This window comes from Pseudomonas fragi (genome assembly GCF_900105835.1).
Taxonomy (GTDB): Bacteria; Pseudomonadota; Gammaproteobacteria; order Pseudomonadales; family Pseudomonadaceae; genus Aquipseudomonas; species Aquipseudomonas fragi.
On sequence record NZ_LT629783.1, the window covers coordinates 2,457,844 to 2,515,514 of the forward strand.

50 protein-coding genes and 1 pseudogene (2 of these 51 only partly in view) are annotated in these 57,671 nt (G+C 60.2%); 12 read left to right on the top strand and 39 right to left on the bottom strand.

Annotation, left to right across the window (positions count from 1 at the left end):
• Positions 1–1,035: the 3' portion of an acyl-CoA dehydrogenase family protein gene (locus tag BLU25_RS11315; RefSeq protein ID WP_016783494.1), read on the top strand. It extends 192 nt beyond the left edge of the window; the window shows 1,035 of its 1,227 coding nt (coding positions 193–1,227); the start codon falls outside the window, past its left edge; the stop codon is at positions 1,033–1,035.
• Positions 1,036–1,141: 106 nt separating this feature from the next.
• Here the strand turns inward: BLU25_RS11315 and BLU25_RS11320 are convergent, their stop codons facing one another.
• The 10 genes from BLU25_RS11320 to BLU25_RS11365 all read right to left on the bottom strand — a co-directional run bounded on the left by BLU25_RS11320 (position 1,142) and on the right by BLU25_RS11365 (position 10,826).
• Positions 1,142–1,957, bottom strand: coding sequence for a type 2 periplasmic-binding domain-containing protein (locus tag BLU25_RS11320; protein WP_016783495.1), 816 nt, complete (start codon positions 1,955–1,957; stop codon positions 1,142–1,144).
• Entirely contained in the window at positions 1,950–2,729 is a 780-nt protein-coding gene (locus tag BLU25_RS11325; protein WP_016783496.1) for an ABC transporter permease, read from the bottom strand. The genes BLU25_RS11320 and BLU25_RS11325 overlap by 8 nt, the downstream gene beginning before the upstream one ends.
• A gap of 2 nt (positions 2,730–2,731) precedes the next feature.
• Positions 2,732–3,607 (bottom strand): ABC transporter ATP-binding protein, encoded by an 876-nt coding sequence (locus BLU25_RS11330; protein ID WP_016783497.1) that lies wholly within the window; start codon positions 3,605–3,607, stop codon positions 2,732–2,734.
• Positions 3,607–4,641 carry an ABC transporter substrate-binding protein gene (locus tag BLU25_RS11335; RefSeq protein ID WP_016783498.1) on the bottom strand — a complete coding sequence of 345 codons (1,035 nt, stop codon included), beginning with the start codon at positions 4,639–4,641 and terminating at the stop codon, positions 3,607–3,609. Before BLU25_RS11335 ends, BLU25_RS11330 begins: the two co-directional genes overlap by 1 nt.
• A gap of 136 nt (positions 4,642–4,777) precedes the next feature.
• Positions 4,778–6,109, bottom strand: coding sequence for an LLM class flavin-dependent oxidoreductase (locus BLU25_RS11340; RefSeq protein ID WP_016783499.1), 1,332 nt, complete (start codon positions 6,107–6,109; stop codon positions 4,778–4,780).
• Between the two features lie 31 nt (positions 6,110–6,140).
• Positions 6,141–6,905 carry an ABC transporter ATP-binding protein gene (locus tag BLU25_RS11345; RefSeq protein WP_016783500.1) on the bottom strand — a complete coding sequence of 255 codons (765 nt, stop codon included), beginning with the start codon at positions 6,903–6,905 and terminating at the stop codon, positions 6,141–6,143.
• Positions 6,906–6,931: 26 nt separating this feature from the next.
• Positions 6,932–7,720 carry an ABC transporter permease gene (locus BLU25_RS11350; RefSeq protein WP_016783501.1) on the bottom strand — a complete coding sequence of 263 codons (789 nt, stop codon included), beginning with the start codon at positions 7,718–7,720 and terminating at the stop codon, positions 6,932–6,934.
• Positions 7,717–8,619 carry an ABC transporter permease gene (locus tag BLU25_RS11355; RefSeq protein WP_083369642.1) on the bottom strand — a complete coding sequence of 301 codons (903 nt, stop codon included), beginning with the start codon at positions 8,617–8,619 and terminating at the stop codon, positions 7,717–7,719. The genes BLU25_RS11350 and BLU25_RS11355 overlap by 4 nt, the downstream gene beginning before the upstream one ends.
• A 164-nt stretch (positions 8,620–8,783) precedes the next feature.
• A complete protein-coding gene (locus BLU25_RS11360) occupies positions 8,784–9,878 on the bottom strand; it encodes an ABC transporter substrate-binding protein (protein WP_016783503.1) in 1,095 nt (364 codons plus the stop codon).
• A gap of 36 nt (positions 9,879–9,914) precedes the next feature.
• Positions 9,915–10,826, bottom strand: a complete 912-nt coding sequence (locus BLU25_RS11365) for a TauD/TfdA dioxygenase family protein (protein ID WP_016783504.1) — start codon at positions 10,824–10,826, stop codon at positions 9,915–9,917.
• Positions 10,827–11,177: 351 nt separating this feature from the next.
• Between BLU25_RS11365 and BLU25_RS11370 the strand changes: the two genes are divergently transcribed.
• Positions 11,178–12,578 (top strand): purple acid phosphatase family protein, encoded by a 1,401-nt coding sequence (locus tag BLU25_RS11370; RefSeq protein WP_016783505.1) that lies wholly within the window; start codon positions 11,178–11,180, stop codon positions 12,576–12,578.
• A 161-nt stretch (positions 12,579–12,739) separates the two neighbouring features.
• Here the strand turns inward: BLU25_RS11370 and garD are convergent, their stop codons facing one another.
• The 17 genes from garD to BLU25_RS11455 all read right to left on the bottom strand — a co-directional run bounded on the left by garD (position 12,740) and on the right by BLU25_RS11455 (position 33,482).
• Positions 12,740–14,293 carry a galactarate dehydratase gene (gene garD / locus BLU25_RS11375; RefSeq protein ID WP_016783506.1) on the bottom strand — a complete coding sequence of 518 codons (1,554 nt, stop codon included), beginning with the start codon at positions 14,291–14,293 and terminating at the stop codon, positions 12,740–12,742.
• A gap of 11 nt (positions 14,294–14,304) precedes the next feature.
• On the bottom strand, positions 14,305–15,660 hold the full coding sequence (locus tag BLU25_RS11380; protein ID WP_016783507.1) for an MFS transporter: 1,356 nt from the start codon (positions 15,658–15,660) through the stop codon (positions 14,305–14,307).
• A gap of 150 nt (positions 15,661–15,810) precedes the next feature.
• Positions 15,811–16,722 carry a 5-dehydro-4-deoxyglucarate dehydratase gene (gene kdgD, locus BLU25_RS11385; protein WP_016783508.1) on the bottom strand — a complete coding sequence of 304 codons (912 nt, stop codon included), beginning with the start codon at positions 16,720–16,722 and terminating at the stop codon, positions 15,811–15,813.
• Positions 16,723–17,076: 354 nt separating this feature from the next.
• The gene (locus tag BLU25_RS11390) at positions 17,077–17,826 is read right to left on the bottom strand and encodes a FadR/GntR family transcriptional regulator (protein WP_037001762.1); all 750 of its coding nucleotides are present in this window, start codon (positions 17,824–17,826) and stop codon (positions 17,077–17,079) included.
• A gap of 174 nt (positions 17,827–18,000) precedes the next feature.
• Positions 18,001–22,713 carry an AAA domain-containing protein gene (locus tag BLU25_RS11395; protein WP_016783510.1) on the bottom strand — a complete coding sequence of 1,571 codons (4,713 nt, stop codon included), beginning with the start codon at positions 22,711–22,713 and terminating at the stop codon, positions 18,001–18,003.
• A 386-nt stretch (positions 22,714–23,099) separates the two neighbouring features.
• Positions 23,100–23,678, bottom strand: a complete 579-nt coding sequence (locus BLU25_RS11400; protein WP_016783511.1) for a TerD family protein — start codon at positions 23,676–23,678, stop codon at positions 23,100–23,102.
• 39 nt (positions 23,679–23,717) lie between these two features.
• Positions 23,718–24,293 (bottom strand): TerD family protein, encoded by a 576-nt coding sequence (locus tag BLU25_RS11405; RefSeq protein WP_016783512.1) that lies wholly within the window; start codon positions 24,291–24,293, stop codon positions 23,718–23,720.
• Between the two features lie 26 nt (positions 24,294–24,319).
• The gene (locus BLU25_RS11410; protein ID WP_016783513.1) at positions 24,320–25,366 is read right to left on the bottom strand and encodes a TerC/Alx family metal homeostasis membrane protein; all 1,047 of its coding nucleotides are present in this window, start codon (positions 25,364–25,366) and stop codon (positions 24,320–24,322) included.
• 7 nt (positions 25,367–25,373) lie between these two features.
• On the bottom strand, positions 25,374–25,823 hold the full coding sequence (locus BLU25_RS11415) for a tellurite resistance TerB family protein (RefSeq protein ID WP_016783514.1): 450 nt from the start codon (positions 25,821–25,823) through the stop codon (positions 25,374–25,376).
• 66 nt (positions 25,824–25,889) lie between these two features.
• Complete coding sequence (locus tag BLU25_RS11420) at positions 25,890–27,110, bottom strand: TerD family protein (protein WP_016783515.1); 1,221 nt, start codon at positions 27,108–27,110, stop codon at positions 25,890–25,892.
• Positions 27,107–27,697: a TerD family protein gene (locus tag BLU25_RS11425; protein WP_016783516.1), complete on the bottom strand. Its 591-nt coding sequence runs from the start codon at positions 27,695–27,697 to the stop codon at positions 27,107–27,109. The genes BLU25_RS11420 and BLU25_RS11425 overlap by 4 nt, the downstream gene beginning before the upstream one ends.
• Positions 27,698–27,770: 73 nt before the next feature.
• Positions 27,771–28,448, bottom strand: coding sequence for an HAD-IB family hydrolase (locus tag BLU25_RS11430; RefSeq protein WP_016783517.1), 678 nt, complete (start codon positions 28,446–28,448; stop codon positions 27,771–27,773).
• Positions 28,445–29,404, bottom strand: a complete 960-nt coding sequence (locus BLU25_RS11435; RefSeq protein ID WP_016783518.1) for an HpcH/HpaI aldolase/citrate lyase family protein — start codon at positions 29,402–29,404, stop codon at positions 28,445–28,447. Before BLU25_RS11435 ends, BLU25_RS11430 begins: the two co-directional genes overlap by 4 nt.
• Positions 29,404–30,498, bottom strand: a complete 1,095-nt coding sequence (locus tag BLU25_RS11440) for a cysteine protease StiP family protein (protein WP_083369643.1) — start codon at positions 30,496–30,498, stop codon at positions 29,404–29,406. The genes BLU25_RS11435 and BLU25_RS11440 overlap by 1 nt, the downstream gene beginning before the upstream one ends.
• Positions 30,491–31,249, bottom strand: coding sequence for an HAD family hydrolase (locus BLU25_RS11445; protein WP_083369644.1), 759 nt, complete (start codon positions 31,247–31,249; stop codon positions 30,491–30,493). The genes BLU25_RS11440 and BLU25_RS11445 overlap by 8 nt, the downstream gene beginning before the upstream one ends.
• Positions 31,239–32,375, bottom strand: coding sequence for a phosphoribosyltransferase domain-containing protein (locus BLU25_RS11450; protein ID WP_029611732.1), 1,137 nt, complete (start codon positions 32,373–32,375; stop codon positions 31,239–31,241). The genes BLU25_RS11445 and BLU25_RS11450 overlap by 11 nt, the downstream gene beginning before the upstream one ends.
• A 93-nt stretch (positions 32,376–32,468) precedes the next feature.
• Positions 32,469–33,482 carry an ATP-grasp domain-containing protein gene (locus tag BLU25_RS11455; protein ID WP_016783522.1) on the bottom strand — a complete coding sequence of 338 codons (1,014 nt, stop codon included), beginning with the start codon at positions 33,480–33,482 and terminating at the stop codon, positions 32,469–32,471.
• 176 nt (positions 33,483–33,658) lie between these two features.
• Here BLU25_RS11455 and BLU25_RS11460 point away from each other — a divergent pair, with 176 nt between their 5' ends.
• The 3 genes from BLU25_RS11460 (at position 33,659) to BLU25_RS11470 (ending at position 37,211) form a co-directional block, all read left to right on the top strand.
• Positions 33,659–34,954 carry a carbohydrate porin gene (locus tag BLU25_RS11460; protein WP_016783523.1) on the top strand — a complete coding sequence of 432 codons (1,296 nt, stop codon included), beginning with the start codon at positions 33,659–33,661 and terminating at the stop codon, positions 34,952–34,954.
• A 197-nt stretch (positions 34,955–35,151) separates the two neighbouring features.
• Positions 35,152–36,618, top strand: coding sequence for an ArnT family glycosyltransferase (locus BLU25_RS11465; protein ID WP_016783524.1), 1,467 nt, complete (start codon positions 35,152–35,154; stop codon positions 36,616–36,618).
• A gap of 86 nt (positions 36,619–36,704) precedes the next feature.
• Positions 36,705–37,211: a hypothetical protein gene (locus tag BLU25_RS11470; protein WP_016783525.1), complete on the top strand. Its 507-nt coding sequence runs from the start codon at positions 36,705–36,707 to the stop codon at positions 37,209–37,211.
• A gap of 229 nt (positions 37,212–37,440) precedes the next feature.
• On the opposite strand, the gene pmrG is transcribed toward BLU25_RS11470, so the two are convergent.
• Entirely contained in the window at positions 37,441–38,163 is a 723-nt protein-coding gene (gene pmrG / locus BLU25_RS11475; RefSeq protein WP_169870091.1) for a lipopolysaccharide core heptose(II)-phosphate phosphatase PmrG, read from the bottom strand.
• A 503-nt stretch (positions 38,164–38,666) separates the two neighbouring features.
• On the opposite strand from pmrG, the pseudogene BLU25_RS23950 reads away from it, so the two are divergent.
• The 3 genes and pseudogenes from BLU25_RS23950 to BLU25_RS11485 all read left to right on the top strand — a co-directional run.
• Positions 38,667–39,551, top strand: a pseudogene (locus BLU25_RS23950) (methyl-accepting chemotaxis protein); the annotation flags it as partial.
• A gap of 198 nt (positions 39,552–39,749) precedes the next feature.
• Positions 39,750–40,454 carry a methyl-accepting chemotaxis protein gene (locus BLU25_RS23955; protein ID WP_414860511.1) on the top strand — a complete coding sequence of 235 codons (705 nt, stop codon included), beginning with the start codon at positions 39,750–39,752 and terminating at the stop codon, positions 40,452–40,454.
• A 220-nt stretch (positions 40,455–40,674) separates the two neighbouring features.
• Positions 40,675–41,121 carry a hypothetical protein gene (locus BLU25_RS11485; protein WP_016783528.1) on the top strand — a complete coding sequence of 149 codons (447 nt, stop codon included), beginning with the start codon at positions 40,675–40,677 and terminating at the stop codon, positions 41,119–41,121.
• Between the two features lie 101 nt (positions 41,122–41,222).
• Here the strand turns inward: BLU25_RS11485 and BLU25_RS11490 are convergent, their stop codons facing one another.
• The 5 genes from BLU25_RS11490 to BLU25_RS11510 all read right to left on the bottom strand — a co-directional run bounded on the left by BLU25_RS11490 (position 41,223) and on the right by BLU25_RS11510 (position 47,181).
• Complete coding sequence (locus tag BLU25_RS11490) at positions 41,223–42,668, bottom strand: SulP family inorganic anion transporter (RefSeq protein ID WP_016783529.1); 1,446 nt, start codon at positions 42,666–42,668, stop codon at positions 41,223–41,225.
• Between the two features lie 184 nt (positions 42,669–42,852).
• On the bottom strand, positions 42,853–44,520 hold the full coding sequence (ggt, locus tag BLU25_RS11495) for a gamma-glutamyltransferase (RefSeq protein WP_016783530.1): 1,668 nt from the start codon (positions 44,518–44,520) through the stop codon (positions 42,853–42,855).
• Between the two features lie 148 nt (positions 44,521–44,668).
• Positions 44,669–45,571: a LysR family transcriptional regulator gene (locus tag BLU25_RS11500; RefSeq protein ID WP_016783531.1), complete on the bottom strand. Its 903-nt coding sequence runs from the start codon at positions 45,569–45,571 to the stop codon at positions 44,669–44,671.
• A gap of 111 nt (positions 45,572–45,682) precedes the next feature.
• Entirely contained in the window at positions 45,683–46,273 is a 591-nt protein-coding gene (gene mdaB, locus BLU25_RS11505; protein WP_016783532.1) for an NADPH:quinone oxidoreductase MdaB, read from the bottom strand.
• Positions 46,274–46,416: 143 nt separating this feature from the next.
• The gene (locus BLU25_RS11510; RefSeq protein ID WP_016783533.1) at positions 46,417–47,181 is read right to left on the bottom strand and encodes a sulfite exporter TauE/SafE family protein; all 765 of its coding nucleotides are present in this window, start codon (positions 47,179–47,181) and stop codon (positions 46,417–46,419) included.
• Positions 47,182–47,388: 207 nt separating this feature from the next.
• Here BLU25_RS11510 and BLU25_RS11515 point away from each other — a divergent pair, with 207 nt between their 5' ends.
• The 3 genes from BLU25_RS11515 (at position 47,389) to BLU25_RS11525 (ending at position 50,293) form a co-directional block, all read left to right on the top strand.
• Positions 47,389–48,270 (top strand): LysR substrate-binding domain-containing protein, encoded by an 882-nt coding sequence (locus BLU25_RS11515; protein WP_016783534.1) that lies wholly within the window; start codon positions 47,389–47,391, stop codon positions 48,268–48,270.
• Positions 48,271–48,407: 137 nt separating this feature from the next.
• Positions 48,408–49,811: an amino acid permease gene (locus tag BLU25_RS11520; RefSeq protein WP_016783535.1), complete on the top strand. Its 1,404-nt coding sequence runs from the start codon at positions 48,408–48,410 to the stop codon at positions 49,809–49,811.
• 137 nt (positions 49,812–49,948) lie between these two features.
• On the top strand, positions 49,949–50,293 hold the full coding sequence (locus tag BLU25_RS11525; protein ID WP_016783536.1) for a cupin domain-containing protein: 345 nt from the start codon (positions 49,949–49,951) through the stop codon (positions 50,291–50,293).
• Positions 50,294–50,353: 60 nt separating this feature from the next.
• Here BLU25_RS11525 and mmsB read toward each other — a convergent pair whose 3' ends face one another.
• Together mmsB and BLU25_RS11535 are read right to left on the bottom strand one after the other, a co-directional pair.
• Positions 50,354–51,241, bottom strand: a complete 888-nt coding sequence (gene mmsB, locus BLU25_RS11530; RefSeq protein WP_016783537.1) for a 3-hydroxyisobutyrate dehydrogenase — start codon at positions 51,239–51,241, stop codon at positions 50,354–50,356.
• A gap of 10 nt (positions 51,242–51,251) precedes the next feature.
• Entirely contained in the window at positions 51,252–52,766 is a 1,515-nt protein-coding gene (locus BLU25_RS11535; protein ID WP_016783538.1) for a CoA-acylating methylmalonate-semialdehyde dehydrogenase, read from the bottom strand.
• Positions 52,767–52,880: 114 nt separating this feature from the next.
• Between BLU25_RS11535 and BLU25_RS11540 the strand changes: the two genes are divergently transcribed.
• Positions 52,881–53,828 (top strand): LysR family transcriptional regulator, encoded by a 948-nt coding sequence (locus BLU25_RS11540; protein WP_016783539.1) that lies wholly within the window; start codon positions 52,881–52,883, stop codon positions 53,826–53,828.
• A 124-nt stretch (positions 53,829–53,952) separates the two neighbouring features.
• On the opposite strand, the gene BLU25_RS11545 is transcribed toward BLU25_RS11540, so the two are convergent.
• From BLU25_RS11545 to recD, 4 genes are all read right to left on the bottom strand, one after another.
• Positions 53,953–54,456, bottom strand: coding sequence for an outer membrane lipoprotein YfiB (locus BLU25_RS11545; protein WP_083369645.1), 504 nt, complete (start codon positions 54,454–54,456; stop codon positions 53,953–53,955).
• An 8-nt stretch (positions 54,457–54,464) separates the two neighbouring features.
• Complete coding sequence (locus BLU25_RS11550) at positions 54,465–55,736, bottom strand: diguanylate cyclase DgcN/YfiN (RefSeq protein WP_016783541.1); 1,272 nt, start codon at positions 55,734–55,736, stop codon at positions 54,465–54,467.
• Positions 55,733–56,308: a regulatory sequestration protein YfiR gene (locus BLU25_RS11555; protein WP_016783542.1), complete on the bottom strand. Its 576-nt coding sequence runs from the start codon at positions 56,306–56,308 to the stop codon at positions 55,733–55,735. Before BLU25_RS11555 ends, BLU25_RS11550 begins: the two co-directional genes overlap by 4 nt.
• 216 nt (positions 56,309–56,524) lie before the next feature.
• Positions 56,525–57,671: the 3' portion of an exodeoxyribonuclease V subunit alpha gene (gene recD / locus BLU25_RS11560; RefSeq protein ID WP_016783543.1), read on the bottom strand. 938 nt of this gene lie beyond the right edge of the window; 1,147 of the gene's 2,085 nt are visible here — the last part of the coding sequence; the start codon falls outside the window, past its right edge; it ends in the stop codon at positions 56,525–56,527.

Here is a 57,671-nt window from a genome sequence, read left to right on the forward strand (position 1 = left end):
TACGGCGGTGCCGGTGCCAGCCTGCCGGAACTGTTCAACCTGCTGATCGAACTGGCCGAGGCCGACTCCAACCTGGTGCAATCGTTGCGCGGGCACTTCGGTTTTGGTGAAAACCTGCTCAACAGTCGCGACCCTGAATATCAGGGCGTGTGGCTGGAGCGCCTGGGCCGTGGCGAGACCGTCAGCCCGGCGTCCGGCGAAGTGGGCAATGCCAAACAGCTGGAATTCGGCACCCGCCTGAGCCTGCACGGCGGCCACTGGCAATTGAGCGGCAGCAAGTTCTACACCACCGGTGCGCTGTATGCCGACTGGGTCGATGTCAGCGCCAACAACCCGGATGAACAGCGCGTATCGGTGACGGTACGCACCAATGATCCGGGGGTGGAAATAATCGACGACTGGAATGGCTTCGGCCAGACACTGACCGCCAGCGGTACCGCGCATTTTCGCGAAGTGCCGGTGGACCCGCTCAATGTGATCCTGGCTGAAAACCGCTTTCGCTATTCACCGGCTTTTTTCCAGTCTGTGCACACGGCGACCCTGACCGGGATTGGCCGCGCGCTGGCCGAAGAAACCGCCGGGCATGTGGCCAGGCGCACCCGCAGCTTCAGCAGCGGCAATGCACCGCGCGTGGCCCACGATCCGCAAGTGCTGCAAGTGGTGGGCAACCTGCGCAGTGCGGCCTATGCCGCCGGCGCCATTGCGGCGCAGAACTTCCAGGCGCTAGAGCGGGCCCATCAAGCCCATTTGAAGGATGACGAACAAGCCCTGAGCCACGCCGTGAATATTGCCGAACTGGAAGTGGCGCAGTCGCAAACCATTGTCTCGGACTTGATCATCAAGGCCAGTGGCGACCTGTTCGATGCCCTGAGTGCGTCGGCGACCCTCAAGCCGCTGGGGCTGGACCGTTTTTGGCGTAATGCGCGCACGCTGTCGTCGCACAACCCGCGCATCTACAAGAGCCGCATCGTGGGGGATTTTGCAGTCAACGGCACACCGCCACCGGCGCAATGGCGTATTGGTGTGGCGGAGTAAACCCTGTGGGAGCGGGCTTGCTCGCGATGGCATCGACGCGGTTTGCCTGGCAGACCACACCGTTTGTATCGCGAGCAAGCCCGCTCCCACCGTGGCGTGGTGTCGCTCAATGACACACCAGCCCGTCGCCGATCTTCAGGCTGTCCACCAGCAACGCATTGCTGCGCAGCTCCCACGCACGGGTCTGGCCGCCACGGGCCTGCCAGTCGCGCAGCGCAGCATTGATCAGCGCGCGGCTTTGCTTGTCGACTACGGGCAGGTAAACCCGTACATCGCTGCTTGCCTTCAAGGTCTGCGGCAACAGCGCATAGAAGCGCCAGTCCGGCGCCTGTGCCAGCGCCAGCAAGCTGTTGCGCTCTTCAGCCAGCAGGTTGCACTCGCCCGCCATAAACGCCACCGCCGCACGAATCGACGACACATAAGTACGCAGCTCGGCGCCCTGTTGCCGCAAGGTTTGCGCCCACGGACTCCCTACTGCCACGCATACACTTTGCCCACGCACAGGTCGAGCGGGGGCATTGCGCAAACCAAGCAACGCACCCTCACGGTACTGCACCGGTAAATCCCGCAGGCTCGCCACCCGGTCAGCCTCAACCGGCAGTTTCAGACTGCCGGCGATGACCAGGTCGACCCGGTCGTCACTCAACGGGGCATTTTGAGGCAAAGCCTGCAACTGCACCTTGAGGCCAAGGTAAGCCCCCAGGGCCTCAGCCAATTGACTGTCCAGCTCATCCGGCTCGGCCACCAGCGCCTCTTGCCCCAGGCTCGGGCGTGGATAACTGCGTACACCTACACGCAACACCCCGCGCTGTTCGGCCGCCTGCAACAGCGGCCCCCGGGGCATATCGCCCGGTGCCGCAGGCCATTGCCAGGCGACCAGCGCCACCACGCCAATACCCGCCGCCGCCAGCCACCTAACCACCGTGGCGCAAACCCCGGCGCCAGTAGGTAAAGCGTCGCTCCAGCAAGGCCAGCAAGAAGTTGAGCAATAAACCCACCACCGCCAGCAGCAAAATGCCTGCGTACATGCTGGGGATCTGGAACACCTCCTGTGAATTGAGCGTCAAAAAGCCCAGCCCGGAATGAGCACCAATCATCTCGGCAGCCACCAGCGCCGTGATGCAATACGCACCCGCCAGACGAATCCCGGTAAAGATCGACGGTGACGCCGCCGGCAGTACGATTTTGGTAAACAGGAACCAGCGGTTCGCGCCCATCGACAGCGCCGAGTTGATCAGCAGCCCGTCGACCTGCTTCACGCCGCTGATGGTGCTCAACAGGATCGGCCAGAACGACGCCCAGAAAATGATCGCGATCTTGGACAATTCACCAATGCCCAAAAACAGGATAAACACCGGGAACAATGCCAGCGCCGAGGTCTGGCGAAAAAACTGCAGTAACGGATCGAGCACACTTTCGACCCGTGCAAACCAGCCCATCACCAGCCCCAGGCTAGCCCCGCAAGCGATCGCCAGCAGCAGCCCGGCAAAGGAGCGCAGCAGGCTGGCCTGCAAATGCTTGAGCAAGTCACCGCTGCTGGCCAGGTCCAGCACCGCCCCCAGCACCGCTGAAGGAGGGCTCAAGTAGCCGGGATTGACCACGCCCAATTGCGGCAAAGCCTCCCACAGGGCGAGGAACAGGACGATGCCCACCGAGCTGTCGATCACCCGCCGTGAAGTCAATTTAAAGCCCATGCTTACACTCCAATCCGATAACCGCCCAGGGTCGCGATGCTCTGCCAGTTCTGCTGCCGCACCGGCACTGCCGGCACTGCCGGCTCGCGGGCGATGTCTGCGACCTCATCACGCAACGCTTCCCAGGCGCGCTGGCGGTAGTGCACAAAGGCCTGGGTGTTACGCAGTTCCGGCTGGCGTGGACGCGGCAGGTCGATATCGAAAATCTCCTTGATTCGCCCCGGACGCTGGGTCATTACCGCCACCCGGTCCGACAGGAAGATCGCTTCGTCCAGGCTGTGGGTAATAAACACGATGGTTTTTTTGTGCGTGCCCCAGATGCGCAGCAATTCGCTTTGCAGGGTCTCGCGGGTTTGCGCGTCGAGAGCGGCGAAGGGTTCGTCCATCAACAGCACGTCCGGGTTGTAGGCCAGCGAACGGGCAATCGCCACGCGCTGGCGCATGCCACCCGACAACTCGTGGGGGTAGCGCGAGGCGAAGCCATTAAGGCCCACCAGTTCCAGGTATTCGCGTGCGGTTTCCAGTCGCTGTGCCTTGCCCACGCCGCGGATTTCCAGGCCCACGGCAATGTTGTCGAGCACCGTGCGCCAGGGCAGCAATGCATAGCCCTGGAACACCACGCCCTGATTGCGGTTGATGCCTTGCAGGGGTTTACCATCCACCAGCAGGTCGCCACCGGTTTTGTGGGCAAGCCCGGCGAGGATGTTCATAAAGGTGGATTTGCCACAGCCCGACGGCCCGAGAATGGACAGGAATTCACCTTCGCGGACCTGCAGGTCGAACCCCTCCAGTACCGGCACCCGCTCTGCATGCCCGGTTTCATCGAGTGCCTGGAATTCCATGCTGAGGTCACGGGCGACGATCTTGTGTTCCGCCATCAGGCATGCCCCCGGGCGAACGGGTTGAATTCGTTGGTGTAGACGTCCTTGACGGCTATCGAACCTTTCTTGATCTTGCCTTCGTTTTCGAGGATGTCGATGTAGTACTGAATCGGCGGCTCGGTCACCACCAGATCGTCGATATAGGCAAAGCGCTCCACCAGCTCAAGCTTCATGCCGATACGCTCGGAAGTGATCTTGCGCGCGTCGTCGGGGTTGGCATTGACCCAGTTGGCCGCACGCGCGATGGCGTTGACCACATCGCGGGTAGCCTCCGGATTCTCGCGGCTGAACTTGCCATACACACTGTACGGCGCCATGCCGCCCAACCCGCCATCCAGATCGTAGTCACTCCACAGCTTGCGCAATGCCGGGTTGTGCTCGGCGCCGCCGGACGATGGCGGATGAATGATGGCAACGTCGATATTGCCGGTGGCCAGGGTTTGTTCGCCCTGATTGTCCGGCACCACCACCCAGTTGATCTTGTCGACATTGACGCCCTGCTCGCGCAGGTACTTTTTGGTGACGAACTCAGCGCAGGCGCCAAAGCTGTTGAAGCCCACGGTCTTGCCTTCCAGGTCCTTGGGCTTGACGATGCCCGAGTCGTCGCGCACGAAGTACTTCATGTGCGGGGCGTCCTGCAGGGTCTTGCCGCCAGCAGCCACCACCTTGAGGTCCAGGCCACTGGCGATAGCTGAAATCACCAGCGGCACCATGCGCGCACCGAAGTCGATTTCGCCGGTGCCGGTCAACGGGATCACCTGCGGCGCGGCGATACGGCCGATGTACTTGGGGCGGGCGCGGGTGCCTTCGAAATAGCCAAGGGAATCGGCGACGTAGACCAGGTCGAATGACGGGTTATCGGGGTATTTGAAATCCACGATCTGGTCAGCGCGGCCCTTGATCACGGCAGCGCTTTTACTCGCACCCGAGTCCTTTTTTTCGCAGCCGGGCAGCAGAATACCCGCAGCGCCGACCGCGCCCAGTACCGCGCAGTTACGCAGGAATGCTCTTCTGTTGTTGATCGGGTTCATGCCCGCTCCTTGTGGGTTGAGTGCTGCTGTTGTGGGAGCGGGCTTGCTCGCGATGGCATCACCGTGATTCGACAGGCAGACCGCAGCGCCTGCATCGCGGGCAAGCCCGCTCCCACAAGGGTTGAGTTGCCCGGGTTCAGGCGGTTTTCAGGGTGTAGCGCGATTCAGGGCGAGTCAGGCCGTAGTGTTCGCGCAAGGTGCTGCCCGCGTATTCACTGCGGAACAACCCGCGCTGGCGCAAGATCGGCAGCACTTCATCGAGGAACACTTCAAAGCCATCGGGGAATGCCGGCGGCATCACGTTGAAGCCATCGGCCGCGCCGCTGCGGAACCACTGTTCGATCAGGTCGGCAATCTGCACCGGTGTGCCCACCGGCACCCAGTGCCCGCGCGCGCCCGCCAGACGGTTGATCAACTGACGCAAGGTGACGTTTTCGCGGTCGACAATATCGATGATCAGCTTGAAGCGGCTGGACTGGCTTTCAACACCCTCGAAGTTGATCAAATGGCGGGGAAACGGCGCGTCCAGATCCTGACCCGACAAGTCCACACCCAACATGCGCCGCAATTGGCCCAGGGACACGTGGGGCAATACCAGCTCATTGAGTTCATCGAACTTGCGCTGCGCTTCGGCTTCGGTGCTGGCGATATACGGGCTGATGCCCGGAAGAATTTTCAGCTGGCGCGGGTCGCGGCCCACAGCCCTGGCCCGGGCGCGGATGTCATTGGCAAATTCCGTGGCGCTTTGCAGTGTCTGGTGCGCGGTAAAGATGGCTTCAGCATGCCTGGCGGCAAAATCACGACCATCCTCGGATGAACCGGCCTGCACCTGCACCGGTCGCCCCTGGGGCGAACGCGGCGAGTTCAACGGCCCCTTGACCTTGTAGTAGGCCCCCACATGGTTGATCGAATGCACTTTGTCACTGTCGGCAAATACCCCGGCGGTTTTATCCAGCACCAGCGCGTCGTCTTCCCAGCTGTCCCAGAGGTCACCGACCACTTGCACGAACTCTTCGGCCTGGGCGTAGCGGTCATGGGCCGAAGGGTGTTCATCAAGACCAAAGTTGGCCGCGGCGGCAGCCATCGACGTGGTGACAATGTTCCAACCCGCACGGCCCTTGCTCAGGTGATCCAGCGCACTGAACGAACGCGCCAGGTTGTAGGGTTCGCTGTAGGTGGTACTGGCCGTGGCGATCAGGCCGATACGCTGGGTCACTGCCGCAATGGCCGCCAGCCAGGTCACCGGTTCGAAGCGGATCCGCAAACCCTCCCGGCCGCTTTCAGCAAGGGACGGCGAGTCGGCAAAGAAAATCGCATCGAGCTTTTCCCGCTCGGCACGCAGCGCCAACTGCTGGTAATAGCCGATATCCATGGACGACTCCGGCACTGACTGCGGGTGGCGCCAGGCGGCTTCGTGATGGCCGTTGGGGTAAATAAACAAGTTGAGGCTGAGCTGACGTTCGGACATGTTCTGTTCTCTGAATTCAGGGAGCGGGGGTTCAATGCAGTTCGGCGAAGTCGCTCAGCACGTCGTCGCGCAGGGCGATAAAGCGGCTGTCGCTGCGGTTGCGAGGGCGTGGCAGGTCAATGTCGAGAATGCGCCGGATACGTCCGGGGTTGGGCTGCATGACCACCACGCGATCACCGAGGAACACCGCCTCGTCCACATCGTGGGTCACGAGGATCATGGTGATTTTTTCCTTGGCCCAGATGTTTTGCAGCTCGCCCTGCAAGCGCGCACGGGTCAGGGCATCGAGGGCGCCCAGGGGCTCGTCGAGCAGCAGCACGCTGGGGCGATTGACCAGCCCGCGGGCAATCGCCACTCGCTGGGCCATGCCCCCGGAAATCTGGTGCGGGTAGGCGTCGGTAAAGTCCTGCAGGCCCACCAGCTCGATATGTTCGCGCACGGTGTCGCGCTTTTCCTTGGTGCTCAGGGGCGAGTTTTTCAGTGCCACGGCAACGTTCTGTTCAACGTTGAGCCAGGGGAACAGGCGATGGTCCTGAAACACGATGCCGCGCTCCAGCCCCGTGCCGTCGATGGGCTGGCCATTGAGCAGGATGCGCCCCTCATACTCCTCGTCCAGGCCCAGAATCAGGCGCAGCAGGGTGGACTTGCCGCAGCCGCTGGCGCCGACAATGCTGATAAATTCGCCAGGGGCGATGTCCAGCTGGATATTGTCCAGCACTTGCAACTGGCTGGTGCTGCCCGGGCGGGATGCAAAGCGCTTGCTGATGTTTTCCAGGGTCAGGCTGTTATTGAGCATGCTGCAATCCTTTTAATAAGTGCCGATCAACGCGGATCAATGCCGTACAGGCGCTGCATGCGTCGCTCAAAAATCCGCGCCAGGGCATTGAGGCTCCAGCCCACCAGGCCGATGACCACCATGCCGAACAGCACCAGGTCCATCATGAAATGCTCGCTGCCATCGATCAGCGTGTTGCCGATGCCCTCCCCCGATACCAGCAAATATTCGGCGCCGATGGTCGCCAGCCACGAGTACACCAGCGCCAGATACAGGCCGGTAAAGATCGACGGCAAAGCGGCAGGCAGCATGACCCCGACGATGGTTTGCCAGCGGCTGAAGCGGTACACACGCGCCACTTCCAGCAGGTTGGGCGGCACATTGCGCAGGCCGTCGCAGGTATTCACCACCACCGGCACCAGCGCCGCCAGCGACAGAAACACCACCTTGGCCACATCACCCAGGCCGAACCACACCGAGATCAGCGGGATCCAGGCGAACAGCGAAATTTGCTTGAAGGTGTTGAAGCTCGGGCCTACCAAACGCTCGAAGGTGTGCGACAGGCCCAGCAGGCAACCGAGCACCAGGCCCAGGGTGGTGCCGATAAAAAAGCCGCTCAGGTTGCGCGTCAGGCTGGCGCTGATGGCCCGCCAGAACTTGCCCGAAGCGATCTGGTCCCAGGCCGTGGCCGCCACTTTCTCCGGTGAAACCAGCAGCCCGGACTGGCTCCAGCCCATATGTGAGGCCAGCCACCACAGGGCAACGACGCTGATCGGTAACACCCAGCCGCGATAGCGACGGCTGCTGCCATGACTGATAGCCAGTGCGCTGCTCATGACAGGCGCCCCGCTACCGGTGCGCGGCCACGATTAAGGCGGCGCTCGGCATAATCAAAACCACGGTCGATCACCAGCCCGATCGCCCCGACCACCACCACGGCGGCCATCACCAGATCCAGTTGGAACAGTTGGCGACCATAAACAATCAGGTAACCCAGCCCTTCGCTCGACGCCACCAGTTCAACCACCACCAGTGACAGCCAGGCCTTGGTAAAACCCAGGCGCAACCCGGTGAACAGAGTCGGAATGGCCGCAGGCAAGACGATAAACACCACGCTCTGCCAACGGCTGAAACCATAGGCCCGCCCGGCTTCCAGCAAGCCCTGGGGCGCCTGTTTGAAAGCCTGCAGGGTGCACAGCGTGATCGGCACCAATGCAGCCTTGGCAATCAGCACGTACTTGAGCGGTTCGCCGATACCGAACAGCAGCAAGGCAAACGGCAGCCAGCCCAGCACCGGGATCTGCACAATGGCGTTGAAGGTGGGCAGCAAATAATCCTCGACGGTTTTCGACAGCCCCATCGCCAGCCCCAACGCCACACCCATCGCGCCCCCCAGGGCAAAGCCGACCACTACCCGCTGCAGGCTGGCGGCTGCATTTATCCACAAGTCGCCAGAAGCAAAGAGATCCGACAGGGTGTCGTAGACATAGGCAGGCGGCGGCAAGACCTGCTCTGACAGCCAGCCCTGCTCAACCCCCAGGTACCACAGGCCCAGCAGGGCCAGCGGCAACAGCCAGGGCAAGGCCCGGTCACCCAGAGTGGCGGCCCAGGCCGAGGTGCGCGGCACTTCGACCCTGCGTACCGGGCGCGTCGGTGCCGGCGGCAAACGCTTGACGTTGTCCTTGGGTAGCGCCGGTGCGTACTGCTGCGGTGTGACGGTCTGTGCCCTGGCCATGTGCCTGGCTCCCTTGCTTGCTACAAAAAACGGAGTCCCTGTGGGCACCCTTGTGGGAGCGGGCTTGCTCGCGATGCAGACGACACGGTTGGTCTGGATCACCGCGTCGATTCAATCGCGAGCAAGCCCGCTCCCACAGGGGTAACTCCCATGGGGGTATGCAGTTACTTGCCCGCTACCGTGTTGCCAGTTGGCTGCTTGCCGTCTGCGCCATAGGCTGTCCAGAAGTTCTCCAGGCCTTTGGCCTTGAGGGCGGTTTGCAGGTAGCCGGGCTCAAACCAGCCCTCGATACTCACCGGGCGGCGGATCAGTTTTTCGTCCTTGGCCTGCTCCGCCACCGCCTGGTAGCGGCTCAGCAGAAAGGTGTCGATCAGCGGCGAATTCCTGTCCCGCAAACTCACCCCGGTAAAGTCGGCGCGCAGTGAGTCCACCGGGTCGTTGCTCTTGGCCCACTCGGCGAAAACTTCATCACGATGGCTGTCTTCGGACGTCCACTTCGCCGCATCCACCAACGTATCGACGACTTTTTGCACATTGCCCGGGTGTTCTTTTTCATAGGCACCACGCACTACCAGGGCAGTCTGGCGGGTGTAGCGCACATCCTGCTCCGGGTTGTCGTAAACGATATCGATCAGGCCTTTGTCACGCAGTTTGAACAGCTCGCGACCACCGAAGGCCGCGTCCACACCATTGGACACCAGGGCTGCCTGGGTGCTGCCGGCATCGAGGTTGATCACCTTGATATCGCGCTCGGTCATGCCGTGTGCGGCCAGCAGGTTGATCGACACCAAGTGGCCGTTGGTACCGCGAAACACCGCGACCTTCTTGCCCTTGAGGTCTTCGATGGTCTTGATGTCAGAGCCCTTGGGCACTGCCAGATAGAGGTTGGCCCGCACCCCCAGGGCCGCCAGCAGCCTGGTGTCCAGGCCGTTGGAGCGCCCGACCACCGCCGGCAGATCACCCTGGTAGGCGAAGTCCAGTTGCTGGTTGGACAAGGCTTCGTTGACCGCAGGGCCAGCGCCCTTGAAGAAGAACCACTGCACTTCGGTGCCGGTGCCAGCGAACGCTTTCTCCAGCAATTGCTGGTTGCGCACGATGCCCAGCGGCGAGCCACTGAACGTAACCGGATCACCGCCACCGGCGCTCGCCACCCCGACGCGCAACACATCGGCCTCGGCCAGCGGAACAGCCATGACCGCCGCCAGCACGGCGGCAATGCGGGTCTTGCGCAACAGGGCATTTACTTTGAATGTGGCCATGGGCAGGTCTTCCTTGAAGCAATAAGGCGCGGCCCGTCAGGCGGCGAGGTGTTTTTTGTCGGCTTCGGTTTTCGGCGAGCGGGTGTCCGGGGTCGGCTTGAGCGCCTGGCTCAGGCGGCCATCCACCCCCACCGGCACATCGCCGTCGATGGTGGTGCGCCGCACGATGCGCGGGGCATCGCCGTAGTCGTTGATCGCAATATGCTGGGTGGCGCGGTTGTCCCAGATCACCACATCACCTTCCTGCCAGCGCCAGCGCACGGTGTTGTCGACATGGGTAATACGGTCATGGAACAGGCGGATCAGTTGTCTGGAGTCGTTGCTGCTGACGCCCTGAATCTCTTTGACAAAGTGGCCCAGGAGCAAACTTCTTTCGCCCGATTCCGGGTGAACCCGTACCAGCGGATGTTCGGTTTCATACACTTGGGCGGTGAACTGTTCGCGATAACGCTTAAGGCCGGATTCATCGGTACCGCGAGGCGTCGAATAGTCATAAACATTGGTGTGCAGGGCGCGCAAGTTGTCCGCAAGTTGTTTTAACGGCTCGGGTAAATCGTTATAAGCCGAGGCCGTATTAGCCCACACGGTATCGCCGCCATAAGGTGGAATGACCACACCGCGCAAGATGGAGATTTTTGGATAATTGGCTACAAAGGTCACATCCGTGTGCCAGGAGTTGGCACGGGTTTCCTTGGCGTCGAGGTGCAGGATGGCGGCGCTTTGCTCGGCAGAACGTACGGTCGGGTGGGGCACCTGGTCGCCGAAGCGGCGGGAGAATGCTTCGTGCTCGGCGTCGCTTAAATGCTGGTCGCGAAAGAACAGGACTTTATGTTTCAACAAGGCCTGATTAATAAACTCGAATGCTTCGGCACTGATATCACCGCCCAGTTTTACGCCTTCAAGTTGTGCACCAATTCGACCCGCTACGGGTTTTACTTGAATAGTCATCGCCCCACTCCTGCTTCACGAGTTGTTGTGAACAGATCATAAAGGCATAAAAACTCGGGCAGCCAATCACTTTTTAGTCTAACGATAGACGAGCACTTTTATAGAAGTCAGGCTGTTTACAGGCCACTAAAAAGTTCTAAGTTATTTGGTTGTAAGGTCATAACCACTTCAATCATTCAGGTGTGAGATCGGCTGATCTGATACGACCCCCTTTGCCCCAAGGTCTGCACCGCTTGTGCCCGTGAGCCGGGCGCAAGGCAGGGTTTGCTTGAGCCGAATCGACCCCCGCCGTCATCCCGGTGTCATGGGGCTTTGTTTCCTTGACGGGCATCCAGCCTTCCAGGAGTCCCCATGATTCGCCCCACATTACTGGCCCTCGCGCTTTTTTCCGTGATCAACAGCGCCTCGGCAGAGCCTGCCGCGCCACTGCCCCACTCCCCCGGCGCGCCTTATGCCGCCACAGGCCTGGCCGACCGTATCGTGCTGACCCCCGGGGCCGATCCGGCTCGGGAAATGGCCGTTACATTCCGCACCGATACCCGCCAGCAGGCCAGCCAGTTGCAACTGGCTCCTGCCCTCGATGGCCCGCAACTGGCCAAGGCGGCGCTTGAGGTCGAAGGCACCAGCATCAGCCTGGACAACGAGAACGGCGGGGCGCTGTTCCATCAGGTGCGCCTGCACGATTTGCAGCCGGGCACCGCCTATGTCTACCGGGTCAAGGGCAGCGACGGCTGGAGCGAGTGGCTGCAGTTCCACACTGCGGCCGAGGGCTTCAAGCCGTTCAACTTCATCTACATGGGCGACGTGCAGAACGACATTCTGTCACTGGCTTCACGCAGCATTCGCCAGGCCTTGCAGAGCGTGGCCAACCCCGCATTGATCGTGCATGCCGGTGACCTGGTATCGCAACGCGAAGACCTGGTACACGACGACCAATGGGGTGAATGGAACCAGGCAGGCGGGTTCAACTACGCGATGATCCCCCAGGTACTGGCCGCCGGTAACCACGAATACCTCGACGGCCTCAACCCCGACGGCAGCGAAACCCGCACCCTCGGGCCGCACTGGAGCCGCCAGTTCGCCCTGCCGCAAAACGGCGTCGAAGGGGTGAAGAACACCACGTATTTTGTCGACTATCAGGGCGTGCGGTTTATCGTCCTTGATGGCACCTCGGCGCTCGATATGGGCACCCTTGATCAACAGACCCGCTGGCTTGAGCAGAGCCTGAAAAACAGCCCCGCGCGCTGGAATATCGTGGTCACTCACCAGCCTGTATTTACCTGCGCCCGCCCTGAAGATACCGAGCCGTTGAAAACCGCCTGGAAGCCGTTGTTCGAGCGCTACGCTGTGGACCTGGTGCTGCAGGGCCATGACCACTGTTATAGCCGCGTGAGCGACGAGGCCGGGCGCGTTGCGGCCAAAGCCGCACGGGCGGGCGGCAAGGTTCAGGGGCCGGTGTATATGGTGTCGGTGGCGGGTTCGAAGATGTATGGCCTCAATGACCGGGCGCATCAACAGCCGGACCGCAGTGCCGAAGAAACCCAGCTGTACCAGACCGTCGACGTGCAGGATTCAAGGCTCAAGGTGCGCAGCTACACCGCGGCTGGCAAGCTGTATGACGCTTTTGACCTGGAGCGCGACGGCAAAAACCGCAACCCCCTGCGCGAGCCGGTGAAAAACCTGCCCGCCGAACGCGCCTGCACGCAAACGGCAGGCCCTGATGGATTTGCCTGCAGCTCAAGGGCCAAGTAATCGCGCGCCCTTAGAGACTAAAAGCACCCTCACCCTACCCCTCTCCCGGAGGGAGAGGGAACTGACCGAACGCGGTTTCAAAATCTCCACTGATCAGCCCCCTCTCCCTCCGGGAGAGGGTTGGGGTGAGGGGCTTAAGGGTTTCAGCTACACCTCAATCCTCAGGTAATCGGCGCCGGGTTAAACAGGGTGATGTCGTTGTGCAGTTTGTGCTGCTCGGCCCAGGTCTGTTGTTTGCCACTGGCCACGTCCAGGTAGTACTGGAACAGTTCCCAGCCCAGTTCCTCAATGGTCGCCCGTCCCGTAGCAATACGCCCGGCGTCGATATCGATCAAATCCGGCCAGCGTCGGGCCAGCTCGGTACGGGTCGAGACTTTCACCACAGGGGCCATTGCCAGCCCATACGGCGTACCGCGCCCGGTGGTGAACACATGCAGGTTCATCCCGGCCGCCAATTGCAATGTGCCACACACAAAATCGCTGGCAGGCGTGGCACAAAAGATCAGGCCCTTGCCCTTGACCCGCTCGCCAGGCCCCAGCACGCCATTGATTGCGCTGCTGCCGGATTTGACGATGGAACCCAGGGATTTTTCGACAATATTCGACAACCCGCCTTTCTTGTTGCCCGGCGTGGTATTGGCACTGCGATCCGCCTCACCCTTGGCCAGGTAACGGTCGTACCAGTCCATTTCGCGCACCAGTTCACGGGCGACGGTTTCGTTGGCAGCACGGGAAGTCAGCAGGTAGATGGCATCACGCACTTCGGTAACTTCGGAAAACAGCACCGTCGCCCCCGCTCGCAACAGCAAGTCCGAGGCATAGCCCAACGCCGGGTTGGCCGTGATGCCGGAGAACGCATCGCTGCCACCGCACTGCATGCCCAAAATCAGCTCGCTCGCCGGCACGGTTTCGCGGCGACGTTGATCGAGTTTTTTCAAACGCACCTCGGCCAGCGCCATGATCTGTTCGATCATCTCGGTAAAGCCGTGGCTGGCGTCCTGCAGGCGGTACAGCCACGGCTCGCTCAAATCCACCGAACTGTCGTTGTCGTGCATCACCTGGCCGGCCTGGAGTTTTTCGCAGCCCAGGCTGATCACCAGCGCTTCGCCCCCCAGGTTGGGGTTGCGCGCCAGGTTGCGCACGGTGCGGATCGGGATATAGGCATCGGTGGCGCTGATCGCCACGCCGCAGCCGTAGCTGTGGGTCAGGGCCACCACATCATCGACATGGGAGTAACGGGGCAGCAACTCGTCCTTGATGCGCTTGACCGCATGGTCCAGCACGCCGGTCACACACTGCACGGTGGTGGTGATGCCAAGGATATTGCGCGTCCCGACCGTGCCATCGGCGTTGCGATAGCCCTCGAAGGTATAGCCCTCAAGCGGCGCTTGCGGCGCAGGAACATCGGTGGCCAGTGGCAGGCTGTCGAGCGGCGGCGCGGTGGGCATGCGCAGTTGGTCCTCATTGACCCAACTGCCCTGCGCAATGGCTTGCAATGCGTAGCCGATCACCTGGCCGTAGCGGATCACCTCGCCGCCCTCGGCAATAGCGGCCAGCGTGACCTTGTGGCTCTGTGGGACAAAATCCACTGTCACCAGCCCGTCGGCAAACACAGTGCCCGCCGGTACGCCCTGGTCGTTGACCACCACCGCGACGTTATCCCGCGGGTGCAGGCGGATCGAGCGCGGCGAATCGGAATGTTCAATCAACGTCATGACGCCGCTCCTCAACTATGGACAGGTAAAATGTCAGCGATTTTCGGGTCGCTGGTCGGTGGCTCTTTGAGTACCACACGTTTGATTGGTCCGACGATCACCAGATAGCTGAAGACCGCCACCAGTGCGTTGCAACCGACAAACACCAGTGCCCATTTGAACGAGCCAGTGGCACTGATGATGTAGCCGATGACGATCGGGGTGGTGATGGAGGCGATGTTACCGAAGGTATTGAACAGGCCACCGCTCAGGCCTGCAATCTGCTTGGGCGAGGTATCGGAAACCACAGCCCAGCCCAGTGCGCCCACGCCTTTGCCAAAGAAGGCCAGGGCCATAAAGCCGACCACCATCCATTCAATGTCCACATAGTTGCAGGCCACGATACTGCTCGATACCAGCAGGCCGGCGATGATAGGTGCCTTGCGGGCAAAGGTCAGGGAGTGGCCCTTGCGCAGCAGGTAATCGGAAATAACCCCGCCCAGCACGCCGCCGATAAACCCGCAGACCGCTGGCAGAGAGGCAATAAAGCCGGCCTTGAGGATGGTCATGCCGCGATCCTGCACCAGGTACACCGGGAACCAGGTCAGGAAGAAATAGGTGATGCCATTGATGCAGTACTGACCCAGGTAAACGCCGAGCATCATGCGATTGGTCAGCAATTGGCGTATGTAGTCCCACTTGGGGCCGTCGGCCTTTTTACCTTTCTGGTCCATGTCGACCATGCCGCCGTTGTCGGCGATGTGCTTGAACTCCGCTTCGTTGATGCGCGGGTGCTCACGCGGGCTGTAGATCACCTTGAGCCAGATACCCGAGAAGACGATGCCGAACACACCCATCACGATAAAGACGTGCTCCCAACCGTAGGAATAAACGATCCAACCCATCAACGGTGCGAACAGCACAGTGGCGAAATATTGCGCCGAGTTGAAAATCGCTGATGCCGTGCCACGTTCTGCAGTAGGGAACCAGGCGGCCACGATGCGGGCATTGCCGGGAAAGGACGGCGCTTCGGCCAGCCCCACCAGAAAGCGCAGCATGAATAGCGCCACCACGGCCGTGGACATGCCGAACTCACCGACAAAGCCTTGCAGCACGGTGAACAGGGACCAGGTGAAGATGCTCAGGGCATAGATTTTTTTCGAGCCGAAACGGTCGAGCAGCCAGCCGCCGGGGATTTGCCCGGCCACATAGGCCCAGCCAAATGCGGAAAAGATATAGCCCAGGGTCACGGCGTCGATGCCGAGGTCTTTTTGCAGGCTGGAGCCTGCGATGGCGATAGTGGCACGGTCGGCATAGTTGATCGTGGTCACCAGAAAAAGCATGAGCAAAATCAAATAACGGACATGCGTCGGCTTGGTCGCTTGCATGTAGTACTACTCCCACTGATTATTTTTATGCGCGGGTGAATCTGTTTTGGGTGCTGCTGACGGGTGGAGCTTATGTGGGAGCTGCGTGAGCCACCGATCGTATTCCTTTACGTAAAAAGCCGCTGATTACTCAGCGGCCTTGGTCATTGCTTACTGCGGGCCTTGCTTGTCGATCAAGGCGGCCAGCGCTTCATACTCGTCGGGCAGCAGGTCGGTCAGCGGGGTACGCACCGGGCCTGCGCTGTAGCCGGAAATGGTGGCACCGGCCTTGACGATACTCACCGCGTAACCGGCCTTGCGGTTGCGGATATCCAGGTACGGCAGGAAGAAGTCGTCGATGATTTTGCCGATGGTACCGTGATCGTCACGGGCCACGGCGCGGTAGAACTCCATCGCGGTTTTCGGGATAAAGTTGAACACCGCCGAGGAGTACACCGGTACGCCCAGCGCCTTGTAGGCTGCTGCGTAGACTTCGGCAGTCGGCAGGCCGCCCAGGTAGCTGAAGCGATCACCGAGGCGGCGACGGATCGACACCATCAACTCGATATCACCCAGGCCATCCTTGTAGCCGATCAGGTTGGGGCAGCGCTCGGCCAGACGCTCCAGCAGCGGCGCGGTCAGACGGCAGACGTTGCGGTTGTAGACGATCACGCCGATTTTTACCGACTTGCACACTGCCTCAACGTGGGCGGCAACACCGTCCTGGCTGGCTTCGGTCAGGTAATGCGGCAACAGCAACAGGCCTTTGGCACCCAGGCGCTCGGCTTCTTGAGCGTATTCGATGGCCTGGCGGGTCGAACCGCCGACACCGGCCAGGATCGGTACGCTGGTGGCGCAGGTATCGACTGCGGTCTTGATCACTTGTGAGTATTCGCTGGCGGCCAGGGAGAAAAACTCACCCGTACCACCGGCTGCGAACAGGGCCGAAGCACCATACGGGGCCAGCCATTCCAGACGCTTGATATAACCCTCGCGGTGAAAGTCACCTTGAGCATTGAAGTCGGTTATCGGGAAGGACAACAGACCGGAAGAGAGGATGGACTTCAGTTCTTGTGGATTCATTATTCGAACACCCTGGGAGCACGTTGTGATGAGAAATGCGTTAGCGCTTCGTTACGTCGTACGTCATCGTACAACTTAACAAAGGAACGTCAATCTCATTTGTTGAAATCCTGGCTGCCCGGGTGCATTCCAGCTTCGATAAAAGCGAAAAAGCCCGTCTAGTACGGGCTTTTGTGGAGTGTGGCGAAGTTGAAATTAAATTTTGAGTGAGTGGCAGGTTGTCGTAGAACAGCTCATCTTACGCCGCATTACCCTGTGGGAGCGGGCTTGCTCGCGATGCAAACGCTGCGGTCTGTCAGGCAATGCGCGTCGATACGATCGCGGGCAAGCCCGCTCCCACAGGTGGAGGACGCCCTACCCGCGCTGCGCCTCTGCTTCTTCGTGGGCATGGCGCAGGCGTTCGCGGCTGTTGGTCAGGTGCAGGCGCATGGCCGCACGCGCCGCTTCCGAATCCTGGCGGGCAATGGCCTGGTAGATTTCTTCGTGCTCGCGGTTCAGGCGGTTCATGTACTGCTGCTGGTCATCATGGGCCAGTCGCGCCGAGTTAAGCCGGGTTCGCGGGATGATGCTGGTGCCCAGGTGAGTCATGATATCCGTGAAGTAGCGGTTGCCCGTCGACAGCGCAATCTGCAAATGGAACTGAAAGTCCGAAGCCACTGCATCGCCATTACGCGCAGTGTTTTCGTTCAGGGCATCCAGTGCGGCACGCATTGCGGCCAGTTGTTCGGCACTGCGTCGCTGCGCTGCCAGCCCGGCAGACTCAACTTCCAGGCTGATACGCAACTCAAGAATCGCCAGCACATCGCGCAAGGTGACGACGGTTGCCGGGTCGATGCGAAAACCGCTCGGGCTCGGTGTATCCAGCACAAAAGTGCCGATGCCGTGCCGCGTCTCGACTTGCCCTGCGGCCTGCAGGCGGGAAATCGCCTCGCGCACCACCGTGCGGCTCACGCCATGGGCCTCCATGATCGCCGACTCGGTGGGCAACTTGTCACCGCGCTTGAGCATGCCGTCGCGGATCTGCTCGGACAGCACCGTCACCAACTCTTGCGCCAGGCTGCGGCGCTTGCGAGGGAGGCGGGGTACGTCGTTGTGGTTTTCCATGGTGAACATTTTTCTCAATATCAAAAGGATCGGAGGCTTTGACCCTGAAAGCAGCAGACCTGAGTGCTGCACTATCTCGCCCCCGTATGCACGCATCATAGCTCAAGGCGGTTGTACGATCACCTGTTGACACATGCCGACCAAAACCTGAAGGGATTGGCCGGCCTGCGAAGGTCAGACGGTCTGCGGTGAGGACTGGTCCGCTTCAATATCGCTCAGCGCACAGCTGTCATCCGGAACCCAGAACAAAAACGGGTCCTTGGCCGGCCGCTCGTCATAGGGCCGCACACGGCCCTCTTCATCAACGGCCCCGGCGCGCGCAAAACCATACACCTGACGCCGCTCCACATGAATGCTCGGCGCCGCGCCTTCGCCGCTGGCAGGCTCGATGTTCATTGCCTTCAAGGTAGCCAGCAAATCAGCAATGATCTGCTGGCGATCAAGGGTAAAGGCCGATGCAAAGCAGCGCCAGAAACGCCATCCCGCCCGTTCCAGAATGCGCTGGCGGCGCATGTCACTGTCCCAGCGATCCGGGCCGTGGAAGCGGTCACCGTCACATTCGATGGCCAGGCGGCTGTCGTTGTCGCCCTCGACAACCATGTCGATGCGATAGGCCCCCACGCCCACCTGCGGAATAACCCGATAACCACGTTGGGTCAATTCATCGTACATCTCCTGCTCAAAGCCGGATTCGCACAACTCGCGCAGGTCACTGACCTGGGCAGCATCCTGGGTAAAGGGGGTCTCGAAATGCTCGATCAGGCCGCGGCGCAAACTGTCCACAGGGCTGAGGTCGGTCAACTCGACACTGCGCACCAGGTACATGCGATCCCGCGCCCGCGAAGCGGCCACGTTAAAGCGCTGGGCTATCGAGTCGCGGCTGTTGGCAAAGCAGTCGCCGGGAGAGGCCACCATGCTCAGGAACATGATGTCGCGCTCCTTGCCCTGGAACGTGCGGGCATCCCCACAACTGATCTGGAACTGGGTGATGATCTCCTCTCCCAGCTCTTTGGTCAGCATCTGCATGATCTTTTGTGCTTGCTCGGCGCCCAGCAGCGAGACCACACCGATGCTGCGCCCGGCAATCTGCGGCAGGGCAATCAGGCGGCGAATTTCCTCGACGATCACCTGGGCTTCGCCGAGGTTGAACTTGCCTTTCTTCTCCCCGTCCATGACCAGCAGGTCCACCAGCGGCGGGTCTAGACGCTCAGTCATCATCGGCAGGCGCAGCGGCTTGAGCTCGTGGTTGTAGAACTCGCGCTTGGAGTATTCGATGATCGGCGCCACACAGCGGAAGTGCTCGCGCAGCATGGTGCCGCTCTTGGCAAATACCACTTTGAACAGGTCGTACAGCGAACGCTCGGGCGACATCAAGGGCCGATACAGGCCCACCTGATTGCCCAGAAAACGCGCCATCATGTTCTGCACGCGCTCTTCTTCCATGCCGATACCGTCGGGCGACACTTGTTTGTCATCGCCCACCACCAGCACTTTTTTCGCCCGCAGCAACGCTGGCAGCGCCGTCAGGTCAGACTGGGACGCCTCATCGATAATCACCAGATCAAACGCACCGTACTGCGCAGGCAGGCTCTCGCAAATGCGGTAATGCGGCATGATCCAGCACGGGATCGCCGAAATCGCCACATCGGCCGCCAGTCGCGCATCCTGACGATAACGCCCGGCGCGCACGCCGGTGCCCTTGCCGATCTTGCGAATTGCTGTGCGATACAGCTCAAGGGCGGCCCTGACACTCGGCGTAGCGTTTTCCGACAGGCGCAGCCAGGTTCGCTTGACCACCGCATCCTGATAAAGCCGCGACAGGCTCAGTTCCAGTTCACCGCGTAGTTTGAACAATCGTTTGAGGTCTTCGCGCCCGTCGATGCTGTCGAGATAACGGGCCAGACGGCGCAGGCGCCACAGGTCCAGACAGTTGTCCGGGAGCAGTCCGTCGACTGGCCCGATACTCGGTTCTTCACGCAAACGGGCAGCCCAGAGCAGACCGCCACTTTGCGCGATCAGGTCGGTGACCCGCTGTACGGTCTCAAGGGCTGCGGTGAGGGCCATCACCCGGCGCAACTCGTCCATCAGCCCGGACCATTGGCTTTGCAGTGATGCTATATCGACCTGCGGCTGGCCAAGACTCAAATCCAGAAAGCCTTGCAACCGCTCACTGATATCACCGCCACAACCGGCCAGCGCTTTGTTGAAGGTTTCCTTGATCGCCCAGGTGGCGGCCAGACGATGACGCATCAGGTAATGCCGCAGGATACTTTCGGCCTCGGCCAATACCGTGGCGTTGCTGCGCAACTGGCTGACGTCGGCCCAGTCCGGGAGCAACTGTTTAAGCTCGCTGCTGGCACGGATTTCACCTTCCTCGGCAAGCACAATCGCGTCGAACTGCTCGATCGCCCGGGCCGCCGCCATCAGTTGATCGGCGTCGGTTTCCAGCGTCGGCAAGGGTATTTCGGCGGCCAGTGCATTCCAGCGCAGCAGCAAGGTGCGGCTGTGTTGCTGGAAGCGCACAAAGGCTTGCACATGTTGCCAGTCCTGATCGCTTTGCGGCTTGCTGCCCAGCACCACAATGGTGTCCAGCAGCTGTTTTTGCGTGCCCTTGCCAATCAGGCCGGACAAGCCGAACGGGCGTCGCCCTTCGGCCAGGTTATCGATAGCAGCCACCACCTCGGGTTGCGCATGCAGCTCGAACGACAGGCTTACCGGTCGGGCCACAAAGGCCTTGCGCCCGGCCAGCGCCTCTTCGATCTCGCCCTTGAGGCTGGCGAACAGCACCAGCACATCAGCGTTGCCACCACGCATCAGGCACGCCTGCATGGGCGCGGCCCAGCTGTGGGCCGAGGTGTTGATCTGCGTGCGCAGGGCTTGCAGGTGGCCCAAATGCTCGACCAGCGCCTGGGCCTGCTCCAGGGTCCGGGAGCTGTTATCCAGCAGACGCGGCACTTCGCCAGTGCTTTCCTTGAGCTGCAACTGGCTTTCCTGAGCCAGATCCTGATGCACCTGAATCAGTGTCTGCGCGTCCGGAAAGTCGCCCAGTTGCGGCAGTTTCTGGCCCAGATAGGCCAGCGATTCCTTGAGTTCAAGCCGGGCTTCGCGCAAGGCGATGATGTCTTGCAAGGTGAAGCGCGGGCGATGCTCTTCACTCACGCCGATCAGGTCGGCAAAGTTGCTGATCCCGGCTTGCGCCGCCGCCACTTGCAAGGCCGCATGGGTGGGGCTCAAGCGCTCACCGTCGATCTCCAGGTCCGAAAGATTACGCTCGGCCCAATGGGTGATCTCACGATCAACACTGGCCATCTGACCATGAAGGGTGTTGATTTCGTCGTCAATCTGGCCAATTTCGCGCTTATACAGCGCTCTATCGATGCGCTGTACTTCGGCTGAAATCTTTTGAATGGCGAATTCGAACTGCTTCATGCCATCCGCTTCGCTGCTCAGCAAACTGATCGCCAGCGGACGTATGGCTTCAGGGAGTTTTTCCTGCAGCACCGCCAGGGCCGGGTCTTTCATCGACGTCACCAGCACCCGCTTGCCATTGGCCAGGTAATGGCTGATGACGTTGGCGATAGTGTGGGTCTTGCCAGTGCCGGGCGGGCCTTGCACCACTACCCCGTCATGCACTTCCAGCAACTGGATGATTTGCACCTGCTCGTCGTTGTACGGCTTGGGGAAGTACAGCTCGTGAACCTTAGCCGCCGGCGCATCGCCGCCTTGGGAACCACTAACGTAGGACAAACCACGGAACGGTGGCAGGGCTACGTCTTCCAGCACACTGGACGGTTCGGTGAGAATGGCCCGCAAGGCCGCCGGTAACTTACCGGTCTCCTCGATCCCGCCTTCAAAACGACCCAGATCCTCAATAAACATATTGCTGTCGCGGGTGCGGGCGAACAGGCACCAGGTATCGGTGACGCACAAGAACTCGGCAGCCTTGGGGACTGAACGGTCACCTTCGGCCAGCGTCACCGGCAAAAACTGACCATGAGCATCAAGCAAGGTCGACGCCGAACGAATCACCGGTTCGTAACTGGCGGCGTTGAACGGGCTGATACCGGCCTGCTCCTGTTTGAAAAAATCCTTGGCCAGGGTCGCCAGCGGCCCGACGCCGGCAATATCGGCCGCCACATAGGCATCCACTTCCAGCCGTGGCTCGGCAGCGCGCGGGCGCACTTCAATGGCCATGCTGTCAGGGTTGATGGCAATCTCCACCAACTGACTGATTAACGGGTAATGGATGACACCGACCACGGGGTGCTCCCACGTCGAAACGCCCAGCCCCCACACCAGTTCCAGCTGCGCATCCCCCAGGTTGCCTTGCATCTGTTGCACCAGCATAAACAGCTCGGCATACAGCTCGATGCTTTTGCGGCGTTGTTTTTCTTCTGCGGCCCACAGGCGCCAAGCCGTTTGACTGTAGGCCTTGAACTGCGCACGGATCTCACCGGCGTCCAGGCAGTCTTCCAGATTGACCCACTCTTCGACGCCGACGTCTTCACCGATCTGCAGGGCCACAGGCATCAAGCGTGAGCGCTCGTCCTCGGAGATGGCCGTGCTGTTGATCAAGACCTCCCGTGCCAGACGCACCTTGAGTACCGGGTCGATCTGCGGCGTGCCCTTGAGCTCGATCCACAACGCCAGCAACGGACTTAGAGGGGCTGGCGGTTTGGTCTCATGCAAGCGTTCAAGCTGCAGCCAGACTTCGTCTTCCTCATCGTTGTGCAGATCCAGGCTGACCCCGGGCAATGCCCGCAGTTTTTCTTCACTGGCACTGAAAGCGTTGTGCTGGCTGAGGGTTAACGCCGGCCGCTTTTGCATCAGCGCGGTCTGTTTAACAAATTCGATCAGGCCGGCGAGACGGGCACGTACTGTTTCCATGGGTAAGCTGAACCACTTCGATAAAGGGGCACTTCGATAAGAGCCGGGAGCGCCAAGTAAAAGCGAAAATTCCTACAATGGCCGATACGATACAGAGGTTCTGGAGGTATTCAGATACATCATTTCGTAAAAACGTCCCGCGATAAAAGACGGTCCGGTTATTTCCCAACGCTTTGCGCTCGCCCTCGCACTCACCCGCTCAAGCGCAGGTAGTTGAAGCTGCAAAACCTGACGACTCAATACGCCTGCCGCATCGCAATGTCCGACTTCACGACGGCTTCGCCGCCGAACGTAGCCTCGCGGAGCTCGGCAACTGCTACAGGTTTTTTGCACAAAAAAAAGGCCCTCCCCGAAACCGGGGAGGGCCTTTTGTTTAACGCCGGGGGTTAGCCCAGGTTAACGCCAAAGTTCGACGCCAATGGCGCCAGGCCACCGGCAAAGCCCTGGCCAATTGCCTTGAACTTCCACTCTTCGCCATTGCGATACAGCTCGCCGAACACCATCGCGGTTTCGGTCGAAGCGTCTTCGCTCAGGTCAAAGCGTGCCAGCTCTTTGCCGTCAGCCTTGTTCAGAACGCGAATGTAAGCGTTGGATACCTGACCGAAGTTTTGCTTGCGGGCATCCGCTTCGTGAATGGTCACCGCAAACGCCAGTTTCTTGGCTTCTTGCGACAGACCCGACAGGTTGACGTTCACTTGCTCGTCGTCACCGTCACCGGCGCCCGAACGGTTGTCGCCCTGGTGCACAACGTGGCCGTCCGGCGAAGTTTTGTTGTTGTAGAACACAAAGCTGCCGTCGTTCAGCACTTTGCCGTTCTCACCAACGATAAATACCGAGGCGTCCAGGTCGAACTCCTGGCCGTCAGTCACCCGTGGGTCCCAACCCAGGCCTACAACCACTTCGGTCAGGCCCGGTGCTTCTTTGGTCAGGGAGACGTTGCCGCCCTTACTCAGACTTACTGCCATGTTCGTGAACCCTTATATGAAAAGTTGATGGGGTACAGATCAGAATTTCAGACCGTAGCTTTCCGCCAATGGCTTGAGGCCGCCAGCAAAGCCCTGGCCCACCGCGCGGAACTTCCACTCGGCGCCATTGCGATACAGCTCGGCAAAGATCATCGCGGTTTCAGTGCTGGCGTCTTCTGCCAGGTCATAACGCGCCACTTCGCTGTTGTTGTCCTGGTTCACAATGCGGATGAAGGCATTGCGCACCTGACCGAAGTTTTGACGGCGAGCGTCAGCCTCGTGAATGGTCACGGTAAAGGCGATGCGGTCGATGTCGGCAGGTACCTTGGACAGGTCGACCTTGATCGCCTCGTCATCGCCGTCGCCTTCACCGGTACGGTTGTCGCCCGTGTGCTCAACCGAGCCGTCAACGCTTTTGAGCTGGTTGTAAAAAATGAAATCGGAGTCAGCGCGGACTTTTCCGTCAGCCTTGAGCAAGAAAGCGCTCGCATCCAGGTCGAAGTCTTGACCATCGGTAGAGCGAGCATCCCAGCCCAGACCCACGAGGACTTTAGTCATCCCGGGGGCTTCTTTGGACAGGGACAGGTTGCCGCCTTTGGAAAGGGAAAGTGCCATGTGTAGTTCTCCTTAGTAATGTGCGATCAAGCTTTCGTGTCGTTGTTAACGTCGGATTGCTCTTCTTCCTTACCGGGAAAGATGATGCTGGCCACGATACCGATAGCCAATACCACCAACACCACAATCAGACTGGTGTTTGGATCAATTTCATAACCATGGCCAAACAGGTGATCGGTTGCGTTCAGGGCCAGCTTGCCGGCAATAAAGAACAGCAGCGCGATAACCGCTTTTTCCAGGTGCACCAGGTAACGTTTCAGTGCTTCCAGAACAAAGTACATGGTCCGCAGGCCAAGAATGGCGAACATCATGGCCGAGTACACGATCAAGGGTTCACGGCTCACGGCAATCACGGCCGGTACGGAGTCGAAGGCAAACAGAATGTCTGAAACCTCAACTACCACCACACACAAAAACAGTGGGGTCGCAAAAAGAGCGCCCTTGCCTACAAGGGTCATTCCCTTGTTCTGCGGCTTCGTGATCTCTTTTTCAAGCTCTGTGCGTGAAACAAAGAAATTATGCCCGTGCAGCTTCGGCCAGACCGGGAACAGTTTTTTCGCAAAACGGTAGGCGATGTGCTTGGAGTAATCCTCCTCCTCATCCTCTTCCTTGCTGCGCAGCATCATCACTGCCGTCCAGGCCACGACCACGGCAAACAGCACTTCGACCCAAGGGCCAAACGCCAGCAGACCGGTACCGATCGCCACGAAAATCAGGCGGAACACGATGGCGCCGATGATGCCCCAGTACAGAACCCGGTGACGCAGCGCGTCCGGGATCTTGAACCAGGCAAAGATCGCCATGAACACGAACAGGTTGTCGACGCTGAGTACTTTTTCCAGCGCGTAACCGGTCACGAACAGGCTGGCCACGCTTGGGCCGTGGGCCACATACAGATAGCCCGCAAACATCAGCGAGATCACCACCCAGAACACCGACCAGACGGCGGCGTTGGTCAGCGAGACCGGTTTATCGCTTTTGTGGGTAAACAGGTCGATTGCCAGAGCAATGACCGCCAGAGCCACAAATACAGCGATGGTAGTTGGCGGAAAGCCAATTGCCGTGTTTTCCATGATGTCCTCAGAGATCAAAATCGCCAGGGTTCAGCCCCAGCTCATTACAGATGGTGCGGCAAGCAGCCCGCTCACTTTCATCAAAGTTGCCGTCGGCGCTACCGATTGCGCAGCAAACACGCACCAGCAGGCGGGCGGCATCTTCTTTTTTACGGAGCTGACCGATCGATTTCAGCGCTTCAGCGCGACCGATCTGCTGGTCAAACTCAAACTTTTCGCACACGGAGTTAAAGGCCTTGATCACGTCCTTGACGTCAAAGACCTTCAGCTCGTTCGAGTTTTGAATAAACCCGACCATCTTCTGTTTTTCGTCGCTGCTGATGTTGCCATCGGCAGCGGCCACCAGTGCACACCCGGAAACCACGGCCTCCATGAATTCACGGTTCTTGAACTTGCTGACTTCCGTCGAGAGCTTGTCACGGGCGGCGGTAGCGTTGGTTTTGAGCCATTCGAGCATTGGAGTCACCTTGTCAGTAATTGCAGGTACGGCGCCTGTTTCATCAGGCGGCCACTTACACAGCGCTCATTTGGAACCGGCAGCCCAGCGCATGCCCCAACCGAACGCTTTATCCATGTCGGAGTGGCCCTTGAAGAACTCGACCCGACGGTTGACCTTCACGCTGCCACCGACGTTTTCAAGCAAGGCGATGGCGCACATGCCCTTGGTCCCGCCCTCTTCGCTCAGGCGCACTTCAATCGGCGGCTCGCCCGGGATATACAAGGTGATGACACCGTCGGTAGCTTGCCAGTTCGGCGCGCCTTCGTAGATGAACGCGTAAACCAGCACGCGACGCATCTTGCGCCACTCCTTGCCATTGATACGCAGCCACTCGCCGTCGCTCACGGAGCCGGTGCGGTCGTCGCCCATCAACTGGATAAACGGCTCATCACGGAAATCACCGAAGGCATTGCCCAGGGCCTGTACCGCGCCCTTGCGGCCGTTTTCCATTTCGTACAGGCAGCCCACGTCAAGGTCGATACCGCCCGACTTGCCGGTGGCCTTGTTACGCAGGGTTGCGAAAAAGCCGCCAGCACCACTGGCGCCGCTGTCATTCGGGTTAGTGCGATTCCAGTTCAGGTTGATCTTGATCTCGCCGAAATCACCGTCCTTTTTCTCAAGGCTGATGGACGGACGCTGCTTGTCGAGGGTGATTTTCGACAGGTTGATCTTCGATGCAGGTGCAGGTGCTGGCGGTGGCACAGGCGTCGGCGCGGCTGCAGGAGCAGGTGCCGCAGCGGGTGCCGCGATATCAACGCCAAAATGCTCAGCCAGAGGCGCCAGGCCACCAGCAAAGCCCTGGGCCACGCAACGGAACTTCCACGCACCCTGGCGGCGATAGAACTCGCCGAGGATCAACGCGGTTTCCTGCATGCCCTGGGTCGGAATCGGTGCTTCAATGCCGCCACTCACGGTGACCGTCAGTTGCGGGAAAGCATCGAAACGGGCCTTGTTCTCGTAGATGGTCGCGGTCAGGGCGACTTTTTCGATGGCCGGATCAATGGCGTCCAGGTTGACACTGAATACGCTGCGACCTGCCGCCGATTCCACCAGCTTGACCGCGCCATTGTTGACGCTCTGCTGGCCGAAGAAGCACATGTCGTTGTCGCCACGCACCTTGCCCGATTCATTGAGCAGGAACGCCGACACATCCAGGTCTGCCCCCGCTACCGGGGTGTAGCTGACGGTGACGCTCAGGCTGGAACCGGCAACGCCCGTATTGGCGCCTGGAGTCAGGGTAGTCATGCGCGCACCGCCTGGGCCGCATCAGTGGCCAGGTCTTGGGCGGTACGGCCATTGGCCACGGTGCCGATGGCGGTCAGGTCCCAGCCCGCCGATGTGCGGCTGATGTACGCCATGACCACGCCGGTGTGGCGGCCCTTGTCCGACAGATTGAAGCGCGCCAGCTCCTTGCCGGTCAGCTCGTCAACGATACGGCAGTAGGCGTTTTCTACTGCTTCGAAGTTTTGCCCGGTAAACGAGTTGACGGTAAACACCAGGTGCTTGACCCCGGCCGGCAGCTGTTCCAGGTTGACCTGGATCGACTCGTCGTCGCCATCGCCCTCCCCCGTGCGGTTGTCGCCGGAGTGAACGATGGAGCCGTCGTTGGACTTGAGCTGGCGAAACCACACCAGATCCAGCGGTTGTTTGGCACTGTCGAGCAGGATGCACGAAGCATCCAGGTCGATGGCGGCATCACTGCTCAGCAGCTTGGCGAAAAAACCGCTGGGCTTGACCGGGTCCCAGCCCAGGCCCATGCGGATTTTCTTGAGACCGGTCCCCGCTTCTTTCTCGAGAGAGATGGTTTGATTCTTGGACAGCGAAATGGCCATGAAGCGTCTCCTTGTCTGCACTGAAGCACGATAGGTAATAAGTGATTATTGACATGCTTTGCTTACGCCTTGCTTACAGCTCCTCGCGCAAGCACACGTCAAGTGGCCGCTTGCGCCGCCACAGTGCGTGAAATTCACGCCAATGCGGCTCTTGAGCGGCCCCGAGCATTTGTTCATCGCCCCGGGTGTCACCCCAGGCACGCAGCTCGTATTGGTCCAGAGGCCCGTATTGCGCCTCCAGCCGGATGACTTTTTGTTCACAACGACAGTTGATGCCGTCGATATCGCCAGTGAGCACGCCATCGACCGAGGCCAGCCGCGTACCGATCAGGCCGATACCGAGTTTTTTGGCAAAAGGCGCGAGCACCAGTTCGGGGGACGCCGAGCAAATCGTCACGCTGGCGCCCTGCTCAATCTGGTTGGCGACGGATGTTAAGCCCAAAGGCCGCATCAGGCGCTGCCAGGAAACGTCACAAAATGCTTCAGCACGTTCCTTTACCCAGGCCTCCCGGGTGCCGGTCAGGTACACCGCGATCAGTTTCTCTTTCAAATCATTGCGCGAAATCCTGCCCAGCAGGTAACACGCCGTGGCCGGGATCATCCGCAACAGGCGCATGGCAAACAGCCGGTTGCCAAAGGCAAAGCGCAAAAACGGCACAAAGCTGTCGTGATAGGTCAGCGTGCCATCAAAATCGAACGCAGCCAGTACCTGCTTATTGCCTTTGTCCGTTGTCTTCAAAACGTCGTTCAACCCACTAATTCAGCCAATCGCAGGCTGCCTCCAAAAGTGTCCGACGGGCTGGCAACTTCAGGGCGAACCCCTTGCCAATGTGCCCGTTCAATAATTGTTTGCGCCCATTTGTAATGGGTCGCAGGCTCGCACATGGCGTCGTTGAACTTGAACACCGCAGGCGCCGCCTCATTCAATATGTGGCGTGCGCTGTTGAGATCTTCAAGACTGACTTGCAACGCCCTGTGGATAACTGCAATTTGCGACGGGTGGATCGCGGTTTTACCCACAAGCCCGTGGGCCATATCCAGCGCCAGCTCTTGCTCCATCAAGTGCGGTGCATTGAGCTGCTCGAACACCGGCGCAGTCAGGGCAAAACCTGCCGAGCCCATGATCCCGCACAACATGGGGATCACATAGCTCATGGGCGTGCTGTACAAGGTCATCGCTTGAGGGCGACGCAAGCCCAGGCAGCCCATCAAGTCGTTACCGCCAATGCGCAGGGCAATAATACGCCCTGGCAGCAGCTCCAGCATGGCACTGCGCAGTTCAACCATGGCGTTGGGGATAAAAACGTCTGCGGTTTCCAGGGTGGGCATCAGCATCAAGTCTTCGCGGGTGACCGCCTGTTGCCACTCGCGGATATTGCCCAGGCTGAGCTTGGGCACGACAAAACCGTCGACGTGACGCATCAACGACCAGTCATTGAGCACAGCTGCCATCGCAGCATCCCGTGGCCGCACAAACAGGATCGGACCGCTGGAAGGGCGACCGCCACGCGCCTCGATGCCCAGCAGCAGGTTTTTCAGGTTGTTCAGCCCTTGCTGCACGTCGGTTTCGGCCACGGCGTCTTCCAGGCACACCACCAGCGAGCGCAAACCCTGGATCTTTTCACCCAGCACCACCTCCAGAATGTCGGGACGAGTGGCCGGCATATACAGTGTGGCGCCCAAGGCATAGGCTGAGTGCTTGATCATCAGCGAACACTCCTGATTACGGTCACGGCGCGATACGGCCCCAGTTCATCACCCACTTCCTGGACCTCGATATGGGCCTGGCGCGTCAGGTGCAACAGCAGTTGCACGTCCTGATCGTCAAGGTTGCGCACCAATACATGGTCCGGCACCCGGCGCATCACGGCGCGGGTGGCCTCGGCGATCCCCGGCTTGACCCGGTTGGGGTTGGTCACCGCAAACCGCGTCGAGATACGTTCGACCGCGGCTACCGCCGAGTGTTGCAAGGCTGCGGCCTGCTCGGCTGTCCAGGGTTGTGCAGCGGCCAGCGGGGCAAGCTGTGCCCGCTCGGTTTCGATGCTGTGGATAAAACTCATGGTCACGTCGTGTTCCGCCAAATGGTCATACACAACGCATCCATGCAGGCCCGGGTCTTGTGGCCAGATGGAACGCGAAACCAGCCCGGAAACAGTCGCCCCCAGGATGCCCGACGGGATCAGCCAGTCTTCTGCCGAGGCGGCCAGCCAGGCCCGGCCACAAGGGTCGGCCAGGACCACCAGGCGCGGATCTGGCGGGAAACGCGAATCCCCAGCCAGGCTGTCGCGGATCTGGCCGCTGATCGCGCCCTTGCCGGTCCAGCCATCCACAAACACGATATTTTCCGCACCGTGGGCCTTGATGATAGCTTCGAGTGCAACATTGTCGATTCCACGGTCACGAATAATGCTGATGCCGTAGTGCGCAGCCTCGCGCCCCAGATCGAGCAATGCCCGGCGCAGCAACACGCCCAAGGGCAAGCCGGCGCGCACAAACGACACCAGCGCAATCGAAGGGCCGTTGTAGCGCTCATTCAAGGCCTGGGCCAGCGCCTGCACATCACCCGCCATACGGGCACCGTTCTGGGCCAGGGCCAGTTGATAGAGGCTTTTATGGGTGTCGGATGGCGCATGCTCCTGGCTGATCATTTCGGAGTAATGGCGCTGTTGGGTCTGGATCAGGCGTTCTTTTTCCTGCACGTCGGTGACTTCAATCTGCATGGCACGCAGTAAAAAGTGCACGTCATCGGCGGCATAGCTGCCACTGCCGACGGTCTGCAGCCCGGCGAAGGCATTATTCATGATCGACGCTCGCCAGCACATGCGCGGCCAACTGACCGCGTATGGGCGTGCCCCACCAGTCACACTCGGCCATAAAGCCCAGGTCCGACACGCTGTCGCCAAAGCCCAGCAGCGGGCGTTTGCCGTTGATCGCCCGGTCGCGGCGGATCCACTCTCGTACCGCTTCACGCTTTTGCAAGGTGATGGGCAGGAAAGCCAGATTATTGCCATTGCCATGCACATACAGGCCGTCGAGCAAGCCCCGCGCCTTGACTTCGGCCAGCACGATGAGCAGCGCCTGGTCGGTTTCGTTGTTGTGCTTGGTGACCACGTAATTGGCCAGGCCCTGCTCTTCAACCACCCAGCCACGCAATGAGAAGCCCAGTTCGGCGCCAATGGCCAGGGTTTGCTCGCTCAACTGATGCAGGCGGGTTTGCTCCAGCGCCAGCTCTTCGCACATGCGGGCATGCCAGACCGGGTCCAGCGAGCCGTCCGGGTTGAGAATCACCCCGCCGTGAGCACAGACCGCGCCATGCACGAATGGCAACTGCACGCGCTGATAGGCTTCGATGCTGCGTGCGGTCACGGGGACCACGTCGCTGGTAGCCAGCAGCCATTCCACAAAGCTCTTTTGCGTCGCGCTCATAAAGCCGTTGGGTTGGCCGTCCACGTCCAGGGTGGCGGGAAAACGTGGCTCATCGCCCATTTTCCGGGCGGTTTGAAACAGGGTGTCGTCCAGATCAACGAACACCAGGGGGCGATTACTGTTCATCAACGATTACCTGCGCATTCAATGCGCTGACCAGCGCCGGGTCGACGGCAGCCGCCGGGGTTTCGCTGCAGATCAGCACCCGGTCAAACTGGCCGGGGGCGACGTTATATAAAAAGTTGGGGATGCCCAGGCCGTAGTTGTCCGAGAACGACAACGCATGATCGATGGCATGGCCCAGGGCAATCGGCGAACGGCTGGTAGAGCTGAAGTGCACATCGGCACCGGCCCGTTCAAGGCGCTCGGCCAGCAAAAACGGACGCCAGACGAATTCGCTGGTACCGATCACCAGAATCCGTTCACCGGCAGCGACCTGCAGGCCCGGCGCCAGCGTGTCGTGGTGTTCGCGAACGCCCATGCGGCCCCAGTCGCGGCTCGCGTCCAGTGCCCAGTCGCCTTGGGCAACACTGCCCACTTCGGGCATTTCTGGCAGTTCTGCGGTTAAATCTTCGGCGAACGTGTAGCGACCGTCGAGTAAAGCCACGCTGCTGACGTGATCGCCCATTGCTGTACGCACGGCGTCCCCGGACCAGTCGGTCAGGGTGGCAGTGACGATGCGCTCGATCGAATCGAGCCCCGCCTCGGCCAGCGCCCGGGACAGGTTGATAAAGGTATTGCCGGTGGATGCCTCATCGTCCACCAGCACCAGCGAACGGGCGTTGAGCATCATGTCGCGGGTTGCCGCGTCTTGCGGCAGGTGCAGCAAATGCGAGCTGGCGTGGCTGTGCTCTTCTTCAAAGCGGGCAAACAAGGCGCTGCCCGTAGGGTGACGGCTGCTGCACAGGTACACGCAGTCATTGCGGGTCTGGCTCAAGGCACGGTGTACCCCGGCGCCCAGGCCCACGGCGGTTTCGGCCATGCCGATCACCAGTACCGGGCCGGGCAGGTCAGCAGGAATCTTGCCGGCAAGGGCATTGAAGCTTTGTGCCATTAATGAGGGCCGAGCAGGAATATGCCGGCCCAGTACACGCGAAACAAACAGAAAGGCCCGTTTGGGATTGCGACGCTCGGCAAAATCGAAAAGTGCCTGCGCAGCAAAGGTCGATGCATTGACCTCTACCTCCAGACGACCGCGCTTGAGGTTTGCATGCAAAACCTTGGGACCGGTCATGGGGTTAGTGTTATTCATCAACTTTTACTACCTGAAATACATAAAAAGTGGGGGACAATCGGCGAGACGATCACTTTAAACAAGCGATAAATAGTTACCGAAAACGTCAAATCACCCCAGGAGCGAATCGCCGCGAACCGGCACAACCACGGTGATCGCCTTGACCTGTACATCTTCGCGCCAGAGGCTCGGAGGCACTGGCAGGCCGAGGCGGCGAGTGGCAAAAATCCCCGGCAGGTTGACCCCGGCTTCACGGGTGTAGCCGATGCCGCCGGAGTAACGCAGGTTGATTTCCAGCAGGTGCGGCTGACCCTCCGCATCATCACGGGTTTGTACATTGACGATGCCGTCGCACTTGAAGTGCCGTGCGGCCTTGATCGCCAGCTCGACGGCGGCGCCATCGCGCTCGAACGTCTGCATCAGGCCCTGCTTGCGCCGCCCGACCCAGGCCACGGCCTCGCCCGCCTCGCAGACCATGTCCACCGAGCATTCGCTGCCGGGCATATAAGGCATGACCAGCAACGGCTTGGGCGCATCCGACTGACCGTAGGCCTGGGCAAATACGCCGGCATTGACCTCATGGGCGTCGGCATTGGCAAAACTGCGGAACGGGTCGACGTTATCGGCCAGCCGCCAGAAGCCCTGGCCGTAAATGCCGCGTGTGGGTTTGACACAGACCTGGCCGTCACGGGCCAGTTGCGCGTAAGCCGCCTGCAGTTCGGCACGGGTGCTCACGGTTATTGCCGGGATGCACGCCAGCCCGGCCGCCAGCGCCTCGCGAGTGAACGCCGACTTGTCATCGACCCGTTCAAAGGTGTCCAGGTCCAGCGCGCCAGTGACCAGCTGCAACCCCGCTGCTTCGAACTCGGCGCGGTGCGCTTCATAAACCTGGCCCACACGCCCGGCCAGCACCACCTTGATCTGTTGGGCACGGGCCTGCTCGATCACCCAGCCGATGCGCTCCTGGTTGTCTTGCGGTTCGCGCCAGGCGATATCCGCCAACCCGGTAATTTCGGGACGGCTTTGTCGGTGTGAAGCGAAAATCCGTACCGTCTCCGGCAGCGCCGCCCGGGCACCTGCAATCACGTCGCGTTGGCTCGATTGCCCTTCAAGAAACCAGATCATGAACATCCTTTGAGACGGATAAACGCGGGAGTCTAGCGGATGGCCGCTACCAACGCCCTTAGTCATTAGAGGGAGGCCGTGTAACCAAATATGAAATTAATTAACTAAATAGTTCATAATGTGCGGCATCGTGTCGCGCCCTGTCGCCGACACTTCATGTAAAGGAGCTCCCGTAGATGTTTTTCTCTTCCCGCGCCCTGCTGAACACCAGCCTGTGCGGCGGCTTGTCATTGCTGGCCCTGACGCCTGCCTGCGTACTGGCCGACACCACCGACAACCTGATGAACCGTTCGACCCTGACCGGCGACTGGGGCGGCGAACGCCAGAAGCTGGCCGATAAAGGCATCAAGCTGACCGGTGATTACAACTCCGAAACCTTCTCCAACCTGCATGGCGGCATCAAGCACGGCACCCGCTATTCGCAGCAAGTGCGCATCGGTGCCCAGTTCGACCTGAGTAAAATACTCGGTAGCGCCGATGCTGGCCTGGTGCAAGTCACCGTCAATGACCGTCGCGGCCACAGCGCCTCCGAAGACCTCGTAGGCAACCGCCTGCCGATCCAGGAAAACGCTGGCGGCAACTACACCCGTCTGTCTGAGTTCAGCTACCAGCGCACGCTGTTTTCCGAAGACCTGACCACCAAGCTGGGCTTTATGCCGATGGGCAACGAGTTCGGCGGCATGCCGTTGTTGACCAGCTTCGTCAACGCCGGTTTTTGCGCGCACCCGCTGACCCAATCCAATGGCAGTGGCTGGACCAACTACCCCACCGGCCACTGGGGTGCAGAATTGCGTTACACCGTCAGCCCGGCCCTGACCTTGCAAACGGCGCTGTTCCAGGTCAACCCCGAGTACAACAGCCGCTCCTCCGAAGCGTTCAGCATGACCACCAAAGGCACCACGGGGGCGATCATGCCGCTGGAGGCGATCTTCACCAACAACGCCTGGCTTAATGGCCAATATAAAGTGGGCTGGTACTACGACACCTCCAACACCCGCAAGATTGGCAGCACGCAAAAAGCCAACAACCGCACCGGTGCCTATGTGTTGGTCGACCAGGCCATCTGGCGTGACGAGCAAGACCCCGAAAGCGTATTGCGCGCCTTTGGCCAGGCGTCCAGCAGCAATGCCGCCACCTCGCCGATGCGCCACTGGTACTCGGTGGGTCTGGTCAAGCAAAAGCCGTTTGCCAGCCGTCCCAAGGACAGCATCGCCTTTGCCTATGGCCGCGCGGTGTTCAACTCGCGTTCGCGTGATGTCCAGGAAGCGGCAGCCAGCAGTCCCGAGCAGGCGGACATGATCGCCAGCCTGGACAGCGGCGAGCAGTTGCTGGAACTCAACTATGGTGCGCAAGTCACGCCGTGGCTGCTGCTGCGTCCGGACCTGCAGTACATCATCGAGCCTGGTGCTTTCTATGGCGCCAAGCGCAGCAATGCGCTGGTGGCGGGTTTGCAGGTAAAAGCGACTTTCTAAGGGCTTGGGCTTCCTGTGGGAGCGGGCTTGCTCGCGATGCTATCGCCGCGTTCTGACTGCAAAACCGCGGTGATAGCATCGCGAGCAAGCCCGCTCTCACATGGATGTGTGTTTGGCCTGCCAGCTTTCACAATTTATTAAGGATCGCCCTCCTATACTCCAGCGCAGTATTCATTCGATTGCTGCCTGGTAGCCCAATGCGCCTGACTCGTCCTGCTCTGCTGTTATTACTGCTCACTTGCGTGCTGCTGTTTTTCGCGCTGGGCAATCACCAACTGCAAGGCTCGACCGAGTCCCGGGTGGCGGGCATCGCCATGCAGATGCATGTCAGCGACGACTGGATCACTCCCAATCTGCTCAATCAACCCTTTCTGGAAAAACCTCCCCTGAGCCTGTGGCTGGACGCCGGTGCCATTCGCGTGTTCGGCGCCGAGCTGTTCGCCGTACGCCTGGCGTCTGCGTTTGCCGGGTTGTTTTGCGTGATGTTGCTCTACGCCATGCTGCGCAAACTCGGGCGCCCCACGGCGCTGGCCTGGACAGCCGCGGCGATGCTGGCAACCATGGGCATTTTTTGGGGCAACGCCCGTCAGGTGGGCGAAGACTCCCTGCTGACCCTGGGCGTGACGATGACCCTGTTGGCGTTCTACCACGCCAATCGCCAGCCCGGCCTGGCCCGGGGCAGCTGGCTGCTGTTCGCCTTCGGCATCGCCATTGCCACCCTGAGCAAAGGCGTACTGGGCCTGGCATTGCCGGGCGTGGTGATCTTTGTCTTTCTGCTGAGCGAAAGCCTGATCGCTAAACGCTTCGTACTGCGCAACTGGCTGCGCCCCGCACTGTTGACGCTGGTGGGGCTGATCCCGCTGATGATCTGGCTGTGCCTGTTGTACCAGCGCGGCGGTATGCAGGCGGTCAGCGAGTTGCTGCTGACCAACAGCGTGGGGCGGTTTAGCGGCTCCTTTGTCGAAGCCGGGCATTACGAACCCTTTTACTACTACCTGCGAAAACTGCCCGAAGCCTTTCTGCCGTGGAACCTGCTGACTTACCTGGGCCTGTGGCACTTTCGCAAACAGCTGCGTGCCAACCCCTTCCTGCTGTTTTTCAGTGTATGGCTGGTGGCGCAATTTGTGCTGCTCAACCTCGCCTCCAGCAAGCGTGCGGTGTACATGATGTCGATGGCGCCCGCCGCGGCGGTGATTGCGGCCGAGTACGCGCGGGTGGTGCTGGACTGGCTGTACAAAAAAAGCGCAGGTTCGCCAGTGGCCAAATTCCTCAGCGACAACCATCGCCCCCTTGCAATCGCGCTGCTGAGCATTCTGGTGGGCGCCTACCTGCTGGCGGCCCATCGGGCCCCGCTGGCCGACAAGGAAGAGTCCTTCCAACCCCTGGCCGCCCGGGTCATGAGCCTGCAGGCCAGCGGCAAGCAGGTCGCACTGCTGCGGCCCGACGAACGACTGGGCGCCGTGGTGTTCTACAGCCAGCAGTTGCAACACACCCTTGATTCAACGGCCCAGTTGCAGGCGTTTCTCAGCGCATCGCCCGAGCATGTCGCCCTTGTGGAAAAACCCGAGATACCGGGCATGGCCTTGCAGGTGCTGGAAGAAATCAGCGTTGGCCGCCACCACTTCTATTTTGTCAGCCAGGCCACGCCGCCCCCGCAAACTTGATCCCGGGCAACACAATCGCAGATGCCGTGGCCGATCACGCTGCATTGGCTACGCTCCTTGGACGATTCACAGCCAAGGAGCCTGCCATGACCATCAGCATTTCCAGCAAGACCCTGAGCGACTACGACGCAAATCTGGCCTACAACACGGCCAGCGCTTTCCTGCGCAAATCCGATCTGGCCAATTACCTGATCGATCAGCTTGAGCAACAGCGCGTAAAGCTCAACATCGAAGTCAGCACCGACCCGGCGCTGGCCAATCAGGATGTATCGAACAACGGTGCGATCGTCTGGAACCTGCACAGCAATCTGACGCCAGGTGCCAACCTGGCTGACGTGACCGCCCTGCTCAATCGCATTCCGGCCCAGCAAAAGCCTTACATCACCAGCTTGTGGACGCTGATGCATCTGCTCGCCCTTGCCTGCCAGCAATTGAACAACCAGCTCAACTTTCGCGATGCGGATGCGACCTGGCCGTGGCTCGACGAAAAAGTGCTCAGCGCCAACGACATTGAAAACGTGGTGGCCCGCGAACTCAGCGACCTGCCCTTGCCCGACGAGCAAAACTGGAACCGCCTGCTGAACCGCACCTGACATGAAAAAGCCCGGCTCAGGGCCGCAGTGTTGTTCACTTAGGCGATTTCTGTCTCTGTGGGAGCGGGCTTGCTCGCGATGGTCGTAAACGATGACGCGTATTTACTGAGTAAATGCGGTGCTCTGAAGACCATCGCGAGCAAGCCCGCTCCCACACTTGAGCTGCGTTGCTCTTAAGTGAACAGCATTGCGGCTCAGGGCCGGGCTTCATGTCTTGCGCCAAAGGACCTCAGAACTGCGAGGCTTCAAACCCGTGACGGCTGCTGGTGCTCACCACCGGAACGATGCTCTTCCAGTCCTTGGGCTCGATATAGCCCAGCATCTGCGGATCGCTGTTCGCGCCATTGGTTTTGATAAACAACGAAGCGCCATAGCCAAACGTGGTGCTGGTGGACAGGTGCATGTCCATCAACAGTTGGTCCATGCATTCGCTATGGCTCACCAGGATCAGGTTGTGGCCCGGCACTTTATGCTTGAGGGCATCACGCAACATGCTGCCCCGGCAGTTGAACAGCCAGTCCTGGGCCTCTACCGGGTGGGCAAACATGGCATCGGCGGTTTGCCGGGCGCGGGTCAGCAGGCTGCTGTAGATATCGGCGTTCGTGAGCCCCAGTTGGTCGAAGTCGGCCCCCAGCGCCTGAACCGTCGCCTCGCCGCGTACCGTCACACCGTCCGCCGGCCCCAGGCACTGTGCCGAAGAACGGTCGCAACGCTCGCCGTGGCGTACCACTGCAATCACATCGCCCTTGGCCCAGCTGTCGGTGAGCAGCAATACGCGATCGGCATGGCTGGGCTGCGCCAGATCAGGTGCGGCGGCAGGTGCCAGCAGCGCCAGCACCAGCGCTGTGGCCAGCACGCTGGCCACAATTACCACCAGTGCATTTCTGTAACGGACCAGGCCACGGCGCAACAGCGCACGGTTAATTCCGGTCAGACCAAGACTCAACGTCACGATGCTTATGCCCCCTGCGGCAGTCAGTGAAAACACTGGCACCACCCTATAGCGCGAATATGACAACGGGTCGCTTCGCGACCCGGTTGCAGCAAACAGACTTGCATAAAGCAGGTCTCAATTAGCTGAACATATCCTAGAAAAAGGGAGGTCAGAGGCAGGTGAAACGGATGTGAAAAAAAGCGTAAAAGCCGAATTCCCAGCCGCCATCCGAATGGCTGGGCAGTTATGTGAACTGGTGCTAAACAAAACGTTTCAGCTCTGGCGGATGCAGCCGATACCCCTCCAACACAACACTCGGCTGGGTCAAAAAAAATAATTCCCTCCAGCGAACTTAGATCATGCGTGCAGCGTTCCTGGAGAACTCTATGAATAGATGGCTGAGCAATATCAGCGTCAACCTGAAACTGTCCCTGGGCTTTGGCCTGGTACTGGCCCTTACCTGCGTAATGGCCGTCTGCAACTGGATCAGTCTGGACAAGATGATTGATCGCAGTAACTGGATGAGCGACATCACCCGTTTAAACACCGCGTTTACCAACCTGCGGGTTACGCGTTTGCAATACATGCTGACCGATGGCGACGAAACTGCCGCACAGAACGTACAAGCCAGCATTGATGCGTTTTCTGCGCAGCAAAGTCAGCTGATTGCCACCTTCCAGAGCCCGGAAAACCTCAAGCTGCTCAAGGAGCAGCAAGCCATCATCGGCCGCTACGAGCGCGCGCTGGTGACCATGCGCAAGGCGTATGTCGAGTCCGCCGTATCGCGGGCCAACATGGACCGCAATGCCGCCCTGGCCCAGGACGCCATCACCACCTTGCTCAACCGCGCCCTGCAACTGCCCGCTGGGGATGAAAACCGCTTTGCCATGTTCCAGACCGTGTCTGAAGTCCGTGAGCAGTTCCTGCTCTCGCGCTACCAGGTGCGTGCCTACATTGCCGCACCCAACCCCGCCACGGAAAAGGCCGCCCGCCAGCAACTGGATGCCGCCATTGCCAGCCTTGACCGCCTGAGTTCGCACTTTGCCGCCAACGCCAGCGACACCCTGCGCACCCTGACCAAAACCATGGATCAGTACCAGGAAGCTCTGGAGCTTTACACCAGCACCGACAACACCATCATTGCCATGCGCAAAGACATGACCGAATACGGCACCAGCATCCTTGGCCGCAGCGATGAGCTTTACAAGATTCAACTGGAACGCCGCGACATCGAAAGCGCCACGGCCAACAGCATGCAACTGATCACCACCCTGCTGGTGTTGCTGTTTGGCATCACCGCAGCCGTGATCATCACCCGCCAGATCACCGTGCCCCTGCGTGAAACCCTGGCCGTGGTTGATCGCATCGCCAGTGGCGATCTGACCCAGAACCTGCGCGTTACCCGTCGCGACGAACTGGGCGTGCTGCAACAAGGCATTGCCCGCATGGGCACTACCCTGCGCGAATTGATCAGCGGTATCCGTGATGGCGTCAGCCAGATCGCCAGTGCCGCCGAAGAGCTGTCCGCGGTGACCGAGCAAACCAGCGCCGGGGTCAACAGCCAGAAGATCGAGACCGATCAGGTGGCTACCGCCATGCATGAAATGACCGCCACCGTGCAGGAAGTGGCGCGCAATGCCGAGCAAGCCTCGCAAGCCGCTGCGGCCGCAGACAACGAAGCCCGCGAAGGCGACACCGTGGTCAACCAGGCGATTGACCAGATCGAGCGCCTGGCTGTGGAAGTGGGCCGTTCGACCGAAGCCATGGCCGTGCTGCAACAGGAAAGCGACAAGATCGGCAGTGTGATGGACGTGATCAAGGCCGTGGCCGAGCAGACCAACCTGCTGGCCCTCAACGCTGCGATCGAAGCGGCGCGTGCCGGTGACGCCGGGCGCGGCTTTGCCGTGGTGGCCGATGAAGTACGCGGCCTGGCCCAGCGCACGCAAAAATCCACCGAAGAAATCCAGACCCTGGTAGCCGCCCTGCAAAGCGGTACCCAGCATGTGGCCAGCGTGATGCACAACAGCCGCACCCTGACCGACAGCAGCGTAACCCTGACCCGGCACGCAGGCACGTCCTTGCAGGGCATCACCCGCACGGTGTCGAATATTCAGTCGATGAACCAGCAAATCGCCGCTGCCGCCGAACAACAGAGCGCAGTGGCCGAAGAGATCAGCCGCAGCATCGTCAACGTGCGCGACGTTTCCGAACAGACCGCAGCGGCAAGCGACGAGACGGCCAAGTCCAGTGTTGAACTGGCGCGCCTGGGCAACCAGTTGCAAGAAATGGTGAGTCACTTCAAAGTTTAATTATCAAGGGTTCAACTCATGCTCAACGGTTGAACCCCACTTTAAAACACCTGGTCAGATATCAGAGCACAAGAATGATGGAAGCTTGAGCCGCAACAAGTTCAACACAGCTACACGCTTGCAAAAAAAATCCCACACACAAATGTAAAAACCACTCTCCCTACATATCAAATACTGTATTTAAACTCACCGGGCCTAAACATCAACAGGACCCACTATTATGTTATTTGAACAAAAAATCGCAACCAAGGCTGGTCTTGCAGCCACACTTTTATTGGCGGCGTCAGCATCGTTCGCGGAAACCAGCAGAGACTACACACTCAGTTGCTCGGCAAGTGGATTCACGGGGACCGCTTACGTAACAGCGGTCAGAAATGGCAACTTGCTGAGCGTCTTCGCAACCGATTATAAAATCAACAGCCCAAGCAGTTCTGCATCGCGAAGCGAAGCTAACCTGAACATGCGCATTTGGGGTTCGTCTACAAACCAGAATACTGATTGGGATAAAACCAACAAAAACCTGCAACAGGATGGCGTCAAACGCAAGATACGTATTGCACAGAGCATTACCGAGCCTCGTCTGGGTTCAGTTGAATTCGAGTTCGTTTTTGACCGTAAAGGCTCCGACCCACGGTGCTTTACTAAAGAAATGATCCCCGCGTTTTAATCATCTACAGTCGTCAGCGGGTCACATACTTGCTATGTACCCGCTTATATTCCTGATCCAATAACTAAAAGTATTACTTAATTTGCCACAGCCTATCCCCATTACTCGTGATGTACGCGAGCACGCTTGAGCAACTTTTTACTGCGCTCGGACAGGTGCAACACCCGCAGATGTTTGCCCGCTTTGCGATAGCGCTCGCGCAGCGTATCGAGAGCCGCAATGGCCGAATAATCAACAAAGTTCAAATGCCGACAATCGAGGGTCACCTGCGCCGGGTCATTGGCCGGGTCGAACTGCTTGAGAAACGCCGTAGTCGAGGCAAAAAACAGCGTGCCGTGCACACGGTAAAGCTTGCTGCCGTCGTTTTGCAGGTCCGTATCAGCGTACATCTGACGCCCCTGCTGCCAGGCGAAGTTGAGCGCGGCGATAATCACTCCGCACATCACTGCCACTGCCAGGTCGGTGAACACGGTAATCACCGTCACCGCAATAATCACCAGCACATCGTTGAGCGGCACTTTGTTGAGGACTCGCAACGAGGCCCAGGCGAAGGTCTGCTGTGACACCACAAACATCACCCCCACCAGCGCCGCCAGTGGAATGCGCTCGATAAACGGCGACAGGAACAACACAAACAGCAGGATCATCACCCCGGCAGTCACCCCGGACAACCGCCCGCGGCCGCCGGAACTGAGGTTGACCACGGTCTGGCCGATCATCGCGCAACCGCCCATGCCGCCGAATGCCCCCGAGACCATATTCGCCGCGCCCAGAGCCACGCACTCGCGGTCGGGGTAGCCACGGCTTTCGGTAATTTCGTCGGTCAGGTTGAGGGTCAGCAGGGTTTCCAGCAAGCCGACCACTGCCATCACCACGGCATAGGGCGCGATGATGCCCAGGGTCTCAAGCGTCCAGGGAATCTGCGGCAGGTTGAAGCTCGGCAAACCACCCGCGATGTGCGCCATATCGCCCAGGGTACGGGTCGGCAGGCCCAGCAGGTACACCGCCAATCCAACGCCCAGAATGGCCACCAGCGCAGGCGGCGCGGCGCGGGTCAGGCGCGGCAGCAGGTAGACAATGGCCATCGTTGCGGCCACCAGCCCGATCATCATGTACAGCGCCATGCCGCTGAGCCAGGTGTCGCCGTCCTTGAAGTGATCCAGTTGCGCCAGGGCAATCACGATTGCCAGGCCGTTGACGAACCCCAGCATCACCGGGTGCGGCACCATGCGCACCAGTTTGCCCAGTTTGAGCAGGCCGAACGCCAGCATGATCAGCCCGCTTAGCAGCACCGTGGCCAGCAGGTACTGCACACCGTGTTGCACCACCAGCGCGACGATCACTACCGCCATCGACCCGGCGGCACCGGAGACCATGCCCGGCCGCCCGCCAAACAGCGCGGTAAGCGTGCAAATAATAAAGGCGCCATACAGGCCCATCAGCGGGTTGAGATGGGCAACCAGCGCGAACGCGATGCACTCGGGCAACAGGGCAAAAGACGTCGTGAGCCCGGCCAGGACATCAGCGCGCAGACGTGAGAGTTTCATGGCTTACCTAAAATTCGGGACGGGGAAAACGGAGGGAGTAACAAGCAACAGATGGTAACAAATTGCAGACGTTATAAAACACTTGTGGGAGCGGGCTTGCTCGCGATGGCATCGTCTCGGTTTGCCTGACAAACCGCGTAGCCTGAATCGCGAGCAAGCCCGCTCCCACAAAGAATCGGGTTTACTACTTCACCACCATGCCCACACCACGGCCACGCGGGTCGGAGGCGGTTTCAAGCGCGGTGCCCTGAACCCGGATAGCCTGGATATCCCCCATGTTCCAGCCCTGATCCTCCAGGGTGTAACCCATCGCTTTGAGCTCATCCGCCACCTTGCCGGTCAACGGCGCATAAGCGTCGAAATAGATTGTGTCTTTAGGCAACAACTGGTGATGCACACGCTGCGCGGCTACGGCTTTTTCCAGTGGCAGGTTGTAGTCATAGATGTTGTTCAGCACCTGGAAAATCGAGGTGAAAATCCGCGAACCACCCGGCGTGCCCAGTACCAGCGTGACCTGACCGTCACGGGTCACCAGGCTTGGGCTCATGGACGACAACATGCGTTTGCCTGGTTCAATGGCGTTGGCATTGCCGCCTACCACACCAAAGGCGTTGGCTACGCCAGGCTTGGAGCTGAAGTCATCCATTTCATCGTTCAGCAAAAAGCCCGCGCCCTTAACCACAACACCGCTGCCGTAATCCCAGTTCAGGGTATAGGTATTGCTGACCGCGTTACCCTGTTTGTCGACAATGGAGAAGTGCGTGGTCTGATGTGGTTCCAGGCCCGGTTTGACATTGGCAGTCGCGGAAATCGCTTTCGGATTGACCTCTTTTGCACGCTTGGCGATATAGGCCGGGTCGGTCAGTTCAGCAACGGGCATCTTGCCGAAAGCCGGGTCGCCCAGGTAGTCGGCGCGATCGGCGAAAACGCGTTTTTCGATTTCGGCCAACAGGTGGATGTACGGCGCAGAGTTCAGTTCGACGCCTTTGAAGTCCGCGGCGCGGTCTTCTTTAATGCCGATCAACTGTGCCAGAGCGATACCGCCCGAGCTTGGCAGTGGCGCGGTGTACAACGTGTTGCCACGGAAATCGACGCGCATTGGCTCACGCCAGTTGACCTTGTAGTCGTTAAGATCTTGCTTGGTGATCAGGCCTTTGTCTGCCTGCATTTGCGCGACCAGCAGATCGGCGGTCTTGCCGTGGTAAAACTCCTTGGCCCCTTGGTCGGCAATGCGCTCCAGGGTCTCGGCCAGCTCTGGCTGCTTGAAGGTTTGTCCGGGTTTCATGCTGCCAAAGTAGTCACCGAAATTGGTAGTGCCCTTGAACAGCGCCAGCGCATCTTCGCGGTACTGGAATTGCTGGTCGGCCACCGTGAAGCCGTTTTTCGCGTAGCCCACGGCCGGGGTCAGCAGCTCGGCCCACGGCAACTTGCCAAAGCGCTGGTGCGCTTCCCACAGGCCCATCACCGTGCCCGGCACGCCTGCAGCGCGGGAGCCGACTAGGCTCAGGTTCTCGATGATTTCACCCTTGTCGTCCAGATACATATCGCGGCTAGCGGCTTTGGGTGCCGTTTCGCGATAGTCGAGGAAGTAGGGTTTGCCGTCGATATACATCGTCATAAACCCGCCACCGCCGATATTGCCGGCTTCGGGATAGGTCACGGCCAGGGTAAAGGCGGTGGCGACTGCGGCGTCGACCGCGTTGCCGCCTTTTTTCAGAATTTGCGCAGCCACTTCGGCGCCGTATTGATCGGGTGCGGCGACCGCGCCGCCGTCCAGGGTGACGGCATACGCCGAAGAACTGGCAACGATAGCCGCCGTCAGGGCCAGGGTTTTGAACCACACAATGCGCATTCGATACATCCTTTTATTGTTATCAACTGTGGCCAAACCTTGTCTGAATTCGGCAACATTTTCAAACAACAAAAGCGAAAGTGCGCAATGACGCACCCCCCAGCGGGAACACATTGTGTTGAAGCGGCGACGACGCTGTGGGTATGCGCTAGTCGCAGATGGCATACCCCGCCAGCTTGGCCTGGATAAAGTCCAGAAAGCACTGGATGCGCAGCGCCAGCTGCGAGTTGCGGTAATACACGGCGTGGATCGGCTGGCGATAGCCGCTGTTGAACTCACCCAGCACCACGCGCAGGCGCCCGGCGGCGATGTCTTCGTGGGTCATGAAATGCGACAGGCAAGCGATGCCCTGCCCTTGCAGCGCCAGATGCCGCACGGTTTCACCGCTGGAGGCACTGATGGCCGGCTGAATGGGCCAACGGTCGCCCTGGGCATACCGCAGCGGCCACTGGTTGAGGCCATCGTTCTGGGTAAAACCGATCAGGGTGTGGTGGGCCAAATCCGCAACACTTGTGGGCATACCGTGGGCGGCGATGTAGTCCGGGCTGGCGAGGATATTCAGCGGGCTGCACCCCAGGGAGCGGGCATGCAGGGTGGAGTCGGCCAGGGTGCCGATACGAATGGCAATATCGGTGCTTTGTTCCAGCAGGTCGATAATCAGATCGTTGCTGTTGAGTTCCAGCTGAATCTCGGGGTAAAGGGCGCGAAATTCAGGGATATACGGCACGATGGCATGCAGCACGAATGGCGCCGCGGCGTTGATCCGCAGGCGCCCGGAGGGGGTGCGCTGATGGGAGATGAGGCGCTCTTCCAGCTCGTCCATCTGCTCAAGGATCTGCTTGGCGCGCTCGAAGAAGAACTTGCCCTCTTCGGTCAGGTCCATGCGCCGGGTGGTGCGATTGATCAGCGTGGTTTCAAGCTTGGCTTCGAGCCGTGACAGCGTGCGGCTCACGGCCGAAGGAGTTTGCCCGGCCTGTTCGGCAGCAGCGGAAATCGAGCCGCACTCGATGACCGAAACAAAAATTTGCAGCTCATCGGATCTGGCTTTCACGCGGTCGACCTTATCTACGTGTAGGAGCGGGCTTGCTCGCGATGGTATCACCGCGGTTCGTCATAACAACCGCGTGGCCTGCATCGCGAGCCAGCCCGCTCCCACCGGCGCTTATGCCTTGAGGCCAAACACCTCGGCCAGGTGCTGCTCGTAGCGTGCAGCATCGACTTCCGGTTGCGGGCGCTTCATCACGTCAACACACAGGAAGGTCGGCAAGCCGGTCATGCCCAAAAATTCATTGGCCTTGTGGAACGGGAAGTACACCGCGTCCACACCCTTGCCTTCAAAGAAGTCGGCCGGGTCATCGAACGCCTGCTGCGGGGCGTTCCAGGTCAGCGACAGCATGTACTGCTTGCCCTGAATCAGGCCACCGCTGCCGTAGCGCTGCGAAGCGTCGGAACGGGTGCGGCCGTCACTGGCGTAGAGCTTGCCGTGACCCTCGGTGAATACTTCATCCATGTACTTTTTAACAATCCACGGCGCGCCCATCCACCAGCCCGGCATTTGGTAGATGATCACGTCAGCCCAGAGGAATTTTTCCACCTCTTCGGCGATATCGTAACCTTCGTCGATATGGGTCACTTTGACTTCAAAACCCTGACGATCAAAAAACGCCAACGCAGTGTCGTGCATGGTCAGGTTGTAGCGACCATCGGAGTGGGCGAATTTTTTCGCACCGTTAAGCAAAAGTATTTTTTTCATCATCAGCCTCCAGGGGTTAAACCCTCAGCGCTGTTGAGCGACATGGGGGGTTAAAAAACATGTCGGCAGAATATCGATGCCCTCGCATGAGAAAAACCCGTAGTGGGTCAAATCACCTTTGCCGCTCCAGCACGAATCCATAATCAATTGTTGATTAACAAGTGAGTGCCCAGCAGTGCCATGCCGATAAAAAACACCCGTTTAAACAGCAGGGCACTGATGCGCTGACGCAACCATTGCCCCAGCCACATGCCGAGCATGGCGGGCACCAGCGCCAGCAATGAGGCATTGAGCTCACCGCCGCCCAGGTTGCCGCGCCAGTAAAGCCCGGCGGCAAGGGCCAATGTGGAGACGCTGAAGGACAATCCCAAGGCCTGCACCAACTGGTTTTTGCTCAGGCCCAACGCTTGCAGATAGGGCACTGCGGGGATCACGAACACGCCGGTGGCCGAGGTAATGACCCCGGTGATTACACCGCACACCGGACCCAGCCAGGGTTCGCGCTGCGTAGCGACGCGCAGGGTGGGCAGGAACAACCCGCTGAGGGCATAGAGCAACAGGGCCGCGCCCAGCGCTCGTACCACCCAGCTACCGCCGTCGATACTGAGCCAGAGCATGCCCAGGGCGGTGCCGATAAAAATCCCCAGTTGCATGGGCCACAGGCGTTTTACCAAGGCCCGCAACTCCCCCCCTGCGGCCAGTTGCCAGGCGTTGGTGACAATTGAAGGGATAATCAGCAGTGCCGCAGCCTGTGCCGGAGCAATAGCCAGGCCGAGCATGCCCATTGCTACGGTCGGCAAGCCAAGGCCAATGACACCCTTGACCGTACCCGCCAGCAAAAAGGTCATCATCACCATCAGTGACGAGGCCCAACCCATATTTTGATAGAACTCGACAAGTGTTTTCATGGGCCTATGCTGGGGCATGCCCATGCGCCTGGAAATGCGCAATGCACAGAGCCAGCCTCTTGTCCGGCAATAGGCAGAACACACACTCCTTGTGGGAGCGGGCTTGCTCGCGATTCAGGCTACGCGGTTTGTCAGGCAAACCGAGGCGATACCATCGCGAGCAAGCCCGCTCCCACAACACGCCTGCCATAGGGGTAAGGACTTTTCATGCATTTCGATCTGGTAGATCTGCGCCTGTACTTGAATGTGCTGCAGGCGGGCAATATCACCGCTGGCGCCAGCCTCAGTCATTTATCGCTGCCCGCCGCCAGTGCGCGGATCAGGGCGATGGAAGCGTCCCTGGGCGTGGCCTTTTTGCAGCGCAGCCGGCGTGGTGTCAGTCCGACACCGGCCGGGCAAGCGCTGGCACAGCATGCGCGCCTGCTCTTGCAGCAGGTCGAGCGCATGAATCACGACCTGAGCGAATACGCCCAAGGCTTCAAAGGCCGTGTGCGCCTGCTGTGCAACACTGCCGCCCTCACCGAATACCTGCCCGAGTTGCTCGCCGACTTTGTGCGCCAGCACCCCACTATCAGCGTCGATCAGCAAGAGCTCACCAGCCTGCGCATTACCCATGCGTTGCGCCTGGACGCGGCCGATATCGGCGTGATCTCCAGCGCAGTCGACACCCGCGACCTGCAAACCCGGCCGTTTCGCGATGACCCGCTGGTGCTGGTCATGCCCCTCGATCACCCGCTGGCTCACTCGCCGACGCTTTCGTTCAGCGACACCCTGAGCCATGACTATGTCGGGCTGTCGGCCAGCAGCGCGTTGGCGGTGTATCTCGAGGAGCAGGCGTTGCATGTGGGTGTACGCATGCAGGTGCGGATTCGCGCCGAGGGTTTTGACGCCGTGCTGCGCATGGTCGCCCGGGGCGCCGGGCTGGGGATTGTGCCCCGGGCGACCATCGAGCGCTGGCAGGCGCCACGCACGTTTAAAGTGGTGAGCTTGAGCGAGCCGTGGGCAGATCGTAAATTGCTGCTCTGTGCCCGCTCATTCGAGCAGTTGCCCGCCTATGCGGTGGCCTTGCTGGAAGCGTTAAGCTTGTAGGAAGAGTCGCGGTTTGCGCTTCGCCTGTATGCCTTGGTTTTTACCCAGAGTAATATCCGGGGCTTGCGACACCCGGGGCACCTTTGGCCGTGGGTATTTTTATCAAGTTTTGAGAATAACAACTCACAGGGCAACCGATGGCTGACGCTAACTCCCCCCCGGTCACACTCAAACGCGGTTTGAAAAATCGCCACATCCAGCTGATCGCCCTAGGCGGCGCCATCGGTACGGGCCTGTTCCTGGGGTCGGCGGGCGTGCTCAAGTCGGCCGGGCCGTCGATGATCCTGGGCTATGCGATCGCCGGTTTTATCGCATTCCTGATCATGCGCCAGCTGGGCGAAATGATCGTCGAAGAGCCGGTGGCCGGCTCCTTCAGCCACTTTGCCCACAAGTACTGGGGCGGCTATGCGGGTTTCTTGTCGGGCTGGAACTACTGGGTGCTGTATGTGCTGGTGGGCATGGCCGAGCTGACGGCCGTGGGCAAGTACATCCAGTTCTGGTGGCCCGAGGTACCGACCTGGGTCAGCGCCGTGGTGTTCTTTGCGCTGGTCAACCTGATCAATACCCTGAACGTCAAAGTGTTCGGCGAGATGGAGTTCTGGTTTGCCATCATCAAGGTGGTGGCGATTGTCGGCATGATCGTTTTGGGCTGCTACCTGCTGTTCAGCGGCACCGGCGGCCCGCAGGCGTCGATCAGCAACCTGTGGAGCCACGGCGGCTTCTTCCCCAATGGTGGCATGGGCCTGCTGATGGCCATGGCCTTTATCATGTTTTCCTTCGGTGGCCTGGAGCTGGTGGGCATCACCGCCGCTGAAGCCAGCGAGCCGAAAAAGGTCATCCCCAAGGCCATCAACCAGGTGGTGTACCGTATCCTGATTTTCTATGTCGGTGCCCTGACGGTGCTGCTGGCGCTGTACCCGTGGGACCAGTTACTGGTCACCCTGGGCGCCGGCGGCGATGCCTACGGCAGCAGCCCGTTTGTGCAGATCTTTGCCTTGATCGGCAGCGATACCGCAGCGCAAATCCTCAACTTTGTGGTGTTGACCGCCGCGCTGTCGGTGTACAACAGCGGCGTGTACTGCAACAGCCGCATGCTGTTCGGCCTGGCCGAACAGGGTGATGCACCCAAGGCGCTGATGAAACTGACCAAAAATGGCGTGCCGTTGCGCGCACTGGGCGTGTCGGCACTGGTGACGCTGCTGTGTGTGGTGGTCAACTATGTGGCCCCGCACAAGGCGCTGGAGCTGCTGTTCGCGCTGGTGGTTGCCTCGCTGATGATCAACTGGGCGCTGATCAGCCTCACTCATATCAAGTTCCGCAAGGCTATGGCGGTACAGGGCGTGACGCCTTCGTTCAAGGCATTCTGGTTCCCGTTCAGCAATATCCTGTGCCTGGTATTTATGGCGGTGATCGTTTCGGTAATCTGGATGGTCCCCGACGTTCGCGCGTCGGTGTATGCGATTCCAGTGTGGCTGCTGATCATCTACGGCTTCTATCTGCTGCGCCTGCGCACTGGCAAGGCACTGGCCAACGCGCACTAAGCATCCAGCTGTCACAAAAAAGCCCCGGTACTGGAAACAGTGCCGGGGCTTTTGCGCATCTGGGGGTCGGAACCAGGCATCTGTCAGAGTAACGCTGCGGTTAGGGTGAGGTTCGATAACCCATCACCGGAGGTCTTATGTCTGCGCCAATCACCGTGCTTCGCGACACCCATCCCCTGCCCGTGCTCGATGCCTGCAAATGGGAAAAACTCGAAGGCGACCCGCACACCGTCAACCTCAATGCCTACACCAGCGAAGACGGCAGCAAGATCATGGGCACCTGGATTTGCACGCCCGGCAAGTGGTATGTGGAGTATGTGAAGTGGGAATACTGCGATTTCCGTGAGGGCTATTGCATCATCACCCCCGAGGGCAAAGAGCCGATCCACTTGCGGGCCGGGGATATCTTTGTGGTGGAGCCGGGCATGAAAGGCACATGGGAAGTGGTGGAAACCGTGCGCAAATATTTCGTTTTTGCCTGAGTGAAACCACGCAAAAAACCCGGGAGCCCGCCCGACGCGGGCTCCCGGTAAAGCGACCAGTTACTGAGGTTTGCGATAGCTGTTGATGATGGCCGAGAAGTCCTTGCCGCCTTCGCCGCGCAGGCTCATGGCCTGATACAGCTGTTGCGCAACGGCACCCATCACCACCGGCTGGTGGGCCTGACGTGCGGCCTCGGTGGCCAGCCCCAGATCCTTGAGCATCAGCTCGGCACCAAACCCGCCGGTGTAGCCGCGTGATGCAGGGGCCGTTTCCACGATCCCCGGCCACGGGTTGTACACCTCCGAACTCCAGCAGCGCCCGGTGGAGCTGTTGATAACCCCGGCCAGGACTTCGCTGTCGATACCCAGTGCCGCCCCCAGGGCCATGGCCTCGCTGACGCCGACCATGGAGATCCCGAGCAGCAGGTTGTTGCAGATTTTAGCCACCTGGCCGGTGCCCACATCCCCGCAATGGACGATGTTGCGGCCCATTTGTTCGAGTACCGGGTGCAGGGTGTCGAACAGCGCCTGGGGGGCGCCGACCATAAAGGTCAGGGTGCCCGCCTGCGCGCCGCCGGTACCGCCGGATACCGGCGCATCGGCCATCTGCACGCCCTGTTTGGCGGCTGCAGCGGCGACATCGCGGGCGGTCTGCGGGTCGATGGTGCTGCAATCCACGGCGGGCACGCCCTTGGCGATACCGGCGAGCACACCGTCCTCACCCAGCCACACGCTGCGCACATGAGCCGCAGCCGGGAGCATGGTGATCACCATTTCCGTGCCCTGGGCCGCTTCACGTGGCGAAGTGCTGATATGGCCACCCAGGGCAGCCAGTTCAGCAAGGATGTCCTTGTTCAGGTCAAACAGGTTCAACGAATGCCCGGCCTTGAGCAGGTTGCGCGCCATCGGTGCGCCCATGTTGCCCAGGCCGATAAATGCGATGTTCATACGGGTGCCCTCAACGAAGGTGGATGGTGGTGTTGACGCCATCGTTCACGCTGTCATCGTCGAACCAGCGACTGGTGACGGTCTTGGTTTGAGTATAGAACTGCACCACTTGCTTGCCGTACGGGCCAAGATCGCCGAGTTTCGATCCACGGGAGCCGGTAAAGCTGAAGAACGGCACCGGTACCGGGATCGGGATATTGATACCCACCTGGCCCACATCGATTTCGGTCTGGAACTTGCGCGCCGCAGCGCCGCTTTGGGTAAACAGGCCGGTGCCATTGCCAAACGGGTTGGCATTGACCAGTGCGATGGCCTGGTCGAGGGTATCGACCTCAATCACCACCAGCACCGGGCCGAAAATTTCCTGGGTGTAAATCTGCATATCGGTGGTGACCCCAGAAAACAGGGTTGGGCCAATAAAGTTGCCTTGCTCGAAGCCCGGCACCTTGATGTTACGGCCGTCCAGTTCCAGCACCGCGCCTTCCTTGATCCCGCTTTCGATCAGCCCCAGCACGCGCTCTTTCGCACGCTTGGAGATCACCGGGCCTACATCGGTGCCCGCCTCACTGCCGGCGTTGACCTTAAGTTTTTGCGCCAGCGCCTTGAGGTCGGGCAGCCATTTTTTCGCCGCGCCCACCAGCACTACCACCGAGGTGGCCATGCAGCGTTGCCCGGCCGCGCCGAAACCGGCACCGACCAGCGCGTTAAGGGTTTGTTCGCGGTTGGCGTCGGCCAGCACCACGGCGTGGTTTTTTGCGCCCATCATCGATTGCACGCGCTTGCCGTGGCGGCCCGCCAGGTCATACACGTGGGTACCGACGGCGGTTGAGCCAACAAACGAAACCGCCTTGATATCGGCGTGGGTGCAGAGCGCATCCACCACCTCCTTGCCGCCGTGGACGACGTTGAGCACGCCTGGCGGTACACCGGCTTCCAGCGCCAGCTCGACCAGCATCAAGGTCGACAGCGGGTCTTGCTCGGATGGCTTGAGTACGAAGGTGTTACCGCAGGCGATGGCCATCGGGAACATCCATAGCGGAATCATGGCCGGGAAGTTGAACGGCGTAATCCCGGCGCAAACGCCGATCGGTTGGCGCAAGGTGTAGGTATCCACCCCGCCAGCGACGTTTTCGGCGAATTCACCCATCTGCAAGGTGCCGATGGAGCACGCATGCTCGACCACTTCCAGGCCACGGAAAATATCGCCCTCGGCGTCGGCAATGGTTTTGCCCTGTTCGGCACTGAGCACGGTGGCGATGCGTTTGGAGTGCTCGCGGATCAACGCTTGCAGCTTGAGCATGATGCGCATGCGCGCGCCAATGGGCGTCAGCTTCCAGGTCTGGAAGGCGCGCTGGGCGGCAGCGATGGCGGCGTTGACTTCAGCGGCAGTGGCAAACGGCACTTTGGCCAGCACTTGCTGAGTGGCGGGGTTGACGATGTCGTGCCACTCGGTGGTCTGCGACTCGACCCATTCGCCATCGATCAGCAGGCGGGCGTTTTGGTACGGGGTGGTAGAAACGTTCATGGAAGTCTCCGGCATTATTATTTTGAGTGCGGGTGTCCAGATTGGTCGCAGGACTGTTTTTGGAGTATAGGTGTGCGTTCTTCTAATAAGAACGCACATAAAAGCCGGTCAAACATGCAAAAAAACATCACATCGCTAAGTGCATTGAACTGGGACGACCTGAAGTTTTTTCTTGAGGTGGCCCGTACCCGCAAAGCCAGCAGCGCGGCCAAACGCCTGGCGGTGGACTACACCACCGTGTCGCGGCGCATCAGCTCGCTGGAAGCTGCCCTCGGTACGTTGCTGTTTGAAAAGTCGCGCACCAACGGCTTCACCCTGACCAGCGAAGGCCAGCGTTTACTGGGCTATGCCGAGTCGATCGAAAGCACGCTGCACATGGCCTGCGAGCAGGTGTCGGGGTCGGGCGTGGCCCTGTCCGGGCATGTGCGCATGGGCTGCACCGAGGGGTTCGGGAGCTTTTTTGTCACCCCCCAGCTCAGCCATTTTGTCGACGCCTACCCGGCCATTTCGGTGGATATTCTGCCGCTGCCGCATTTCATCAGCCTGTCCAAGCGCGAAGCCGATATCGTGATCGCCCTGGAGCGGCCGGAACACGGGCCTTATGTGTGTTGCAAACTATGCGACTACCGCCTGCAACTGTATGCCACCCAGGAATACCTGGACCAGCACCCGCCTATCAACCGGGCGGCGGATTTGGCCGAGCATACGTTTATCAGTTATGTGGACGATCTGGCGTTCAGCTCGGAGCTGCTGTACCTGGCCAACGTGCTGCCCGGCGCCAGCGCCAACCTGCGCAGCACCAGCGTGATTGCGCAATTCGTGGCAGCGCAGCAGGGCCGCTCGCTGGCGATTTTGCCGTGCTTTCTGGCCGCCCAGGATCCACGCTTGCTGCCGGTGTTGCCGAATGAGGTCAACCTGACGCGGCAGTTCTGGATGTACTGCCGGGAAGATCTGAGGAAGTTGAAACGCATCACCTTGCTATGGGATTACATCCGCGAAGTGACGGAGCTGAATGCGCCGCTGCTACTGGGCGAAACGCGCGGGATGAAATTTGTGGACTGACCCCAAACCCTGTGGGAGCGGGCTTGCTCGCGATAGCATCAGCGCGATCATTCAGGCAGATCGCGGTGCCTGAATCGCGAGCAAGCCCGCTCCCACAAAGATGAGGGGGGCCAAGTACGAATCTCTAGTCGGCAATCACCACAATCGACACCCGACGGTTTTCCGTGCGCCCGGCGCGGCTGTTATTGCTGGCTACCGGCTCGCGACTACCCAACCCACGGATCTGGATATTCTCCGGGCGCATGCCGACTTTGGTCAGGGCCTTGACCACACTGTTGGCGCGGCGCACGGACAGTTGTTCGTTGTAGGACTCCTTGCCCGACGAGTCAGTATGGCCGTCGACCCGTACGCGCTGGATATCTGCACCCAGCAGGGCCGTGCCGATGCGCTCGACGATTTGCTGGCTTTGCGTATTGAGCACTTCAAGGTCACTGCCAAACAGCACTTTGCCCGACAGGCCAAATGCCCAGCCCTCTTCGGTCAACTCAAAGCCCTGCTCCTTGAGGACCGCAATCTGCGCCGGGGTCAGGCCCTTTGGCGGGGCAGTCTGGCAACCGGTCAACGACAATGTCGCCAACAACAAGGCAACGCTGAAAAACTGCAGATAACGCTGGGTCAATGCACGCATGTTGGGGGTTAGCTCCTGGTAATTACGGTGTTTGCGGGGTGCTCCGACTCCGCTACATGTTGCCCGCCTCGGGCGAGGCGCTTGGCCTGGTACATCGCCGAGTCCGCTGCGCAAAGCAGCTCCTGGGCACTTGCACCATGTTCCGGGTAAACCGCGATGCCGATACTGAGCGAGGTCACGACACACACTTGCCCCGGCAACTGGATCGGTTCAAGCATACTGGCGATGATTTTCTCGGCGATGCGCTGGGCGTCTTCGACCTTGTGCATCGGCGTCAGCAAGATCGCAAATTCGTCACCGCCCAGGCGCGCCACAACATCTTCTTCACGCAACTGGGCACGGATGCGCGTAGCCACGGCCACCAACACCGCATCACCGGCGGCATGGCCATAGGAATCGTTGATGTCCTTGAAACGGTCGCTGTCGAGAAACAGCACGGCGGCCTTGTCCCGGGTTTTGTTGAGCGCGCGCAGGGTACGCGTCAGCCGCGCCTCGAAGTACGCGCGGTTGGGCAGGTTGGTCAGCGAATCGTGGCTGGCCTGATGGGCCAGGGTCTCATTTTCGTTTTGCAGATGGCTTTGCCATGACTCCAGTTCGTCGAGCAGGGCATTGAAGTCATTGCCCAGGCTGTCCAGCTCGGCAATATGCGCAGGCGGCACACGCCGATCGAACGCCCGCTCACGACGGGCGGCGTGGGCCACTTGTGCCAATTGCTGCAAAGGCCCGGTAATCCCGCCCAGCAGCCGGCGCGACAGGTACAGCGCACTCCAGGCGCTGAGTGCCGTACACAGCAGCACGCCGAGCAGCCCGCTGAGCAAAAAGCGCAGCATATTGGCACCGTGCCCGCGCAGGACCACGCGGCCAACTTCACGGCCCTGATGCAGGATCGGCACGGTGATCGGTTGCTCCAGCAAGCTGTCGGCCAAAAGCATTTCAACCCTCGACAACAGGCCGTTTTCGGGCCGCTGCCATTGCGCGAGCAGCTCACCATCAGCGGTGTAGACCCGGGCCTCGGCGACCGCTTCGGTGGAGGCAATCAAGGCCAGTGCTTCGGTTGCCGCCCCGGGATCGTCAAACACCACGGCCGCTTCCACGGTGTAATTGATGGAGCGGGCAATCAGGTGCAGGTTGTGATCGGCATAGACCTTGAGTGCCAGCACGCCCAGCAGGGTCATGGAGGCGCTGGCCAGTGTGACCGCGACCAGGGCCACGCCAAGATGCCCACGGCGCAACACCGAACGCAGCCGGCGACGTCGTTGCGGCGCATTCAACCCGCTCATGGCTGCGCCGCCCGACGGCGTGACAGTTGCAACACGCTGGGATGAATACGTACGCCGCTGCGGGCCACGGAGTCGAGGTTGACCTCGAACGACACTTGCTCATCACGCACATGCAGGCAAAACAGGCTGCCCACGGTGCATTGGTCACCGTCTTCGCTGATGCTCAGTACCGCCTTGGTGCTGAAGCTGCTGAACAGGCCGCTGCGCTCCTCGGCGCTCAGCTTGCCCAGGTAGACCGCGTTGCAACTGCCGGCGATGCCCGGGTCACTCGCCAGCACACGCCGCACCTGCACCGGCCGGCCAGTGGATTGCGTCGCGCCCTTGAGCAGGTCATCGGTGTATTCGGTGGGGCCAATCACGCACAACTGCAGTTGCGCCGGCTCTGTGGGCCAGCGCGCATAACTGAGGATGCCCAGCACCACCTGGGTCACGGCCCTGGCGCGTTGATCCGCCAGGTTGACGGGCGTTTGCGCCTGCACCAGGCAAGGAGTGCTCAGCAGTAACAGGCAAAAAGATAACAGCCGCAGCCGCCATCCAAAATGCTGTTCTGTCGATGAGACAGCCACGTCCATGCGGGATTTCTCTGAGATCTTTATAGGAATAGTGTCGTAACGATAGCACGACATGTGTATTAACTGTGATACAGGTCACATTGGGCGCGCCATTTCCTGTGGGAGCGGGTTTGCTCGCGATGGCATCACCGAGGGTTGCCAGGCAGCCCCCATCGTCAGCATCTCAGGCAAGCCAACTCCCACAAAAAAGCACCCGGAACAGGATCAAGACTTCGGCTACCCCAACCCCAGCATCAACCCGCTCAGGCGCTTGACCTTGCGCTGCACGGCCTCTTCAAAAACCCCTGCGCGTGGCTCTACCAGGCTGAACCAGTGCTTGGCCCGGGTGATACCGGTATAGATCAGCTCTTTGGTCAACACCGGGTTGAGTGCTTCGGGCAGCACCAACGCGGTGTGGGAAAACTCCGAGCCTTGGGATTTATGTACGGTCATGGCATACACCGTTTCAACATCATTGAGCCGGCTTGGCAGGACAAAACGGATACCGCCCTGCCCGTCATTACGCGCGAACGCCACCCGCAATACATGGCGCCGGGCCTGACCTTCACCCTCGGGAAGCATGAGGGCGATGCCAATATCGCCGTTCATCAACCCCAGCCCGTAATCGTTGCGGGTCATCAGCACCGGGCGGCCTTCGTACCACTGCTGGTCGCCATCAATCAACTTGCGGGCAAACAGGGCGCGGGTGATGCGCTCATTCAGGCCCTCCACGCCCCACGGCCCCTTGCGCACGGCGCAGAGCACCTGAAAGGCCTCGAACGCTTGCAGCACATGACCCGCCCAGGCCGCCCAGCGCGGGTCTTCAAGGCCGCTGCGGGTGTCAGGGCGCTGCTCGCGCAATCGCTCAATATAATGCCGATAGCCTTTGGCCTCAGCGCCACGCCCTTCCAGCGCCAGACGTTCAAAGGCGCGGTCCTGCTCACCCTTGAGGGGCAACGCAAAAAGGTCGGCATGGTTGCCTGCCGCCAACAGGGCGCGTGCCTCGCGGGGCAACTGCTGGTTGACCAGGCGCGACAGCTGGCCAATACCGCTGCCCTCACCAAAACGCCGCGAGTGGCGCAGCATGACCACTTGCTGGGCCAGCGGGTGCGTACCGTCCAGGTCTTGCTGCAAGTCGCTGGCACTAAGGTTTTCGCCACTGACCTGCTCCAGCCAGCTACGGGTTTGCGCGGTATACCAGCCCGCCTCGGCATCCCGGCACAAATCCCCCAATACGGCACCGGCTTCAACCGACGCCAACTGATCCTTGTCACCCAGCAGCACCAGCCGCGCATGGGCTGGCAAGGCATCGAGCAGATTGGCCATCATTTCCAGGTCAATCATCGACGCTTCGTCGACCACCAGCACGTCCAGCGGCAAACGA

Bases quoted from the DNA above. Each gene is read 5' to 3' on its own strand.
- BLU25_RS11520 (WP_016783535.1), top strand. From the start codon at position 48,408: ATGGCTGACGCTAACTCCCCCCCGGTCACACTCAAACGCGGTTTGAAA.
- BLU25_RS11450 (WP_029611732.1), bottom strand. From the start codon at position 32,375: ATGAATAACACTAACCCCATGACCGGTCCCAAGGTTTTGCATGCAAAC.
- BLU25_RS11345 (WP_016783500.1), bottom strand. From the start codon at position 6,905: ATGCTCAATAACAGCCTGACCCTGGAAAACATCAGCAAGCGCTTTGCA.
- BLU25_RS11455 (WP_016783522.1), bottom strand. From the start codon at position 33,482: ATGATCTGGTTTCTTGAAGGGCAATCGAGCCAACGCGACGTGATTGCA.
- BLU25_RS11435 (WP_016783518.1), bottom strand. From the start codon at position 29,404: ATGATCAAGCACTCAGCCTATGCCTTGGGCGCCACACTGTATATGCCG.
- BLU25_RS11325 (WP_016783496.1), bottom strand. From the start codon at position 2,729: ATGGGCTTTAAATTGACTTCACGGCGGGTGATCGACAGCTCGGTGGGC.
- BLU25_RS11440 (WP_083369643.1), bottom strand. From the start codon at position 30,498: ATGAATAATGCCTTCGCCGGGCTGCAGACCGTCGGCAGTGGCAGCTAT.
- BLU25_RS11545 (WP_083369645.1), bottom strand. From the start codon at position 54,456: ATGCGTGCATTGACCCAGCGTTATCTGCAGTTTTTCAGCGTTGCCTTG.
- BLU25_RS11400 (WP_016783511.1), bottom strand. From the start codon at position 23,678: ATGGCAGTAAGTCTGAGTAAGGGCGGCAACGTCTCCCTGACCAAAGAA.
- BLU25_RS11490 (WP_016783529.1), bottom strand. From the start codon at position 42,668: ATGAAACTCTCACGTCTGCGCGCTGATGTCCTGGCCGGGCTCACGACG.
- BLU25_RS11330 (WP_016783497.1), bottom strand. From the start codon at position 3,607: ATGGCGGAACACAAGATCGTCGCCCGTGACCTCAGCATGGAATTCCAG.
- garD (WP_016783506.1), bottom strand. From the start codon at position 14,293: ATGACGTTGATTGAACATTCCGATTCGCCGCGCTCGATCCGCCTGCAC.
- BLU25_RS11515 (WP_016783534.1), top strand. From the start codon at position 47,389: ATGCATTTCGATCTGGTAGATCTGCGCCTGTACTTGAATGTGCTGCAG.
- ggt (WP_016783530.1), bottom strand. From the start codon at position 44,520: ATGCGCATTGTGTGGTTCAAAACCCTGGCCCTGACGGCGGCTATCGTT.
- BLU25_RS11405 (WP_016783512.1), bottom strand. From the start codon at position 24,293: ATGGCACTTTCCCTTTCCAAAGGCGGCAACCTGTCCCTGTCCAAAGAA.
- BLU25_RS11395 (WP_016783510.1), bottom strand. From the start codon at position 22,713: ATGGAAACAGTACGTGCCCGTCTCGCCGGCCTGATCGAATTTGTTAAA.
- BLU25_RS11365 (WP_016783504.1), bottom strand. From the start codon at position 10,826: ATGACTATTCAAGTAAAACCCGTAGCGGGTCGAATTGGTGCACAACTT.
- BLU25_RS11390 (WP_037001762.1), bottom strand. From the start codon at position 17,826: ATGGAAAACCACAACGACGTACCCCGCCTCCCTCGCAAGCGCCGCAGC.
- BLU25_RS11550 (WP_016783541.1), bottom strand. From the start codon at position 55,736: ATGAGCGGGTTGAATGCGCCGCAACGACGTCGCCGGCTGCGTTCGGTG.
- mdaB (WP_016783532.1), bottom strand. From the start codon at position 46,273: ATGAAAAAAATACTTTTGCTTAACGGTGCGAAAAAATTCGCCCACTCC.
- BLU25_RS11485 (WP_016783528.1), top strand. From the start codon at position 40,675: ATGTTATTTGAACAAAAAATCGCAACCAAGGCTGGTCTTGCAGCCACA.
- BLU25_RS11410 (WP_016783513.1), bottom strand. From the start codon at position 25,366: ATGGAAAACACGGCAATTGGCTTTCCGCCAACTACCATCGCTGTATTT.
- BLU25_RS11355 (WP_083369642.1), bottom strand. From the start codon at position 8,619: ATGGCCAGGGCACAGACCGTCACACCGCAGCAGTACGCACCGGCGCTA.
- BLU25_RS11420 (WP_016783515.1), bottom strand. From the start codon at position 27,110: ATGACTACCCTGACTCCAGGCGCCAATACGGGCGTTGCCGGTTCCAGC.
- BLU25_RS11470 (WP_016783525.1), top strand. From the start codon at position 36,705: ATGACCATCAGCATTTCCAGCAAGACCCTGAGCGACTACGACGCAAAT.
- BLU25_RS11350 (WP_016783501.1), bottom strand. From the start codon at position 7,720: ATGAGCAGCGCACTGGCTATCAGTCATGGCAGCAGCCGTCGCTATCGC.
- BLU25_RS11510 (WP_016783533.1), bottom strand. From the start codon at position 47,181: ATGAAAACACTTGTCGAGTTCTATCAAAATATGGGTTGGGCCTCGTCA.
- BLU25_RS11555 (WP_016783542.1), bottom strand. From the start codon at position 56,308: ATGGACGTGGCTGTCTCATCGACAGAACAGCATTTTGGATGGCGGCTG.
- BLU25_RS11415 (WP_016783514.1), bottom strand. From the start codon at position 25,823: ATGCTCGAATGGCTCAAAACCAACGCTACCGCCGCCCGTGACAAGCTC.
- BLU25_RS11370 (WP_016783505.1), top strand. From the start codon at position 11,178: ATGATTCGCCCCACATTACTGGCCCTCGCGCTTTTTTCCGTGATCAAC.
- BLU25_RS11465 (WP_016783524.1), top strand. From the start codon at position 35,152: ATGCGCCTGACTCGTCCTGCTCTGCTGTTATTACTGCTCACTTGCGTG.
- BLU25_RS11445 (WP_083369644.1), bottom strand. From the start codon at position 31,249: ATGAACAGTAATCGCCCCCTGGTGTTCGTTGATCTGGACGACACCCTG.
- BLU25_RS11340 (WP_016783499.1), bottom strand. From the start codon at position 6,109: ATGTCCGAACGTCAGCTCAGCCTCAACTTGTTTATTTACCCCAACGGC.
- BLU25_RS23955 (WP_414860511.1), top strand. From the start codon at position 39,750: ATGACCGCCACCGTGCAGGAAGTGGCGCGCAATGCCGAGCAAGCCTCG.
- BLU25_RS11460 (WP_016783523.1), top strand. From the start codon at position 33,659: ATGTTTTTCTCTTCCCGCGCCCTGCTGAACACCAGCCTGTGCGGCGGC.
- kdgD (WP_016783508.1), bottom strand. From the start codon at position 16,722: ATGAATCCACAAGAACTGAAGTCCATCCTCTCTTCCGGTCTGTTGTCC.
- BLU25_RS11425 (WP_016783516.1), bottom strand. From the start codon at position 27,697: ATGGCCATTTCGCTGTCCAAGAATCAAACCATCTCTCTCGAGAAAGAA.
- mmsB (WP_016783537.1), bottom strand. From the start codon at position 51,241: ATGAACATCGCATTTATCGGCCTGGGCAACATGGGCGCACCGATGGCG.
- BLU25_RS11360 (WP_016783503.1), bottom strand. From the start codon at position 9,878: ATGGCCACATTCAAAGTAAATGCCCTGTTGCGCAAGACCCGCATTGCC.
- BLU25_RS11535 (WP_016783538.1), bottom strand. From the start codon at position 52,766: ATGAACGTTTCTACCACCCCGTACCAAAACGCCCGCCTGCTGATCGAT.
- BLU25_RS11380 (WP_016783507.1), bottom strand. From the start codon at position 15,660: ATGCAAGCGACCAAGCCGACGCATGTCCGTTATTTGATTTTGCTCATG.
- BLU25_RS11335 (WP_016783498.1), bottom strand. From the start codon at position 4,641: ATGAACCCGATCAACAACAGAAGAGCATTCCTGCGTAACTGCGCGGTA.
- BLU25_RS11540 (WP_016783539.1), top strand. From the start codon at position 52,881: ATGCAAAAAAACATCACATCGCTAAGTGCATTGAACTGGGACGACCTG.
- BLU25_RS11525 (WP_016783536.1), top strand. From the start codon at position 49,949: ATGTCTGCGCCAATCACCGTGCTTCGCGACACCCATCCCCTGCCCGTG.